Annotated in this window: 49 protein-coding genes and 1 riboswitch (2 of these 50 cut by a window edge); of the genes, 20 read left to right on the plus strand and 29 right to left on the minus strand. The window is 36.6% G+C overall.

What is annotated here, in order from left to right; genetic code table 11:
* The 8 genes from B0E34_RS05965 to ribA all read left to right on the plus strand — a co-directional run.
* Positions 1 to 304, plus strand: partial view of an oligosaccharide flippase family protein gene (locus B0E34_RS05965; RefSeq protein WP_087707862.1) — the end only. Its footprint begins 1,121 nt before the window's first position; only the last 304 of its 1,425 coding nucleotides appear in the window; its start codon lies off the left edge, out of view; its stop codon occupies positions 302 to 304.
* 144 nt (positions 305 to 448) lie between these two features.
* On the plus strand, positions 449 to 1,465 hold the full coding sequence (locus tag B0E34_RS05970; protein ID WP_076395095.1) for a sugar phosphate nucleotidyltransferase: 1,017 nt from the start codon (positions 449 to 451) through the stop codon (positions 1,463 to 1,465).
* 107 nt (positions 1,466 to 1,572) lie between these two features.
* Entirely contained in the window at positions 1,573 to 2,412 is an 840-nt protein-coding gene (gene lolB1, locus B0E34_RS05975; protein ID WP_087707864.1) for a lipoprotein insertase outer membrane protein LolB1, read from the plus strand.
* Positions 2,409 to 3,974: a peptidoglycan DD-metalloendopeptidase family protein gene (locus tag B0E34_RS05980; RefSeq protein ID WP_087707866.1), complete on the plus strand. Its 1,566-nt coding sequence runs from the start codon at positions 2,409 to 2,411 to the stop codon at positions 3,972 to 3,974. Before lolB1 ends, B0E34_RS05980 begins: the two co-directional genes overlap by 4 nt.
* Before the next feature lie 30 nt (positions 3,975 to 4,004).
* Positions 4,005 to 4,211 carry a twin-arginine translocase TatA/TatE family subunit gene (locus B0E34_RS05985; protein WP_029297620.1) on the plus strand — a complete coding sequence of 69 codons (207 nt, stop codon included), beginning with the start codon at positions 4,005 to 4,007 and terminating at the stop codon, positions 4,209 to 4,211.
* A gap of 17 nt (positions 4,212 to 4,228) precedes the next feature.
* Positions 4,229 to 4,843, plus strand: a complete 615-nt coding sequence (locus B0E34_RS05990) for a DUF4254 domain-containing protein (protein WP_087707868.1) — start codon at positions 4,229 to 4,231, stop codon at positions 4,841 to 4,843.
* A complete protein-coding gene (locus B0E34_RS05995; protein ID WP_087707870.1) occupies positions 4,840 to 5,298 on the plus strand; it encodes a hypothetical protein in 459 nt (152 codons plus the stop codon). Before B0E34_RS05990 ends, B0E34_RS05995 begins: the two co-directional genes overlap by 4 nt.
* A gap of 18 nt (positions 5,299 to 5,316) precedes the next feature.
* On the plus strand, positions 5,317 to 5,913 hold the full coding sequence (ribA, locus tag B0E34_RS06000; protein WP_087707872.1) for a GTP cyclohydrolase II: 597 nt from the start codon (positions 5,317 to 5,319) through the stop codon (positions 5,911 to 5,913).
* 68 nt (positions 5,914 to 5,981) lie between these two features.
* Here the strand turns inward: ribA and B0E34_RS06005 are convergent, their stop codons facing one another.
* A complete protein-coding gene (locus tag B0E34_RS06005) occupies positions 5,982 to 6,494 on the minus strand; it encodes a hypothetical protein (RefSeq protein ID WP_087707873.1) in 513 nt (170 codons plus the stop codon).
* Positions 6,495 to 6,612: 118 nt separating this feature from the next.
* Here B0E34_RS06005 and B0E34_RS06010 point away from each other — a divergent pair, with 118 nt between their 5' ends.
* From B0E34_RS06010 to B0E34_RS06030, 5 genes are all read left to right on the plus strand, one after another.
* Positions 6,613 to 8,307 carry a glycoside hydrolase family 3 protein gene (locus B0E34_RS06010; protein ID WP_087707875.1) on the plus strand — a complete coding sequence of 565 codons (1,695 nt, stop codon included), beginning with the start codon at positions 6,613 to 6,615 and terminating at the stop codon, positions 8,305 to 8,307.
* 45 nt (positions 8,308 to 8,352) lie between these two features.
* On the plus strand, positions 8,353 to 9,501 hold the full coding sequence (bshA, locus tag B0E34_RS06015; RefSeq protein WP_087707876.1) for an N-acetyl-alpha-D-glucosaminyl L-malate synthase BshA: 1,149 nt from the start codon (positions 8,353 to 8,355) through the stop codon (positions 9,499 to 9,501).
* Between the two features lie 254 nt (positions 9,502 to 9,755).
* Positions 9,756 to 11,030, plus strand: a complete 1,275-nt coding sequence (locus tag B0E34_RS06020; protein WP_087707879.1) for a DUF2851 family protein — start codon at positions 9,756 to 9,758, stop codon at positions 11,028 to 11,030.
* A complete protein-coding gene (locus B0E34_RS06025; RefSeq protein WP_029297636.1) occupies positions 11,023 to 11,244 on the plus strand; it encodes a PspC family transcriptional regulator in 222 nt (73 codons plus the stop codon). The genes B0E34_RS06020 and B0E34_RS06025 overlap by 8 nt, the downstream gene beginning before the upstream one ends.
* A gap of 2 nt (positions 11,245 to 11,246) precedes the next feature.
* Complete coding sequence (locus B0E34_RS06030; RefSeq protein ID WP_087707880.1) at positions 11,247 to 11,759, plus strand: GNAT family N-acetyltransferase; 513 nt, start codon at positions 11,247 to 11,249, stop codon at positions 11,757 to 11,759.
* A gap of 50 nt (positions 11,760 to 11,809) precedes the next feature.
* Here the strand turns inward: B0E34_RS06030 and B0E34_RS06035 are convergent, their stop codons facing one another.
* The 3 genes from B0E34_RS06035 to B0E34_RS06045 all read right to left on the minus strand — a co-directional run bounded on the left by B0E34_RS06035 (position 11,810) and on the right by B0E34_RS06045 (position 14,335).
* Entirely contained in the window at positions 11,810 to 12,544 is a 735-nt protein-coding gene (locus tag B0E34_RS06035) for an SIMPL domain-containing protein (RefSeq protein WP_087707882.1), read from the minus strand.
* Positions 12,545 to 12,800: 256 nt separating this feature from the next.
* Positions 12,801 to 13,577, minus strand: a complete 777-nt coding sequence (locus B0E34_RS06040; RefSeq protein ID WP_087707884.1) for a carboxypeptidase-like regulatory domain-containing protein — start codon at positions 13,575 to 13,577, stop codon at positions 12,801 to 12,803.
* 8 nt (positions 13,578 to 13,585) lie between these two features.
* Entirely contained in the window at positions 13,586 to 14,335 is a 750-nt protein-coding gene (locus B0E34_RS06045; RefSeq protein WP_087707886.1) for a carboxypeptidase-like regulatory domain-containing protein, read from the minus strand.
* A 180-nt stretch (positions 14,336 to 14,515) separates the two neighbouring features.
* Between B0E34_RS06045 and B0E34_RS06050 the strand changes: the two genes are divergently transcribed.
* Together B0E34_RS06050 and B0E34_RS06055 are read left to right on the plus strand one after the other, a co-directional pair.
* A complete protein-coding gene (locus B0E34_RS06050; protein ID WP_087707888.1) occupies positions 14,516 to 17,656 on the plus strand; it encodes a UvrD-helicase domain-containing protein in 3,141 nt (1,046 codons plus the stop codon).
* A gap of 357 nt (positions 17,657 to 18,013) precedes the next feature.
* Positions 18,014 to 20,971, plus strand: a complete 2,958-nt coding sequence (locus B0E34_RS06055; protein ID WP_087707890.1) for a S8 family serine peptidase — start codon at positions 18,014 to 18,016, stop codon at positions 20,969 to 20,971.
* 74 nt (positions 20,972 to 21,045) lie between these two features.
* Here B0E34_RS06055 and B0E34_RS06060 read toward each other — a convergent pair whose 3' ends face one another.
* The 8 genes from B0E34_RS06060 to folE form a co-directional block, all read right to left on the minus strand.
* Complete coding sequence (locus tag B0E34_RS06060) at positions 21,046 to 21,555, minus strand: ferritin (protein ID WP_076395060.1); 510 nt, start codon at positions 21,553 to 21,555, stop codon at positions 21,046 to 21,048.
* Between the two features lie 128 nt (positions 21,556 to 21,683).
* The gene (locus tag B0E34_RS06065) at positions 21,684 to 22,127 is read right to left on the minus strand and encodes a hypothetical protein (protein ID WP_087707892.1); all 444 of its coding nucleotides are present in this window, start codon (positions 22,125 to 22,127) and stop codon (positions 21,684 to 21,686) included.
* Between the two features lie 178 nt (positions 22,128 to 22,305).
* A complete protein-coding gene (locus B0E34_RS06070; RefSeq protein WP_087707894.1) occupies positions 22,306 to 23,322 on the minus strand; it encodes a hypothetical protein in 1,017 nt (338 codons plus the stop codon).
* Between the two features lie 136 nt (positions 23,323 to 23,458).
* Positions 23,459 to 26,110 (minus strand): 4-alpha-glucanotransferase, encoded by a 2,652-nt coding sequence (locus B0E34_RS06075; protein WP_087707896.1) that lies wholly within the window; start codon positions 26,108 to 26,110, stop codon positions 23,459 to 23,461.
* Between the two features lie 126 nt (positions 26,111 to 26,236).
* On the minus strand, positions 26,237 to 27,403 hold the full coding sequence (locus tag B0E34_RS06080; protein WP_087708008.1) for a T9SS type A sorting domain-containing protein: 1,167 nt from the start codon (positions 27,401 to 27,403) through the stop codon (positions 26,237 to 26,239).
* Positions 27,404 to 27,658: 255 nt separating this feature from the next.
* Positions 27,659 to 29,125 carry a cysteine--tRNA ligase gene (gene cysS / locus B0E34_RS06085; protein WP_087707898.1) on the minus strand — a complete coding sequence of 489 codons (1,467 nt, stop codon included), beginning with the start codon at positions 29,123 to 29,125 and terminating at the stop codon, positions 27,659 to 27,661.
* A 152-nt stretch (positions 29,126 to 29,277) separates the two neighbouring features.
* Positions 29,278 to 29,916 (minus strand): putative polyvalent protein kinase domain-containing protein, encoded by a 639-nt coding sequence (locus tag B0E34_RS06090; protein ID WP_228423021.1) that lies wholly within the window; start codon positions 29,914 to 29,916, stop codon positions 29,278 to 29,280.
* Between the two features lie 25 nt (positions 29,917 to 29,941).
* Positions 29,942 to 30,607: a GTP cyclohydrolase I FolE gene (gene folE, locus B0E34_RS06095; protein WP_076395046.1), complete on the minus strand. Its 666-nt coding sequence runs from the start codon at positions 30,605 to 30,607 to the stop codon at positions 29,942 to 29,944.
* A gap of 97 nt (positions 30,608 to 30,704) precedes the next feature.
* On the opposite strand from folE, the gene B0E34_RS06100 reads away from it, so the two are divergent.
* The gene (locus tag B0E34_RS06100) at positions 30,705 to 31,859 is read left to right on the plus strand and encodes a hypothetical protein (RefSeq protein WP_087707900.1); all 1,155 of its coding nucleotides are present in this window, start codon (positions 30,705 to 30,707) and stop codon (positions 31,857 to 31,859) included.
* 93 nt (positions 31,860 to 31,952) lie between these two features.
* Here the strand turns inward: B0E34_RS06100 and metF are convergent, their stop codons facing one another.
* The 7 genes from metF to B0E34_RS06135 all read right to left on the minus strand — a co-directional run bounded on the left by metF (position 31,953) and on the right by B0E34_RS06135 (position 41,809).
* Positions 31,953 to 32,912: a methylenetetrahydrofolate reductase [NAD(P)H] gene (metF, locus tag B0E34_RS06105; protein ID WP_087707902.1), complete on the minus strand. Its 960-nt coding sequence runs from the start codon at positions 32,910 to 32,912 to the stop codon at positions 31,953 to 31,955.
* Between the two features lie 149 nt (positions 32,913 to 33,061).
* Positions 33,062 to 35,728 carry a methionine synthase gene (metH, locus tag B0E34_RS06110; RefSeq protein WP_087707904.1) on the minus strand — a complete coding sequence of 889 codons (2,667 nt, stop codon included), beginning with the start codon at positions 35,726 to 35,728 and terminating at the stop codon, positions 33,062 to 33,064.
* Positions 35,729 to 35,732: 4 nt separating this feature from the next.
* Entirely contained in the window at positions 35,733 to 36,824 is a 1,092-nt protein-coding gene (locus B0E34_RS06115) for a fatty acid desaturase family protein (RefSeq protein ID WP_087707906.1), read from the minus strand.
* A gap of 83 nt (positions 36,825 to 36,907) precedes the next feature.
* Positions 36,908 to 37,918, minus strand: a complete 1,011-nt coding sequence (locus B0E34_RS06120; protein WP_087707907.1) for a homocysteine S-methyltransferase family protein — start codon at positions 37,916 to 37,918, stop codon at positions 36,908 to 36,910.
* A 168-nt stretch (positions 37,919 to 38,086) separates the two neighbouring features.
* On the minus strand, positions 38,087 to 39,289 hold the full coding sequence (locus tag B0E34_RS06125) for an O-succinylhomoserine sulfhydrylase (RefSeq protein WP_087707909.1): 1,203 nt from the start codon (positions 39,287 to 39,289) through the stop codon (positions 38,087 to 38,089).
* 35 nt (positions 39,290 to 39,324) lie between these two features.
* Positions 39,325 to 40,869 (minus strand): ACT domain-containing protein, encoded by a 1,545-nt coding sequence (locus B0E34_RS06130; RefSeq protein WP_087707911.1) that lies wholly within the window; start codon positions 40,867 to 40,869, stop codon positions 39,325 to 39,327.
* On the minus strand, positions 40,862 to 41,809 hold the full coding sequence (locus B0E34_RS06135) for an alpha/beta fold hydrolase (RefSeq protein ID WP_087707913.1): 948 nt from the start codon (positions 41,807 to 41,809) through the stop codon (positions 40,862 to 40,864). Before B0E34_RS06135 ends, B0E34_RS06130 begins: the two co-directional genes overlap by 8 nt.
* Before the next feature lie 57 nt (positions 41,810 to 41,866).
* Positions 41,867 to 41,974, minus strand: a riboswitch (SAM riboswitch).
* Between the two features lie 188 nt (positions 41,975 to 42,162).
* Here B0E34_RS06135 and B0E34_RS06140 point away from each other — a divergent pair.
* Both B0E34_RS06140 and B0E34_RS06145 read left to right on the plus strand, forming a co-directional pair.
* On the plus strand, positions 42,163 to 44,778 hold the full coding sequence (locus B0E34_RS06140) for an MGH1-like glycoside hydrolase domain-containing protein (RefSeq protein WP_087707915.1): 2,616 nt from the start codon (positions 42,163 to 42,165) through the stop codon (positions 44,776 to 44,778).
* Positions 44,779 to 45,022: 244 nt separating this feature from the next.
* Positions 45,023 to 46,699 carry a T9SS type A sorting domain-containing protein gene (locus B0E34_RS06145; RefSeq protein ID WP_087707917.1) on the plus strand — a complete coding sequence of 559 codons (1,677 nt, stop codon included), beginning with the start codon at positions 45,023 to 45,025 and terminating at the stop codon, positions 46,697 to 46,699.
* Positions 46,700 to 46,775: 76 nt separating this feature from the next.
* Here the strand turns inward: B0E34_RS06145 and B0E34_RS06150 are convergent, their stop codons facing one another.
* From B0E34_RS06150 to B0E34_RS06190, 9 genes are all read right to left on the minus strand, one after another.
* Positions 46,776 to 47,201 carry an OsmC family protein gene (locus B0E34_RS06150; RefSeq protein WP_087707919.1) on the minus strand — a complete coding sequence of 142 codons (426 nt, stop codon included), beginning with the start codon at positions 47,199 to 47,201 and terminating at the stop codon, positions 46,776 to 46,778.
* 8 nt (positions 47,202 to 47,209) lie between these two features.
* Positions 47,210 to 47,926, minus strand: a complete 717-nt coding sequence (locus tag B0E34_RS06155; protein ID WP_087707921.1) for a phosphodiester glycosidase family protein — start codon at positions 47,924 to 47,926, stop codon at positions 47,210 to 47,212.
* A gap of 66 nt (positions 47,927 to 47,992) precedes the next feature.
* On the minus strand, positions 47,993 to 49,315 hold the full coding sequence (locus B0E34_RS06160; RefSeq protein ID WP_087707923.1) for a DUF58 domain-containing protein: 1,323 nt from the start codon (positions 49,313 to 49,315) through the stop codon (positions 47,993 to 47,995).
* An 18-nt stretch (positions 49,316 to 49,333) separates the two neighbouring features.
* Entirely contained in the window at positions 49,334 to 50,458 is a 1,125-nt protein-coding gene (locus B0E34_RS06165; protein ID WP_087707924.1) for a transglutaminase domain-containing protein, read from the minus strand.
* A 17-nt stretch (positions 50,459 to 50,475) separates the two neighbouring features.
* Positions 50,476 to 51,507, minus strand: coding sequence for an AAA family ATPase (locus B0E34_RS06170; protein ID WP_185117441.1), 1,032 nt, complete (start codon positions 51,505 to 51,507; stop codon positions 50,476 to 50,478).
* A gap of 90 nt (positions 51,508 to 51,597) precedes the next feature.
* Positions 51,598 to 52,755 (minus strand): DUF4350 family protein, encoded by a 1,158-nt coding sequence (locus B0E34_RS06175; RefSeq protein WP_087707926.1) that lies wholly within the window; start codon positions 52,753 to 52,755, stop codon positions 51,598 to 51,600.
* A gap of 12 nt (positions 52,756 to 52,767) precedes the next feature.
* Positions 52,768 to 53,562 carry a DUF4129 domain-containing protein gene (locus tag B0E34_RS06180; protein ID WP_087707928.1) on the minus strand — a complete coding sequence of 265 codons (795 nt, stop codon included), beginning with the start codon at positions 53,560 to 53,562 and terminating at the stop codon, positions 52,768 to 52,770.
* A complete protein-coding gene (locus B0E34_RS06185) occupies positions 53,555 to 54,514 on the minus strand; it encodes a DUF4013 domain-containing protein (protein ID WP_087707930.1) in 960 nt (319 codons plus the stop codon). Before B0E34_RS06185 ends, B0E34_RS06180 begins: the two co-directional genes overlap by 8 nt.
* Positions 54,501 to 55,484 (minus strand): stage II sporulation protein M, encoded by a 984-nt coding sequence (locus B0E34_RS06190; protein WP_087707931.1) that lies wholly within the window; start codon positions 55,482 to 55,484, stop codon positions 54,501 to 54,503. The genes B0E34_RS06185 and B0E34_RS06190 overlap by 14 nt, the downstream gene beginning before the upstream one ends.
* A gap of 27 nt (positions 55,485 to 55,511) precedes the next feature.
* Between B0E34_RS06190 and B0E34_RS06195 the strand changes: the two genes are divergently transcribed.
* Together B0E34_RS06195 and B0E34_RS21270 are read left to right on the plus strand one after the other, a co-directional pair.
* Positions 55,512 to 56,252: an RDD family protein gene (locus B0E34_RS06195; protein WP_087707932.1), complete on the plus strand. Its 741-nt coding sequence runs from the start codon at positions 55,512 to 55,514 to the stop codon at positions 56,250 to 56,252.
* Between the two features lie 631 nt (positions 56,253 to 56,883).
* On the plus strand, positions 56,884 to 57,051 hold the full coding sequence (locus B0E34_RS21270) for a hypothetical protein (RefSeq protein WP_165762954.1): 168 nt from the start codon (positions 56,884 to 56,886) through the stop codon (positions 57,049 to 57,051).
* A 241-nt stretch (positions 57,052 to 57,292) separates the two neighbouring features.
* Here B0E34_RS21270 and B0E34_RS06200 read toward each other — a convergent pair whose 3' ends face one another.
* On the minus strand, positions 57,293 to 57,671 hold the 3' portion of the coding sequence (locus tag B0E34_RS06200) for a hypothetical protein (protein WP_087707934.1). The gene runs 128 nt beyond the window's last position; only the last 379 of its 507 coding nucleotides appear in the window; the start codon falls outside the window, past its right edge; the stop codon is at positions 57,293 to 57,295.

A 57,671-nucleotide genomic window follows, 5' to 3' on the forward strand; every position in this document is an offset into this window, starting at 1 on the left:
AAATATTGCCCTGAATCTTTTGGCATTAAAGTATTATCACAGTATGTTGGGCTCTGCTTGGGCAACTTTCGGGGCTTATGCTATTATGATGATCGTCTCTTATTTACTTGGTCAAAAATATTATCCTATCCCTTACAGAATGAAAAAAATGTCATTCTTTCTGATATTATTGGGAGCTTTCAGCTTTATCATTGTTAAATATTTTAATTATGATATTTTAATGAGTAATGCCTTATTTATAACTTTTGCAGGTATCCTCATTTACTCCGAAAAAGAGATGCTTTTATCAAAAATCAAACGATAAATCTGGCTCTGACTTTGCTTATACCGGATTCTGCGTTGCACCAGACAAAACTTGAAAACTCTTGGCAATACTATCACACTCAAAGGTTTTATTGCTATATTTATAAAAAATTAGAACTAACAAAAAAACATATTTATATAATTTATGAAAATTATTGTTCCTATGGCTGGACGCGGTTCCAGATTACGTCCACATACACTGACTGTACCAAAACCTCTTATTCCGATCGCGGGAAAACCGATCGTACAAAGATTGGTGGAAGATATTGCTAAAGTTGCGGGGGAAACTATTGAAGAAGTAGCTTTTATCATTGGAGATTTTGGTCCGGAGATTGAAAAATCTCTTATTCAGATTGCCGAAAAACTGGGAGCAAAAGGAAGTATTTACTATCAGAATGATCCGCTTGGAACGGCTCATGCCATTAAATGTGCAGAACAGTCCATGACAGGAGATGTAGTGATTGCTTTCGCAGATACTTTATTCCGTGCAGATTTTGTTTTAGATAAAAATTCAGATGGAGTAATCTGGGTAAAAAGTGTAGAAGATCCTTCTGCTTTCGGAGTAGTTAAATTAGATAACTACGGTTTCATTACAGATTTTGTGGAAAAACCTCAGACTTTCGTTTCGGATCTTGCGATTATCGGTATTTATTATTTCAACAGTGCCGAAAAACTGATGGATGAAATTAATTATATCATGGACAATGATATTAAAAACGGAGGTGAATATCAACTGACTACAGCACTGGAAAACCTGAGAACAAAAGGAGCAAAATTCACGCTTGGAAAAGTAAATGACTGGATGGATTGCGGAAACAAAAACGCAACCGTAGAAACCAACAGCAAAATTCTTGAATACGAAAGAGATGCAATGTCTCATTTTCCCGCTTCTGCGCAGATCGAAAATTCTTTGATTATTCAGCCTTGTTTTATCGGGGAAAACGTGAAAATTTCAAACTCAAAAGTGGGTCCCGGAGTTTCTTTAGGGAACAATACCATCATCGTTAATTCAAATATAGAAAACTCTCTGATTCAGGAAAATACAAGAATCAATCATGGAAACCTATCCAATTCAATGATTGGTAATTCCGCACAATATTTTGGCGTTGCAAGAGAAATTTCTCTGGGAGATTATTCCGTTCTGGATTTTTTGTCTAAATAATTTTTCGAAAATATAAAATATTAACATAAATAAATTATCTTCAAGCCACACAAAATGTTTTGTGTGGTTTGGCGTTAATATTGCAACAACTTATCAAATTTTCCGGCATGAAAAAGTGGATTCCATTACTTATTTTAACTGTATTTCTTTTCAACTGTAAATCCAGAAAAACAGCCATGCAGCAAACTCAGAATGTTGACAGTCTCGTTGTGAATGATATGAAGGATCCTGACAAAAAAGAAAATCATGTTGGAGACAGAATGGATTTTTATCAGAAAATTTATCTTCATCCGCAGTTTGAATATCTTAAAATTACCAGCAAAATAACGGCAGACAACATAAAAGTGAGTCCGCTGGATGCAGTTATTTATATTGAAACCGATAAAAAAATATGGTCCAGAATAGACTTTCTGTTTTTTAATGCAGCAAGAGCTTTAATTACTCCGGAAGGAATCAAGGCGATGGATAAATACAACAAAAACTATATCGATTCGGATTTTGATTACCTGAATAATCTTCTGAACGTTAATTTTATTGATTATAAAAATCTCGAAAAACTTTTGGAAGGAAGAACGTTTTTCACTTTAAGCGACAGAAATGCAAAAATTGTAAAGAATAATGACGGTTATCTTGTGGAATCTATTTCCAACATCAAAATTTCTACCGAAAATATTGAAAGGGATTATAAAATCATGATGCAATATTCGGATGATTTTGATCTTACAACAGTAAATTTGAGAGATGCTAAATCCAACGATGCCATGCAAATCGTATATAGTGATTGGGAGCTTCAACCAAATAATGTAAAGTTGCCAAAAAATGTTAAAATAATTATAAAAGGAAGTAAAAACAGCCAGATTTTAATAGAAAATACGAAATTTGATTTTTCGAGGATGGAAACACCTTATTCTGTTCCATCTAGTTATAAGAAAATTGAGATTCAATGATTAAAAAATTTAGCTTTTTAATAGGTATTTTACTGTTCGGATTCCACCAAGGGCAGAATCAGAAAAAAGAGCAGCTGCAAAAGCAAAATGCTGAACTTAAAAAACAAATTGCACAAATAAATACAGATCTTGCAAAGACAAGAACAGAATCTAAACTTTCTGTTGCTTATCTTGATAATGTTAATAAAAAACTGGCTTTAAGAGAAAAAGTTTATACCAATACCCAAAAGGAAAAAAGATTTATTGAGGACGATATTTATCTGCGTCAGTTAGAAATTAACCGTCAGAATAAAGATCTTAAAGTTTTAAGAGACAATTATGCCAAGGTTTTGGTAAATGCCTACAAAAATAAAGGAGTACAGAACAAAGTAACGTTTATCCTTTCGGCTAAAAATTTAGGAGAAGCGATAAGAAGAGTTCAGTATTTAAAGCAATATTCAGATTATCAGGATAAAAAAGCGGCTGAAATTACCAATGCTGCAGAAAAAATAAAGCAGACGATTGCCAGAAGACAAAACTCTGTAAAAGAAAAAGCCAATTTATTGGTTAGTCAGCAAAAAGATTTAACAACGATAAATGCAGAAAGAGCTCAAAAGGAGCAGCTTGTTGCAGAATTTAAGAAAAATGAATCTAAACTTACTGCTGAACTAAGACAAAAGCAGACTCAGTCTAAAGCTTTGGAAGGACAGATCAGAAGCATTATTGCAGAAGAAATCCGCATAGCCAAAGCAGAAGAGGAAGCAAGAAAAAAAGCAGAAGCAGAAAAAATACGTCTGGCAAAAATAGCGGCTGAAAGAGAGAAAGCAAGAATTGAGGCAGAAGCTAAAGCAAGAGCAGAAGCTTTGGAGAAAGAAAGACTGGCAGCCGAAGTGGAAGCACGAAAAGCCAGAGAATTAGCCGATAAAAGAGCGGAAGAAGAGAGAAAACGTAATGAAGAAGCAGCTCGTTCCGAAGCAACAGCAAGAGATGAGGCTAGAAAAGTAGCCGCGAAGAAAGCATCAGACGAAGCAGCAGCAAAAGCGAAAGAAGCATCTGATAAACTAACTGCCGCAAGAGCCGCAGAAGCTGCTTTAGCAAAGAAAAAAGAGGATGACAAAAAAGCTGCAGAAAGCAAAGCAATGACCAATTATGGCGTTACTACTGTTGCGGGAAGTAATTTTGCAGACAATAAAGGAAGATTAGGATATCCTGCAGACAGAATCGGGCAGATTACGCACCGTTTCGGGAGACATCCTCATCCTGTATTTAAAAATATTGATGAAGAAAATAACGGGATAAAAATCTCCGTACCTTCCGGAACCAGAGCAAAATCTGTATTTCCGGGAACTGTATCTTCAGTATTGGCAAACAGCGACGGAACAAAAACCGTTATGCTGAGACACGGAAATTATTTTACTATCTATTCCAATCTTTCCGGCGTAAGTGTTTCCAAAGGACAGCAGGTTTCTGCAGGAACACCGGTCGGAGTAGTAGGACAGGATTTTGACGGAACTTATACCCTTGATTTTCAGGTATGGAACGGAAGTACTCCGGTGGATCCATTAGGTTGGGTTTCTTATTAAAAAAAGACTAACTTTGTAAAAATTTTAGAAATGAATACATTAACAATACTGTCATTATCTTGGCAACACATTTTGATCGTAGCGATCATTCTGCTTTTACTTTTCGGAGGTAAAAAAATTCCTGAACTAATGAGAGGTGTAGGTTCGGGTATCAAAGAATTTAAAGATGCTGTAAAAGAAGAGGACAAACCGGGTTCTGAAAATAAGACAACAAACAACAACCCTTCGAGCAACTAAACAATTCTTCACACTCAATGAATTTTACTGAGACTGCATGGAAAGTCTTCAATCAGGCTATTGAAGACTATCACGTGTCTGATGACGTTAACACTCTAATTAATAACCCGTTCGAAAAGGATACTTTGGAACGGATTTTGTATGCTAAAAACTGGATTGACACCGTTCAATGGCATTTGGAAGATATAATTAGAGATGAAAATATAGATCCCACTGAAGCTCTTCAACTGAAAAGAACTATTGATGCTTCCAATCAGAAAAGAACTGATCTGGTAGAATTCATCGACAGCTGGTTTCTGAAAAAGTTTGAAAATATTACTCCTAAACCTGATGCAAAAATTAATACCGAAACAATCGCATGGGCGGTAGACAGGTTATCAATTCTGGCATTAAAGGTTTATCATATGTCGCAGGAAGCCTATAGAGAATCTGCTTCAGAAGAGCACAGAGCAGCTTGTAAAGCCAAACTGGATGTTCTTCTTACCCAGCATGAAGATCTTTCCACTTCTATAAATCAGTTGCTTACTGATATCGAGAACGGAGATGTTAAGATGAAAGTGTACAAACAAATGAAAATGTACAATGATGAAAGTCTTAACCCAATCCTTTATCAAAAGGGGCAGCAAAAATGAAACGAATAATTTTTTTTGGAGTACTACTAATTATAATATCTTCCTGCGCAACGGAAAAACCCAATTTTTCTCCGTTGTCCAATAGTTTTTATAGCGAAACCAAAGGTTCAGATTCTGATAAAGGAGCCAAAAATAACATCGAAGTTAATGTTGGTGACAATGTAAATGCTTCAGAAATATCCAATCTTATTGCTACTTTTCCACAGTTTAAAAACAATGCTTTAAATACAGAAATCACTACTTTAAAGTACAGCCTGCAAAATTATCTTTATGCTATAGATGCAGGAAATCTTCAAGGGAAAAACAGAGCAATAAAAGACTTTGAAAAATCCTATAAAAAAATTCAAAAGCTAAGACAGAATCTTAAAGGAGACGACAATGAAGTTCTCAACAGATATCTGGTAAGATTAAAAACCAACATTTCTGCGATAGAAGATTCTGTAAAAAGAAATTAAAAAACCAATTAGGAATTAATGATTAAAATTCAGGCGGAATCCAACGTTCCTACGGAATACGGCACGTTCCGAATGATCGCGCTCTCTGAAAACGAAAACGACTGGATGCCTCACATGGCGATCGTTGCAGAAAATACAGATTTTTCCAAACCTGTAAACGTGCGTTTTCACTCAGAATGTATTACCGGAGAAGTTTTCCATTCCAAAAAATGTGAATGCGGACAGCAATTAGATGCTGCGATGAAATACATCCATGAAAATGGAGGAATTATCATTTACCTTCGTCAGGAAGGAAGAAACATCGGGATCATCAATAAATTAAAGGCATACTCTTTACAGGAAAAAGGTTTTGATACCGTAGAAGCCAATTTAAAACTTAGACTTCCGGCGGATGACAGAAACTTTGGAGTTGCTATTGAAATCCTAAATTTATTGGAGGTAAAAGATATTAATCTTCTTACCAACAATCCTGAAAAAGTAAAATACGTTACCGAAAGCAATATCCACCTCAACTCAAGAGTCCCGTTGCAGATACCGGCTAATGAGATAAGTAAAGGATATTTACAGACAAAGAAAGATTATTTTGGTCATTTACTCGATGACAGCGATAAATAAAAAAGCAAAAGCTCCGAAAGAAATTCCGGAGCTTTTTTGTAATTATAAAAAACTGAAAAGATATATTCTTAATTTGCTTTAACTGTGATTACTTTAGATTCATCTAAGTTGTAATATTTAATTACCGCATTGTAATCACTTGTATCTACAGTGGATGAATTTTTAGCAGGACTAGCCGGAACTAAAACAACTCTGAACGTCTGGCTATTCAGGTAAGTACTCATCTCAGAAGATGTCATTGTTGCTTGGTCAAAGTTCGCTTCTGTATAAATTTCAAGATTCTGAGAACTGAAAAGTGCATTATAATCTAATTCTCTACCTCCTGAAAGATAATAGGTTTTGGGAATTAATTGCCAAGCATTACTTGCAGCCGGGTCTCTTCTGTATACTAAAACCACATCTGTACTTTCTATATTAATAGGAACAGTAAAAGAATATCCGTTTGAACTTGTAAAACTTCCGGAAACATCTCTCATCTTTGGATATGTATCACCATCACCAACAGTATTATCATTATTATCACAGCTAAATATAAATAAACTTACAAAAGCCATTATTAAGATTGGAAGAAATTTTTTCATTTTATAAAAGTTTAGTTGTTTATTATTTATAAAGCGTATTCAAATCATATACCAAAAATTTCAAAAACTTTGTTTTCATCATTTTTTTAATTGTATTTTTGTTCTTATTCAAAAAATTATGAAGAAGCTTATTTACAGTTCACTTTTCATTTTCATATTCTCAAGCTCAAAAATATCAGCTCAATATCAGCCTAAAAACATTTCCAAAGACGATCTGAAAAAGGCAAACCAATGGGTTGACAAAACCTATAAGAACCTTTCTCAGGACGAAAAACTCGGACAGCTTTTCATTGTGGCACTTTACACCAATAGAGGAGAAAGTGAAATTGAAAAAGTAAGAAATATTGTTGCCAATGATAAGATCGGAGGATTAATTCTGATGCAGGACGATGCGGCAAGAGAAATCACTTTGGTAAATGAATTTCAGCAAAAATCAAAAGTCCCTTTAATGATCGGGATGGATGCAGAATGGGGATTGTACCAGAGAATCGCTGCGGCGCACAAATTTCCGTGGGCAATGACTTTGGGAGCTATTCAGGATAAAAGTTTAATTGAAAAAATGTCGGCTAAAATTGCTGAAGATTGTCACAGAATGGGCATCAACTGGGATTTTGCGCCGGTTGTGGATGTTAACACCAATCCCAACAACCCGATTATCGGAAACAGAAGCTTCGGTTCGGAAGTAAGTAATGTGGTGAATTCTGCATCAGCTTACGCAAACGGACTTCAGAATAACAATATTTTAGCAGCGATTAAGCATTTTCCGGGACATGGAGATACAAGTACAGATTCTCATGCTGATCTTCCTTTAATTGCTCACAATTTAGACCGTCTCAACGCTGTTGAATTAGCACCTTACAAAGCTCTTATCAATCAGGGAATCGGCGGTGTTATGGTGGCTCATTTATATGTTCCTGCATTGGAAACCACCAAAGGAATTCCTGCTTCCGTTTCAAAAAACATCATTACCGGACTGTTGAAAAATAAGCTTGGATATAAAGGGTTAATTATTACCGATGCTCTTAATATGGGCGCTGTTGCGAACAGATACAAACCCGGAGAACTGGATGCAATGGCTTTTAAAGCAGGTAACGATATTATGTTGTTTTCACAGGGTGTTGCAGAAGGAAAAAAATTAATTCAGAAAGCTATTGAAAGCGGCGAAATTTCACAGTCCAGAGTGGAAGAAAGTGTGAAAAAGATCCTTTTAACCAAATACTTTTTAGGACTTGAAAAATATACTCCTAAAAATCCCGAAAACATCAATTCAGATTTAAATAATGACTCTCACAAAACTTTAGTTCAGAATCTCTATTCAAATGCGATCACTTTACTGAAGGATGAAAAAAAACTGCTTCCGTTAAACGGAAAACAAACCTATTACGTTCCGTTGGAAGAAGCTCCTTATCAGACATTTGTCAATCGATTAGGTTCAAATATTACGATTAAAAAAGCTGATGAAATTGCTACGATCCCGGCAAATTCCACAGTGATTGTCGGTTTCCATAAAGATAATTCCACGGCTTACAAACCTTATAAAATTTCAGACACTTCAAAGAAAGTGTTATCCGACCTTACGAAAAACCAAAATGTGATTCTTAATGTTTTCGGAAGCGCTTACGCATTGAAAGATATTGATATTTCTAAAGTTTCTACCGTTCTGGTTTCATATGAAAACAATGAAGACTCCATGAACGCAACAGCCGATGCATTCAACGGAAAAACAAAAATCCAAGGCAGACTTCCTGTTCTGGTAAATGATACTTTGAAGGCAGGAATGGGAATGGATCTCATTCCAGCAATTGTAAAATAAAAGGTGTAAATTCTAAAATTTACAACATCAAAACAAAAAAAATAAATGAAAATAGGCATACTTTGCTATCCCACCTACGGAGGAAGCGGAATTGTAGCAACAGAACTCGGAATGTCGCTTGCCAACAAAGGCTATGAAGTTCACTTCATCAGCAACGCACTTCCTGCGAGATTAGATATTACCAATCCGAATATTTTCTTTCACAGGGTAAATGTTCAGACTTATCCACTTTTCCAATATCAGCCTTATGATATTGCGCTGAGCTCGATGATTTACCGTGTAGTGAATCTCTACAAACTGGATCTGCTTCATGCACACTACGCGATTCCTTACGCTTATGCTGCGTTTACAGCCAAACAGATGCTGAAGGAAGACAATAACGATATTCCGTTGGTTACGACGCTTCACGGAACAGACATTACATTGGTAGGACAGCATCCAAGTTACAAACACGCCGTGGAATTTTCCATCAACCAGTCGGATGCAATCACTTCGGTGTCGGAAAGTCTGAAAAGAGATACGCTCCAGTTCTTTAAGATTAAAAAAGAAATTCAGGTGATTACGAATTTTATCGATAATTCTGAATTTGAAGAATGCAACGAATGCCAGAGAACACAGTTTGCCAATCCGGACGAAAAAATCCTGATCCACGTATCCAACCTGCGTCCTGTAAAACGTGTGGAAGAAGTATTGCAGATTTTCAAGAACGTTCAGAAAAAGGTAAAATCCAAGCTTATCATCATCGGAGAAGGTCCGGATATGGAAAAAATCAACCAGTTCTTAGAAGAAAATCCGGATCTGATTTCAAAAATCCGTCTTTTGGGTAAAGTAAATGATCTTTACAGAATTCTTCAGCTTTCGGATGTATTCTTACTGCCTTCTGAACAGGAAAGTTTCGGTCTTGCCGCACTGGAAGCAATGGCAGCGAATACTCCGGTCATCAGCTCTAATGCGGGAGGAATTCCGGAAGTAAATATTCAGGGAGAAACAGGCTTTCTTGCCGAGATCGGAAATGTGGAGGCGATGAGCAACTACACCATTAAGTTACTAAGCAACGACGAACTTCTGGCGCAGATGAAAGTCAATGCCAAAGAACAGGCGATAAAATTCGACCTTAAAAATATTCTTCCGATCTACGAAGAAATGTACAGAACCACCATCGAAAATTTCAAAAGCGAGCTTACCAAAGCATAGCATTATATTTAAAAAGTTTTTATTTACCAAAACCTAACAGGTTTATACCATAAAACACTACGGCTGTATTCAAAAGGATGCAGCTTTTTTATACATCGAGTTTTGGAAGATTAATATTTTTCATGCAAATAATTATTTTCTTTGAAAGGATTTATGAATTTTGAATTATTCATAAAATAATTTTCTTATTTAATTGATTTTCAAATATTTAATATTTTTAAATCATTTTTATTCTATATTTGCATTAAACACCCATGACCGAAAAACTACTACAATATCTCTGGAACTATAAAGTGTTCAAACATTTCGACTTCAAAGATCTTGAAGGCAATCCTGTTGAAATTTTAGACTTCGGGAAATGGAATACAGATTCCGGTCCTGATTTTCTGGCGGCGAAGGTAAAGATCAATGAGATTACTTTTGCAGGAAACATCGAACTTCATGTAAAATCTTCCGACTGGATCTTTCACAACCATTCACACGATCCAAACTATCAGAATATAATTCTTCATGTCGTTTTTCAGAACGATTGCGAGGTTGAGGAACTGAAAAACAGAAACATTCCTACCATAGAATTAAAAGATCATATCGACGAAAATATCCTGTGGAAATATGAAAAACTGATCGGCGGAACACAGTTTATTCCCTGTGAAAATATTTTTGATAGCGGTAAAATTCCGGTTCATTTTCATGAAGAAAATGTTTTGAAAAAGCTGGCTGAGAAATCTTTAGAATTTGAGATGAACTTAGCTCAGTTTAAAAATAATTTTGAAGCCGTTTTGTTTCATTCTTTAGCTTATTCTTTCGGATTAAAGGTGAATGCATTTATTTTCAGGCAAATTGCGGAAAGCATAGATTTTACCATCATTAATAAAATCCGGCAAAATGAAATTCAACTGGAAGCTTTATTTTTCGGTGTTTCCGGCTGGCTGGAAAATCCGGAGGATGAAACAATGAAAATCTGGAAGCGGGAATTTGATTTTATCAAGGCTAAATTCAACAATTCCAATCTTAAATTTCATCCTAAATTTCTGAGATTACGACCACCCAATTTTCCTACGCTCCGTTTGTCGCAGTTGGCGAATCTTTACTTCATACATCAGAATTTATTTTCAAAAATCATTCATGCTAAAAATACAGGGGAGCTTTTCGAAATTTTTAAGAATGTAAAAGCTTCGGAATACTGGAATAATCGTTATAATTTCGGAAAAATATCATCAGTCAATCAACCCAAAGTTGTATCGCGCGATTTTATCGAATTGATTATTTTAAACACCATTTTACCTTTAAAATACACCTATCATCAATATCATAACGAAGAAATTGCAGACGAAATTCTGTTTTTTTACAAAAACCTTCCCTCCGAAAAAAATTCAGTTATTACGGATTGGAAAAAGCTGGGCTTGAAGTGTAAAACCGCACTGGAATCACAAAGCCTGATTTATCATTTTAAAAATTCCTGTGAAGAAAAAAATTGCTTAAATTGCGGTATTGGATTTAAAATTTTAAAAGAATCTTCAAATGCTTGACAATATCCGCCATAAAATGGAAAGAGAATGGTTTGGCGTTCTTACAAGAACGGGCGCAAAACTCGGAATTCCTGTTTCTAAACTGAGAGTATTTTTCATCTACTCTACTTTTGCAACGGCAGGATTTTTCTTTTTAATTTATCTGGGACTGGCATTCACACTTTGGGTAAAAGATATTTTTATCACCAGAAGGCCTAATGTTTTTGATTTATAGATATGGAATTTTTACAGATCACTTCTACGGAAGATTACAGGGTTAAGGAGATTTTTGAGGCATACTGTAAAACGTTTCCCGAAGACGAAAGAAGAGACTGGAACAAATTGTCTCCCCTATTTCAGCATCCTAAAGTAAAGATAATTTCTGTACTTCACGAAGCTAAAAATGTAGGCTACCTCATCATCTGGGAACTCAGCAATTTTGCTTTTGTGGAACATTTTGAAGTGTTTGAAGAATTCAGAAGCCAGAAACTGGGATCACATATTACCAACTATCTTTTTGGAAATTATCCCAGAATTGTTCTGGAGATAGAACACGGGCATTTAACCGAAGATACGAAAAGACGCTATTCTTTTTATCAGAAAAACGGGTTCAGCCTGATTGATGAAATGTACGTTCAGCCAAGTTACGGCGAAGGAAAAAATCCTTTGAATTTATGGCTTCTTGCTAATTATCAACCTGAAAATCTAAAGGAAGTAAAAGACGAAATATACGATATTGTTTATCATTAAAATATAAAATCCGAAGTTTCAAATGCTTCGGATTTTTTTTCAGTAAAAAACTAATTTACCTGATATTCCAGCTTTATGGTAATACTTGCTTCCTTATCTTTTGAAGCGGTATTGAAGGTTCCGCCATAAGAATAATCTTCATTTGAATTCGGAGCCGTGATCTGGATAACGCCCATCGTTGCTTTTTTCAGATTTCCCAGACTGCTTCCTGAATTTTCAGCAATTTTTTCCGCGCGTTCTTTAGCATCTTTTGTGGCAGAAGCAATCATTTCCTGTTTCACCGTAGCTAATTTGGTATAAAAATAATTTGGCGAAGACGATGTAAATTCTATTCCTCTGTTGATGATTTCCGTAATATTTCTCGAAAGATTTTCGATTTTCGCAACTTCTTTACTTTCAATCGATACAGTCTGCGTAAGGTTGTATCCGGTAAATTCATTCTGAACGTTATTCCCGTTATTATCTGTATAATTTTTGAACTGTTTCTGGATGTCCACAGAAGAAAAAACGATCTCATTTTGCTTTACGCCTTTTGATAATAAATAATCGTTGATGGTTTTTCGATCTGAAGCCAGATCATCATAAGCCGATTTCAGGTCAAAATTATTCTTAGAAAAACTTCCCGACCACGTAATAAGATCAGAAGTAAATTGTTTGGTTCCCAAACCCGTAACAGAAATCGTATTTTCAGATTTGTTTCTGTTTTTAATGGCATTTCCTAAAAGTCCGAGACCGATAACGAAACCTAATGCTGCAATGGCAATCGAAAGAATGTTTTTATTCATAAAAATTTGTGAATTTGTTTGTTACAATAATTTTCCGCTTATCCTTAATTAATCATAATGCTAATTTTAACACAAAGTTCTCAAGGTTTTTTAAATATTAACCACTTTTTAAGTTCACAAAGGCGTTTTACTCAACAAAGAACCCAAAGTTTTTTTAATGATGAAAAATTGCGGACAGCCATAATAATTTTAATGTCTGTTTACTAAACTATTGCATCAATTCTCATTCCAAATTTTAAGATTTCTTTAACATTTATTAAGGCATTTTGCTTTCTTTAATTCTTTTAACAAAAACAGGCATTGCTTCGTCCATTCTGGATAAAGCTCCGGTTAAATTTTTGGCTCTTACGAAAGTTCGCGTTTGCGGTTTATTCACAAATGCAAATTCTATAAATTCCGAAATCCGCTCCGCAGGAATGCCTTCTTTCGTAAAATATTCGTCTTCCACCCTGTTTCTTACCCACAAAATATCTTCCTGAAGATCATCATACCGATATTGACGCTTCATCCTTCTTGCATCGCCGCTTACAAGATCATACAATCCCTGAACATTAAGGCTTCCCAAAAGGATCGGAATTAAAACCTGCTTCACTTCTGCCGGTTTTTCTCGCATTTTTCCTACGGGTTGCGGCAATCCTACCGCATCTTCCACAATTTGCCCTTTATCGGTTTTCGCTACCGCGCGAGAATCTTTGTCTAGATCTCCGGTAATTTTAGCCAATTCCACTTCTTCAATGTCTTCTGCAATTCTCGTAAGCTTAATATTCAGTTCTTTGTTTAAACCATACATTGCTTTTATGGAAGATCTTTCAAAACCATTTCTTACAAAACGAATTTCGTCATCCGGAGAAGCAATCTCAATAGAAAAAGTTCCGTCGTTTCCTGTATATGTTTTTTTATCCGCAGAAATATTCATTACCGTAACGGAGGGTAAACTGATTCCGTCCTCATCGGTAATTTTTCCGGAAATTTTTTGCTGTGAAAAACCATTCACAAATAGAAAAAGCAGGATTATAACTAATCTGAAATTCATAAGATCAATTATTTTTGAGGTTGTGGCGATTTGTAAGCTGAAATCCTTCCCAACACTGCATTTTTAAAACGGTTCATATCCGCTTCTGTACAATAGCCGTATTTCAGGATATTTTTCCTTTCAAAACCTGTTCTTAAAATATAGAGAATGAAATGCTGGATCTGTGGTTTAGGAATCTGAAGTTCTTCAAAGAAGGTGTCTCCTAAAGAATTTTGCAGATAATTCATCAGATCCACATCGTCCCATTTGTTTTTAACTTTCCCGAAACTGTAAATTCCTTTGGTTACCGGCTGTACAAATTCTCCCGGTCGCGCTGCCAAAACTCCCGGAGCCGACTTTTGCGACATATATTTTGCCAGATCGTTCTTCAGTTTTTCCACTTTTCTTGGCGGATTAAGATTTTTTGCATCGATCTTAATATCTCCCGTTATGTTTTTTTTAATTTCAACTTCCGCAATCAGTTCTGCCGCTCTTATCATTGTTACATTTACAGGAGCCGTGATGTTTTCCTGGGTAATTTTACGATTTGTACGCTCATAACCCGATTTTACAAAGCGAAGTTCGTCTCCCGCTCTTCCCGAAATCATGAAATGACCGTCGCGGTTTGTAAGAACCCTTTCATCTGTCCGGATATTGATTACCGTTGCTTCAGGCATCTCATTATTATCCTCGGAAGTTACTTTCCCGAAAATATAATTCTGAGCACTACAGTTGATGAAAAAAAGAGAAGCTAAGACAAAGAATAGTTTTATTTTCACAGGTTATTTTTTATAAAGCAAAACTAAAGTTATTTTTAAATTAAACTGCAAGTTTAACCACAGTTAACGCGTTTTAGGATTTCTTTTAGAATTTTATTTTTAAAACTGTTAAATAGCAGCAGAAAATTGTTAAAATTTCACTTAAAAATTAGCTAACTTGCACTTTGAATTCCACTAAAAATGCAAAATTCTTATACGGTAATTAATGCTTCGGCAGGTTCGGGGAAAACCTATGCTTTGGTGCAGAGGCTTTTAATGATCTGTCTTCGGTATCCTAATCAGCAGCAGTCGATCAGGAATATTCTTGCGTTGACATTTACCAACAAGGCAGCGAATGAGATGAAGGAAAGAATTCTGACGTGGCTTGGAAATTTTTCCAACGATAATTTTGCAGAAAATCCGGATTTAAAAAATATTCAGAAGGCATTTGAGGAAGAAGGTCTGAAAATAACGATCGATGAACTGCATCACCGCGCCAAAAAAATGCTGGATTATGTGCTTCATAATTATTCTACTCTGAATATCGGAACGATCGACCGTTTTAATTCGCGACTGGTAAGAAGCTTTTCTTATGAACTGGGACTCGCCAAAAATTTCAATCTGGAAATTGAAGCGGAACCTTTTCTGATTGAAGCGGTTGATAAAATGCTCGATCAGATTGGCGAAAACGAAGTAATCTCCAACTCTTTCATGGATTATGTGGATTACAGTCTCGAAAATAATGAAAGAATAAACCTGAACAAAAGTCTTTACGGTTCGGCAAAAGAGTTCGTGAAAGATATTCATTACGAGCATCTTAAAAACAATAAGGATTTTGACAGCACGAATTACGAGAACATCAAAGATACACTCCGAAAAGAAATTGCCCAAAACAAAAAACAGGCAATTGTACTGGCTACACGATCCATCGAATTATTCAGATCAAGGAATATTGAAATTGAAGATTTTGCACAGGGAAAAAACGGAATCGGAGGCTTTTTTACGAAAGTATTAGACTTTTATCATCAGAAAAGACCTGGTTTTCCTTTTCCAACGACTGCAGAAGAATCTGTTGTGAATAACTACCGGAAAGGAGCTTCGGCAAAATCAAAAAACAAGGAAGCTGAAATTCTTGAAATTCTCGATCAATTACTGGATTACAGAATGCAGCTTATTCGGCTGTACATAGAAACCCAGAAAAAAGAGAAAATTTTATCCGCGCTTCTGCCTTTAAAGGTAAATAAAGACATTCAGGATGAGCTGAAGAAAATTGAGGAAGAAAACGACCTTGTTTTACTTTCTAAATTTAATATTTTAATTAACGAAAACCTTCGGAATGAGCCTTCGGCTTTTATTTATGAAAAAGTAGGTTCGCAGTTTCAGCACTATTTTTTTGATGAATTTCAGGATACTTCAGAATTGCAGTGGCAGAATTTCCTTCCTTTGCGAGATCATGCGATTTCATCAGAAAATACTTCTTTTACATTGGTTGGAGATCCGAAACAGAGTATTTACCGTTTTCGTGGGGGGGAAAGTAAACTGATGCTCGATATCATCAACAAAAAAGAATTTTCTCCTAAACAGGCAGATTTGCTGGTTTTAAAAGACAATTGGCGAAGCGCGAAGAATATTGTTCACTTTAATAATGAACTGTACAAATTTCATTCTGAATCTTTATCGGAAGAGCATAAAAATATTTTCGGAACTGATGCCGAACAAAATCCGAAATCGTCGATCGAAGGACGTGTAAAAGTAAATCTGATAGAAAATCTTACGAATGAGGATTTTTACAACGATACGTCTGAAAGCATGAGGAAAGATATTCAGGAAATTCTGGATAACGGCTTTAAATTCTCGGACATTACGATTCTATGCCGCGGAAATTTTGATATTTTCAGCTATTCTCAAAAACTGGGAAATCTGAAGGTAAATTACAAAGGAGAGGAAACGAATATTAAAACTATTTCCGATAAAGGTCTTACCTTAGAATTATCCAACACGCTTAAGGCGGTTGTTGAATTCCTGCGATGGGAAAGCAATCCTAAGAATAAGCCGAATCTGATCATGATGATGTATTACCTGAATAAACTGGGAAGAATTCAGATGGCAGATTTCACCCTGGAAATGAAGGAAATTTTAGGAATTGAAATACACGAAGAAACTGTGCATTTTATTCAGGAAAAATACGCTCTGAAGCTTAAGCAGGACAATTTCCCGAGATTCAATCTGTACAACTTTGTTGAGTATTATATTAATGAATTTTCTGTTGAAAATAAAGAGACCGATTTCCTGCTGAACTTTCTCGAGATGCTTTTCAATTTTACACAAAATGCAGGAGCGAGTACGAAAGAATTTCTGAAATATTGGGATGAGGAGGCTTCGGCATACACGATTCAGGCTTCGGAAAATATTGATGCGATCCAGATTATGACGATCCACAAAGCAAAAGGGTTGGAGTTCCCGATTGTTTTTATCCCGATGATTAATAAAAATCGTGATGCTGAGTTCACCAATTGGTTTGAAACGAGCAATGACAGTGCTTTAAAATCGGTTAATATTAATCAGTTCAGTAAAAATCTTGAGGTGTATGATGAGGAAATCCAGTATTTCAATCTCCAGAATTCTTATAAAAACTTTGTAGACAGGCTGTGTCTGCAATACGTTGCGACAACGCGACCGGTAGAGCAATTGTATTTTTATATTCAGAAAGCGAATAAAACGTCTAACAATCTTGAATTGCTGGAGTTTTTACAGTCTAAAAATCCGGAAAATCTAGATGAATTTGATCTGTATGAAGTGAATCCCGAGATGCTGAAAAAACATTCAAGGGACAAAACCTCCCATTTTGAAACGAAGGATATTCAGAATTTAAAAAACATCAACGAAAAAAATACATCGATTAAGATTGCCACTCCGTCAAAAAATTATCAGGTACGGGTTGAAAAAGTAAGAATCGGGCTTTTCGTCCATGAATTATTATCCCAAATCAATACGGCAAAAGACATCAGAAAAGTTCTGGAATGCTACGTTCTGGATGGTCAGATAACCATTGAGGAAAGCGCAGAAATTGAGAGAAATTTAGAAGAAATTATAAAAAATAACGCTGAATTTTTTGATGAAAAATGGCAGGTTATCAATGAAAAAGATATCATGATTTCCGAAAACGGTGAAAGCAGCGTGTATCGTCCGGACAGAATTTTAAAGAGTCCTGAAGGCTACGTTATTGTAGACTTTAAAACCGGTGAAGAATCTGAGAAAAATGACAGACAAATTGCCCATTATAAAAATATTCTGGAAAAGCTGGGAAGAAAGGTTTTGAAAACGCAGCTTATTTATTTGTAATCTCAAATATTGTATTAAGAAACGTCTACGGCGGCACCTTTGGTGCCGCCGTAGACGTTTTACGATCTATTTTTCTTAAGTATAAATTAACACTTATTCTGTTTTTCATTACACTTAATCAATATCTGATGACAGTTAATTACTATAACTGGCAATTTAAACCCAATTCATTTACCTTTAATAAGATATAATTTAAAACACTGACTATTAGTATTTTAAAAATAAAATTCTATTAATCTTAAATACATGAATTATGCCAGAAATTCTATTCAAACCACCTTAGATTAAAAACCTGATCATTAAAAAAATTTTTAACCATTAAAAATTAGAATATTTACATTCATCTTATCGCTCTTCATGATCCTGAGCATAAGCGCACAAACAGCTTCTAAGTATTTTTATTACTACAAAGGGAAAAAATATTTCCTTCAGTTAGACAAATCATCAATTGCCATTTCGTCTGCCAATACAGATGTTGTAAGAAATTTGAAAACAACCACCCCGATTGTTGAAAACTTTACCAAAAATTCTCTTTTGAATGACGGGAAAAAAGTGGCAAGCGATAAAAAAAGCTATTATGTAGAAATTGAATCAGACGCCAATATTTCAGACGAACAATACATTGCCAATATCGCTGAAAAAAACAAAAATCCCAATGTACTGGTTGCATCCCCTTGTTTTATAAGTGGTGAAAAACAAAAAATGGGAATGTCTAATAATTTCTATGTAAAACTAAAATCAAAAAATGACCTCAAACTTCTGAATGAATTAGCACAGAAAAATAATGTGGAAGTATTAGGATATAACGAATATATGCCTCTTTGGTTTACGATTTCATGTTCTAAAAATTCCACTCTTCCTACGGCAATAGAAATGTCCGCTTTATTTTACGAAACAGGATCTTTTGAAGCTTCGGAACCGGAATTTATGTATCACAATCTGGAAGCTACGGCAGATCCTTCTTATCCCAATCAGTGGTCACTGAAAAATACCGGACAGTTTGGGGCTTCTTATGCGGGAATTGATATAAAAGCTGAATCGGCATGGACTTTATCCACCGGAGCCAACGTGAAAACAGCAATCTTTGATCATGGTTTCGAAATGAATCATCCGGATCTTGCCGCGAATGTTTTCGGATCAGGATATGATGCGCAGACCAATACTTCACCTTCTGTGGTAAGAGGAAGTCATGGTACCGCCTGTGCAGGAATTGCCGGAGCCGTTCAAAACAACAATTTAGGAATCAGCGGCGTGGCTCCCAATACAAAATTAATTTCCATAAGTATTAATCTTACCTTTGCTGATACACCTCAGCAATTAGCTAATGGTTTCAACTGGGCTACAGCAAATGGCGTAGATGTAATCAGCAATTCATGGGGAGGATATGCACCTTCCACCATAATCGAAAACGGAATTACCAACGCTTTGGTAAACGGCAGGGGCGGAAAAGGGATGGTTGTAGTTTTTGCTGCAGGTAATGAAAACAATACCACGATCAGATATCCAGGAAACTGGAATCCACAAATATTAGTGGTTGGAGCATTAAGTCCTTGTGGTGAAAGAAAAAATCCGGGCTCATGTGACGGAGAAAACTGGTGGGGAAGCTGCTACGGAAGTCAGCTCGACATTATGGCTCCCGGTGTGAAAATGCCTACCACAGACAGACAGGGAGGCAATGGATATAATGCTTCAGACTATACTCCTGATTTTAACGGAACATCTTCTGCATGTCCTGTTATTGCCGGTGTAGCTGCCTTAATTTTATCTGCAAACCCTTGTTTAACCGCTCAACAGGTAAGAGATATTATAGAACAGACTGCTCAAAAGGTAAGAACAGATCTTTATGCTTATGCCTCCACTTCAGGAAGACCAAACGGAACATGGAATAGCCAGATGGGATATGGATTGGTAAATGCTTATGCGGCAGTTCAAAGAGCTAAATCAACATTCAGTCTTGCAGCTTTCGACAGTTCTGCGGATATCGGTCTGGAACCTAACCCTTCTGCGACGACATGGGCAAATATTTATCAGAGTCCTGATATCTGGAACAGACGTACCAACAGTTCTCTATTAAACTTTACTCATCAGGATCCGGGATATCTTGGACCAGGATTTAACGTGATGAGATTCAGAGTTAGAAATATCGGCTGTACAACTTCTGCCCCAAGTTTTGCAAGATTATACTGGACAATGGGATCTACTGGTGAAACATGGCCAAACTCATGGAACGGAATACAGTTAATTAACGGTTTTTCGGCAGGTGGAGAACTTACTACTCCGTATACAGGATTTAATGCTTCGAATGCATATGCAACAGGTCAGGGATTCAAAATTCCGGCTCTGGCTCCGGGACAAACTTATATTATTGATGCCAAATGGAATCCGGTAGATCCTGCAATTTATGGAGGGCTTACCGATAATCAGGTTTGTTTCTTAGGCAGAATTGTATCTCCGGGAGATCCGATGTACAACGAAAATCCGGGTCCGAATGCTCCTATTCAGCCAAATGTTACCAATAACAATAACGTTGTAACCCGAAATACAAGACTGGTAAGCTTAAGCGGAACTTTCCCTAAAAAATCAGGATTCTTTTTCGGAAATTATTTTGATTTTGAAAAGAATTTTGATGTTAAATTCAATTTGGTAAAAGATTCTAACGTGCCTTTCAAAAGCGTAGGAAATATTGTAGTAAAACTAAATGATATAGCCTGGGAAAGATGGGAAAACGGAGGAAAAGTAATGGAAGGAATGCAGGTGCTGAATTACAATGAACATGAATTTATCATCACAGATCTTCAGAACGCTTCCCTTAAAAATATCAGGCTGAAAGCAGGAGAATATTTCCCTGTTGCTCTTAGTTTCCAACAGGAAAACACAAGTATTACCTCACCGGAAAGCTATGATTTTGCCGCTACCCAAACCATTACAGGAAGTCCTGATGAATTGTACGGAAGTGTTTGTCATTTCCTGATTACCATCAACCAGAAAGAACCTTCAGACGGAGAGCAGTTCTGCGACGACAAATGCAGACAGGCAAAAGCTCAGTCTGCCATTTTACAGGATGTGAAATTATCTCCAAATCCGGCTTCTTCCAATGCTACTTTAGAATTTAATCTGGCTGAAGATGCAAAAGTAAATATCGTATTGGCAGATTATAACGGAAAAACACTTAAAACGATTTCCGAATCCGAATCTTTAAGAAAAGGAATCAGCAGAAAAGTATTTTCTATTAACGATCTTCCGAATGGAGTTTACGTAGTAAGTATTCTCGCTAATTCTGAGAAAAAATCTATCCATCTGATAGTAAAACATTAAGAATTAAATATAATTATCAACAAAAAAGAGCAGAAATTTCTGCTCTTTTCGTTTTTTATGCTGTAAAATAAATATTAAGCTGTTGTATCCGGTGCAAAAACTCTTTGCGCCAATTCCTGATCAAAGAGATATAAAGCGGATGGATTATCGCTTACCATTTTGATTTTGGTAACCAACTGAGATGCGCTTGCTTCTTCTTCTACCTGCTCGTTGATGAACCACTGCAGGAAAGAAGTTGTTGCAAAATCACCTTCGTCATTTGCATTTTTCACGATATTAAAAATACTTTTGGTCACTTTTTTCTCGTGTTCCAAAGCTTTTTCAAAAATATCGATTGCGTTTGCAAATTCGTGAGGTGGCTTTGCGATTTCACCAATGATGATTTCTCCGCCTACATCATTTAAATAGTCGAACATCTTATCCGCATGCATTAATTCTTCTTTGCTCTGTACACGAAAATAATTGGCAATCCCGTCCAGATCTTTACTGGAAAACCATGCAGACATAGAAAGATAATATTGTGCAGCGTATTGTTCGTGGGCTATTTGTTCGTTAATTAATTTTGCAATTCTTTCGCTAACCATAATTCGTAAATTTTCAGTCAAAATTAGGGAATAAAACCCCGAAATCAAAAGTTTTAATAGAATTTAATGAAAAAGGACGGAATAAATCCCGTCCTCTTACACATTAAAAAATCAAAATTATAAACTACTTAATTTGCATCCGGAGCCGCCGTGTTCATTGGTTTGTGCATTCTTCCGCCTTTCATTCCTCTTTCTTTCATTGCCACTTTTCTCTGCTCCATTTTTGCTTTTCTGTCCGCCTGCCATTTATCATATTGCTGAGGAGTAAGAATCTGTTTCATATCGGCATCCATCTGTGCTCTTTTTGCCTGTCTCTGATCTTTGTTTTTCTCAAAATCAGCTTTCATTTCAGCTTTTCTTTTTTCGTGAAGTGCTTTAATTTTATCTACCTGAGCCTGATTTAAATTTAAATCTTTCTGCATCTGCGCCATATGTTCCTGCTCTCTCTGCTGAAATTTTTCTTTCATTTCTGCTCTTTTAGCCTGTCTGTCCTGAGGTGTCGGAGTTGTTTGCTGTGCCATTGCAAAACTTCCCATTCCGATAAATGCTATTGCTAAAACTAACTTTTTCATTTTTTTTAAATCTTCAATTAATTGTTATACATCTTTTTGATTATTAGTTAAAACGAAAGTTAAAAGACAAACCTCATAAAAAATGTTAAATTTTAACACGAATTTTTCAATGATAAAATAAAAAAAGAGCAGATCATAAATATCTGCCCTCACACCACTTAAATATAATATATGAAAATTAATTCTTTGCAAATCCGGTTCGGAATCCGCTGTTTCCTCTGCTTTCTCCTCCCCCTCTGTTCTGTTGTTCTCTCGGAGCAGTATTTTCATTTCTTCGGAATCCGCCATTGTTTCTGAAACCGCCTCCGTTATTTTCCTGTCTCGGAGCTTCTTCTCTTCTTACTTCTCCTCCTCTGAAACCGCCACCTCTGGTTCCGCTGTTGTTCTCCGCTCTTTCATTTCTGAAACTTCCGTTATTTCTTGTACCTCCTGTTTCATTTCCGCCACGGAAGCCTCCGTTACTTCTTACTCCGCTATTATCGTTTCTAAAAACCGGATTATTGTTTCTGTTTTCTGTCTGATTACGGAAACCACCGTTATTACCATCTCTTACACCTCCACGGAAACCGTTGTTCGGTCTGTCGCTTCCTCTTACAATATTAAAGGTCGGATTATCATATCTACGGAATTTGTTTCTGTCTACTCTGTAGATATTGATGTTTATATTTCTGTAACGCGGCATCGGTCTGCAAATTCCTGCATAATGAGTTCTTCGGTAATTCTGAAAATAAACTACCGGACTGTACCCTCTGTAATAATTATTCTGGAACACCACAAAAACTCTCGGTCCCATAATTCTTTCCAACGCGTAGAATCTGTCATAATACCATCTGTCAGGATTGTATCTGTAGAAATTATTCCATGTAGAGAAACTTACGTACAGATTATTCAGTCTCATGATCTGATCTATCTGCCAACGATTCAGTCTGTTTTGGGCAAAAAAGCCATTCCAGTTGATGCTTATAATGCTGTTCCTGTAATCATTGTAATTGGTCTGGTAATAATCCTGTGGATAATAATCCTGCGGATAATTGTAGTAATAATCGTCTGGAAAATAATTCTGATCGTCTTCATCACTGTAATAGCCTCCGTCATTCTGATAATAGCCGTCATCTTCCCAGCCATTATTCGGATACTGCTGAGCAAACGATAAAGTCGCCATACCCAAAGCAAAACTGATTAATATTTTTTTCATTACTATAGTCGTTAATTGGTTAATATAGTCGAATTTTCTCTTCTATCTTTTGGATATAAATAAAAAAAAGAAGTTAAATCTTCCGATCCAACTTCTTTTAATTTATTATTAACTAATTGATAATCAAATGTTAAATTTATATCCTTCCGCTATCTTTAATCCAATAGGCTATTTTTTGATTGAAATCTTTCTGCTGTTTCAGATCTTCCAGATTAAGATGCATTCTGTATCTCCAGTAATGTGGAAAAACCGCAGGATTATTGATTCTTTCATTATCCATTTTAGGATTGCTAAGATTTTTATCCGTTGCTAAAAACTCCTGAATCGGGAAAATTGCCAGCATCGAATCATTATAAAGATGCTGTTTCATTATAATTTCAGCTAAATGAGGATCCAGTTCTTCCGGAGCTTTTCCATACTGTGTCAACTGCTGATTAAAATATTTCTGTGTAAGTGCCGGATCTTCTTTCCACCACTGTCTCAACGTTGAACTGTCATGTGAGGAAGCCGTAACAACATTCAGATAACCTGCATCTTTTGGATTATAAAAAGGAATATTATCAGAAGGCATTCTCTGCACTTTTAATGCAATAATTGCCAGTTCATCCATCACAACAGGAACACAGTCCGGAACAAGACCTAAATCTTCCCCGCAGATCAGCATTTCTGTAGCATTAAGAATCATCGGAAGTTTTTCCATCGCTTTTTCATACCAAAGATGATCCTGTCTTTTGAAGAAATAGTCGTGATACAGGTCATAAATGGATTTTTTCTCCCAGTCCGAAAGATATTTGTAAGATTCTGTGTTGTACACATTAAATCTCGGATGATAAACAACCTGTCCGTTTCGTTCCTCAATTAAAAATAAAACATTGGCACAAAGAGAAATCAACTGATCTTCAATGGGACCTTGTGGATTTTTCTTAAAAAAGTCGGCTAATTTGCGCTGGGTATTGAATTCTTCTTTAAATGAATAGGTTCCGTCCTGATTATTATTGATGAACTCAAGCGCTTTTCCACTGTTTTCGCCTAAATATTTCCAGAGAATCTGATCATTGATAAATGGCTTACAGTATCTGTCGAAATTAAAAGGAATATGTCTTGCACTGAATTCTTCCAGCGTAATAGGAACGGCAGGATAAAAATATCCTAAAATTCCCTGAGTTGCAGAAACCGGCATTCTCCAGATTCTGAAAAACCCTAAAATATGGTCGATTCTCATCGCATCAAAATACTGTTCCAATGCTTTGAACCTGTTTTTCCACCACTTGTAATCATCAGCTTTCATGGCTTCCCAATTGTAGGTAGGGAATTCCCAGTTCTGCCCCAATTCTGTGAACTGATCCGGCGGTGCTCCTGCCTGAAAATCCATTCCGAAAAGTTCAGGTTCTGTCCATGCTTCCACAGAATGTCTGTAGATTCCGATCGGCAGATCTCCTTTTACGGAAATTCCGAGGTTATGCGTATAATCAATCGCATCCTTTAATTGTTTATGAAGCTGATACTGAACCCATGCATGAAGCATAGAAGCATCATAATCTTTACTTTTTGCAGAGAAAAATGCAGAAACCTTTCCTGCAATATATTTTTTATGCGTTTTCCATTCGTTGAAATTCGGAGTCTTGTATTTGTCCCTCAATACACAAAAAGCTGCATAAGGAAGAAGCCAGCTCTCGTTGTCTTTGATGAATTTCCTAAAGTTTCTTTCCTTGTAGATCTTTTCTTTATCTTCATTAAAAATGGCAGTCAGATATTTCCATTTTCCGGAAATCATCTTTTCGTAATCGATTAATTCTAATGAATTTAGTTCTGACTTTTCAGCCTGATAATCTTCCATTAAATCTTTCGGTAACGCAAAATCGAGATTTTCAAGGGAAATATACTGCGGATGAAGCGCGTACACAGAAACTGCAGCATAAGGATAAGAATCTGTCCATGAATAATTTGCCGTTGTATCATTAATCGGCAGAATCTGGATAATTCCAAGATTGGTTTCCTTTGCCCAGTCTGCCAGTTTTTTCATGTCAGAAAATTCACCAACACCGAAACCGTCTTCCGTTCTCAGAGAGAAAACAGGAACCGCAACTCCTGCATCGTGATACATCTGATACAGTTTGAATTTAAAATAATGATCCGAAACAATCTGTAAAACGTCCTTCGACTGATTGGGCAGAGCAAATCTGTTTTCGCCTGTTTCCACATCGATTACTTTGCCTTTACCGGCATCGTAAAGACAGTATTTATATTGAATAAATTCGTTTTCAGGAATTTCCAGAGAAGTTTCCCAAATGCCGAAATCAGTCTGAGACAGATGGATCGCCTTTTCGTAGTCCCAATTTCCTAATGAAGCCGTACTTCCGAATACAACAATCTTCCAGTCCGGATTATAAATCGGAGCTTCTATTCTGAATAAATGCGTATGCTTTTTCAACACAGAAACTTTTTCCGGCTTGAAGGTGTTCAGTTTGTTGTAGAGAATTTTATTATTGAGATAGTTTTCAGGGAAATTTTTATTATTCCATTCATCAAAAATTACAAATTCTTTGTAATTGTGCGGAAAAGTAAGATGATGCGGAACAAACTCCTCGCGAAGAATATTTCCTCTTTCATCGATAAGCTGATAGTGATATGATATGGTTTTGGAAAAGTAATCCACCTCACACTTCCACAATCCGTTTTCTCCGTAAAACATAGCATGAGTCTGATGTACAGAGCCTTCATCTTTGATCATCAATTGCAGATTCTCTCCGACTTTCGCACTGTAACCTACATTAAAGTATAGCTTCATTTATATTTTTTTATAAAAATACATTATAATCCTGAAAAATAAAACTTATTGAATATCAAATATTCATTAAAAAAAACCTTTTCAAAATGTCTGAAAAGGTTTCTAAGCTTTATACAAAGTTAAAGATTATTCTGTAACTAAAATTTTCTTGTTTAATAATACTTTTCCGGATTCGTCGGTAATGTTTACCAGATAAGCTCCGCTGATCAGATTTTTAAGATAAACCTGTTGATTTAAAGACCCGTCTTTTACAGATAAATTCTGCTTCATCACATTTTTTCCTGAGAGATCGAAGACATTCAGTTTAATATTTCCTTTTACAGCTTTATCATTTACATTAACGTTAATGTACTTTTCATCCACTCTTGTCGGATAAATATCCAGATTGGCGTAAGCATTATTAGAAACGGCTTTATCATTCGCAAAATATTTACTTGCCAAATCATAAATATGCAGATTCTGTTCTCCTCCAAGCGGTTTTGCATGTAAAGTAGTAAGATCCACTTCATAAAGAGGAGCACCTTTTGCACTTGCAATCACTACTTTTCCTTTTGAATTTACCGCAGATCCGTTTACGGAATAATTTTCAGGAATTCCGGCAATTTTTCCTATGAATTTTGCTTTCATTTCCTTTGGTGAAACCTTGAAAACATTTCCCGAAGCCGAAAAAACATAGAAATTATTTTCTGCATCGGCAATCATATCTCCTCCGAAACCTGTTTCAATAGTAGTGAAAGAATTTTTTCCGTTGGAAGCGTCATCTTTAATGATTCCCAAATCGTTTACCACATATTGATTTCCTTTTCTGCTGATTTGCAAAAACTGTGTTCCGGAATTGTTGATCGCGTAAATATTTCCGTCGTAACCAGTTGTCATTCTCGTTACATGAGAATTGATTTCACATGAAGTAACTCTTGCAACACTGTTTTCTACCAACGTAATTTCTTTCGTTTTGGCATTTAAAACATAAATATTGGAAGAAAACATTGGCATATAGATCAGATTATTGTTGTAAGAATCATAAGCCAGCGTTGCCATATTTACAGCCTGCGCATTATTATAGGTATTTTTATCCTCCGCTACAGCGCCGTTTCTGCTCTGTGAGAAAACTCTTGCAGAAGAATCTGCATTAAAAATCTGTTCTCCGGAAGTTCCGCTTGTTCCGTCGATGGAACGGAAATCATTGAAAACAATACTCTGAGTATCTTTTCCGACCAAAGCAAAAAAATCCTGTTGTGCCGAAGCGTTTGCGCCCATCAACAACAGAAATAAAGGGAATAAATGTTTTTTCATAGTCTCTCCATTTAAATTTTTAATCATTTTATTATGACTAAGTTACGTAATTTTTGGATTGGATTTTAATTTTTTTTTAGTTTGAAAATAAGGTTTAGGCTAAGTTTTGAAAATAGATTTCTCCTTCGTCGAAATGACAGTATTATGTATAAAAAAACTCCCGCAGATTTTTCAGATTTGGCGGATGATTCTGTAAAAAATCTGCGCAATCTGTACAATCTGCGGGAGATATATTAAAAGCCGTAAAGCTTTATTCTAATTCAAAACATAAGAAGTTCCGTCTCTTCCATCTTTCAATTCGATGCCTTCAGCAAGAAGCTTATCGCGGATCTGATCGGAAAGCTCGAAATTTTTTGATTTTCTTGCCTGATTTCTCAACTCGATTAAAACTTTCAGGGTCTGATCCAGTTTTTCATTATTGTTTTCCTCAATCGTCTGAAGTCCCAAAACGTCGAAAACCAAAGCATTTAAAGTAGATTTCAGTTCCTCTAAATCTTTCGTTGAAACAGTTTCCTTTCCATCATTTAAAGCAAAGATATATTTTACCGCTTCAAATAAATGTGCAATTAAAACCGGAGAATTAAAATCGTCCGTTAATGCATCATAGGCTTTATTCTTCCACTCTTCAAGACTGAAACCGGAGTGTTTTTCGTCATTCGGAGTGATGCTGTTCAACACTTTAATGGCTTCCATCAATCTCGTGTATCCTTTTTCACTCGCAATCATGGCATCATTTGAAATATCTAAAACACTTCTGTAATGTGCCTGCAAAAAGCAGAAACGAACGATGGAAGGATGGAAAGGCTTTTCGAAGAAATCGTTTTCTCCTGTCACCAACTGCATCGGCAAAATATAATTTCCGGTGGATTTGCTCATACGCTGGGAATTCATCGTCAACATATTGGCGTGCATCCAGTAATTTACCGGAGAAGCATCATTGCAGGCTTTTCCCTGTGCGATTTCACATTCATGGTGCGGAAATTTCAGATCCATTCCGCCTCCGTGAATATCAAAAGTTTCTCCTAAATATTTTGTACTCATTGCAGTACATTCCAGATGCCATCCCGGAAAACCTTCTCCCCAAGGCGAATTCCACCTCATGATGTGTGCCGGAGAAGCTTTTTTCCACAATGCGAAATCCTGCGGATTTTTCTTTTCACCCTGTCCGTCGAGATCACGGGTATTGGCAAAAAGTTCTTCGATATTTCTTTTCGAAAGTTCACCATAGTTTAAGCCTCTTCTGTTGTATTCCAACACATCGAAATACACAGAACCGTTGCTTTCGTAGGCGAATCCTCTTTCTATTAACTTTTGAGTCAGCTCGATCTGTTCCACGATATGACCGGTTGCAGTCGGTTCAATATTCGGAGGAAGCAAATTGAACATATCCAACACTTTATGAAAATCGACCGTGTATTTCTGTACGATTTCCATTGGTTCTAACTTTTCTAAACGTGTTTGTTTTACAAATCTGTCGTTATTCACGTCCCCATCGTCGGTAAGGTGACCTGCATCGGTAATGTTTCTTACGTAACGAACTTTATAACCCAAATGCATCAAGCTTCTGTAGATGAAGTCGAAAGAAAGGAAAGTTCTTACATTTCCCAAGTGTACATTGCTGTAAACGGTCGGTCCGCAGACATACATTCCTACATTTCCTTCTAAAATCGGCTTGAATATTTCTTTTTCTCCCGCAAGCGAGTTGTATATTTTTAATTGCATTTTTTTATTTTGATTTAATGATTTTTAAAATTTAGTGTAAAGTTTATTAATTAAAAGATTTTAACCTTTTAACAGCAGCAGGTACAGCAACAACAAATAATGGTTGTTACAAATATCTTGTATGAAACTTTTTTAAATTTTATCATTATAATTTACTTCCAGAAAATTTCAGGTTTAATATAAAAAACGGTATCAATAAAATATAACACTCCTTTTTGTGTAATGACATTTTCGTCATGGAGATCTTCCAGAATAATTCCTAAGGAAGAGTTATAGTAATCATTGTTTCTTATATTTTCAAATCCATTATTACCAAGAAAACTTTTAACTTCTCTGAGATCAGTTAACTGATCCAATTTAACAAATCTTTGTTTAACAACTGCATATAAACTGTCTGAATTCAAATAAAATCCAATTAATTCATATGCTGTATCCGGAAAAAAATAATTATTTAAAAGGAGATTATGAAAGTAATCCAGCCATGATTCATAGTAAATAGAATCATTCAGCTTTAAAACAAAACTATCATCTTTCAAATATACTTTTTGCTCCGCTCCTTCTGATACAAACAGATTAAAATCTATCGTATTATACCAAAAGTTATTAAAATTAATCCAATCGATTAACTCTAATGTTTCTTTTCTTTTGAAATACTTTTCTTTTGAAGCCAGCCTGCCTGTTTCTTGGCTTCTTCTAAGGTAACCGGCGATTGTTTGGATAGTATTTCCATACTTAACTTCGCTCTTTCCTGAAAGGATATATTGGAGTTCATATTTAATATCGTTTAACATTATTAAAAATAGTACAATTTTTCATTTAATCCAATTTCGCATGGCTTCCTACATAATGAAGAAACTCCTGTCTTGTGATAGGATTGGTTCTGAAAATTCCGCTTAATTCTGCAGTAATGGTAGAACTTGCGGTATCTTTAATTCCTCTGCAATTAACGCAAAGGTGTTTTGCATCAATGATACAGGCAACGTCTTTTGTTCCTAGAGCTTCTTTCAGAGCATTCACAATCTGCATGGTGAGTCTTTCCTGAACCTGCGGTCTTTTTGCATAATAATCCACAATCCTGTTAATTTTTGAAAGACCTATAACTTCTCCGTTCGAAATGTAAGCAACGTGCGCTCTCCCGATAATCGGCAGGAAGTGATGTTCACAGAACGAATAAACGGTGATATCTTTTTCCACCAACATTTGGCGGTATTTGTATTTATTTGAGAATGTGGAAATTCCCGGTTTGTTTTCTGGAAGAAGTCCTCCGAAAATTTCATTTACGTACATTTTAGCAACACGTTTCGGAGAGTCTTTCAGAGAATCGTCGGTCATGTCTAAACCCAGCGTTTCCATGATCTCCCCAAAAAGTTCGGTAATTTTTTCTATTTTTTCTTCCGGTGATTTATCAAAAGCATCTTCCCTAATAGGCGTATGTTCTTTTCCTGTGAAAATATCATCGTCGTTATCCGTAAAATCAACCATTTTTATTTAATTTGCACAAAAATACGGATAAAATCTGTTAGTCATATTTAATTTGGGCGAAAAACATTATCTTTTACCCCCACTATCATTTTACACCATGATTACTGCTGAAGAAGTACAAAACCAATCTCAGAGAAAGGAATTTTTAGAATTTCCGGCAAGGCTTTATCAAAAAGACAAAAACTATATAAGACCCCGAAATATTGATATCGAAGATATTTTTAACCCTCAAAAAAACAGATTTTTTAAAAACGGCGAATGTGCAAGATTTTTGTTTAAAAATAAAGAAAATAAAACCGTAGGCAAAGTTGCGGTTTTCATTAACGAAACGTATCAGCAAAAACAGCCAACCGGCGGAATCGGATTTTTCGACTGTGTCAACGATCAGGAAACTGCAAATTTTATTTTTGATCACTGCAAAAGCTGGCTTCAGGAAAGGGGAATGGAAGCAATGGACGGACCAATTAATTTCGGGGAGCGCGACAAATTCTGGGGATTGGTAATTGAAGGTTTTATCGAACCTCTGTACGGAATGAATTACAATTTTCCTTATTACAAAGATCTCTTTGAAAACTACGGGTTTAAAATTTATTTTGAGCAGCTTTGTTTTTCAAGACCTATTTTTGCCGAAGTTTCGAGACTTTTTACGGTTATGCACGCCAAACACAGTAAGAATCCAGATCTTTCCGCAAAACCGATGACGAAAAATAATCTGGAGAAATTCGCCAAAGATTTTACGGAAATTTATAATAAAGCATGGGCTGCACACGGCGAAGGAAAATGTCTTCAGGAATCTAAAGTTCTGAAAATGTTTAAAACGATGAAACCGATCATCAATGAACATATTTCATGGTTTGTTTACGAAAATGAAAAACCGATTGCGATGTGGATGAATCTTCCGGATACGAATCAGTGGTTTAAATATCTGAACGGAAAATTCGGGATCTGGGAAAAGCTGAAGTTTCTCTGGATTAAACAGTTTAAAAAGAACGAAAAAATGGTGGGTCTGGTTTTCGGCGTTGTTCCTGAATGGCAAAGGAAAGGTGTTGAAGGCTACATGATCTGGGAAGGAACGCAACATTTAAGGAAACATACAGATTTTAAAATCACTGAAATGCAGTGGATCGGGGATTTTAACCCTAAGATGATTAAAATTGCGGAAAATCTTGATACTACGGTCACCCGAAAATTAGCGACGTACCGTTATCTTTTTGACAGGAATAAGGAGTTTGAGAGGCATCCTGTTTTGTGATTCAATAGATTTCGGCGGCTTCGCCGCCGAAATCTATTGAAAAGAGCTCTGCAAAAATGCAGAACTCCAATCAAAAATTCACTTTTCACTTTATTAGAATAGCGCTCCGGCTACTTTTTTAATATTATCACTTTTCCCCATGGAATAGAAATGCAGAACCGGAACTCCGAATTCCAGCAGTTCTCTGCACTGTGCGATTGCCCATTCGATTCCGATTTGTTTTACGGCTTCATTATTTTTGGCATTCTCCACTTCGTTTATTAAATCTTCCGGAAGATCAATTTTAAAAATCTGAGGTAAAACCTTTAAATGCTTTTTCGTGGCAATTGGTTTAATTCCCGGAATAATAGGAACAGTGATTCCCATTTCTCTGGCTTTCTGAACGAATTCAATGAATTTTTTATTATCGAAAAACATTTGGGTTACGATATAATCTGCTCCTGCATCCACTTTTTGTTTCAGCCATTTAAGATCATAATTCATAGATGGCGCTTCCATGTGCTTTTCAGGATAACCTGCAACACCGATGCAGAATTTATTATGCTCATCACAAATTTCATCCTGATTATGCAGATATTTTCCTCTTCCCAAATCATTAATCTGGTGAACCAATTCCATTGCACTTCCGTGACCTCCCTGAGTCGGTTCAAAATACTGATGCCCTTTCATCGCATCGCCTCTGAGTGCCATCACGTTATCGATTCCGAGATACATACAGTCTACCAGAAGATATTCTGTTTCTTCTTTGGTAAAACCTCCGCAAAGCAGATGCGGAACGGTATCTACATTGTATTTATGCTGAATCGAAGCACAGATTCCTAAGGTTCCGGGACGCATTCGGGTAATTCTGCGTTCCATTAATCCGTTTCCTTTGTCGATGTAAATATATTCTTCTCTGGAAGTCGTAACGTCAATGAATGGCGGTTTAAATTCCATTAAAGGATCAATATTTTTGTAAAGATCTTCAATCCCGATTCCCTTTTGTGGAGGAACAACTTCGAGGGAAAACAAAGTTTTTCCGTTTGCGTTTTTTATATGGTCTGTGATTTTCATTTTTTTGTTGCTTGTTGAAAGTTTTTTGTTGATGGTTATACTGAAAAATCAAACAACCAATAACTATCATCAATAAAATAATTTTTAAATTCTGTTTTAATTTTGAAGTTTCAGTTTCGGCGGCGGCTTTGCCGCCCCCGAAACTGAAACTAAATTCCGTCTGCCAAATTAGGATTCAACCACTTTCTCGCTTCCTGCAAAGCAATTCCTTTTCTTACCGAATAATCTTTCAACTGGTCTTCTGCGATTTTTCCCAATCCGAAATATTTGGCGTGCGGACTTCCGAAATAGTATCCGGAAACCGAAGCAGTCGGGAACATTGCTAAACTTTCCGTCAGATAAACTCCGATATTTTCTTCCACTTTCAGTAAATCCCAGATTGCGTGTTTTTCTAAGTGATCCGGGCACGCAGGATAACCCGGAGCGGGACGAATTCCTTTATACTTTTCAGCAATCAATTCTTCGTTGGTTAAATTTTCCTGATTGGCGTACCCCCAATATTCTGTTCTCACTTTTTTATGTAAAAATTCTGCATAAGCTTCTGCAAAACGGTCTGCCAAAGCTTTTACCATGATCGCGTTGTAGTCGTCATTTGCTTTTTCGTATTCCTGCGCCAGTTCATCCGTTCCGAAGCCGGTTGTAACACAGAAAGCTCCCATATAATCGGTTTTTCCTGAACTTTCAGGGGCAATAAAATCGCTTAACGCCAGATAATCTTTCCCTTTTGAACGCTGCGCCTGCTGTCTCAGGGTGATGAACTTCGTTTTCTGATCGCTGTTTTCATCAAAAATTAAAATATCATCCGTTTCGTTGGAATTGGCTTTGAAAATTCCGAAAATAGCTTTTGCCGTTAATAACTTTTCATCCAAAATTCTTTTTAAAATTACCTGTGCATCTTTGAACAATTCTTTTGCCTGAGCTCCCACAACCTCATCTTCTAAAATTTGCGGGTATTTGCCGTGAAGATCCCAACTTCTGAAAAAAGGTGACCAGTCGATGAAAGGCAATAATTCTTTCAGATCCTGATTTTCAACAACGGTAATTCCTAACTGATTGGGTGTAAAAATTTCTTCATTTTCCCAGTCGATTTTAAACTTATTCTGTCTGGCTTCTTCAATAGAAACATAGTCTTTTTCTACCTGTCTGTTCAGGAACTTTTCACGGAATTCGGAATATTCACTTTTCAGATCATCAACGTATTCTTTATTTCGGTCGCCCAATAATGAACTTACCACATTTACCGCTCTGGAAGCATCATTGACGTGAACTACGGCGTTTTTATATTTTAAATCGATTTTTACGGCTGTGTGCGCTTTTGATGTCGTTGCGCCACCGATCAGCAAAGGGAAATTTAAATTCTGTCTTTCCAGTTCCTGAGCGATGTACACCATTTCATCCAGACTTGGTGTAATTAATCCACTAAGTCCGATCACATCTACTTTTTCTTCAATCGCAGTCTGAATAATTTTTTCAGCAGGAACCATTACGCCAAGATCCACAATTTCATAATTGTTGCATCCTAAAACTACACTTACAATATTTTTACCGATATCATGAACATCTCCTTTTACCGTTGCCATCAGGATTTTTCCGTTGGCAGGTTTTGTTCCGTCTTTTTCGGCTTCGATGAATGGCTGTAAATAAGCCACCGCTTTTTTCATCACTCTCGCCGATTTTACAACCTGCGGTAAGAACATTTTTCCGCTTCCGAACAGATCTCCGACAACGCCCATTCCGGTCATTAAATTAATTTCAATAACATGAAGCGGTTTTTCTGCCTGTAGTCTTGCTTCCTCCACATCTTCCTCGATAAAACGGTCGATTCCTTTTACCAAAGCATGGGTGATTCTTTCCTGCAAAGGATGATTTCTCCATTCTAAATCTTCAACCTTTTCTTTTTTGACTGATTTATGCTTTTCAGAATAATCAAGAAGTCTTTCTGTAGCATCTTCTCTTTTATCGAGAATCACATCTTCAACGAGTTCCAGAAGTTCCTTATTAATTTCATCATATACTTCCAGCATCGCAGGATTTACGATTCCCATATTCATTCCTGCCTGAATAGCGTGATACAGGAAAACCGAGTGCATCGCTTCTCTCACCGTATCATTTCCACGGAACGAGAACGAAACATTGGAAACTCCCCCGCTCACGGATGCATACGGAAGATTCTGGCGGACCCATCTTGTTGCTTCAATAAAATCGATGGCATTTCTGCGATGTTCATCCATTCCCGTTGCCACAGGGAAAATATTTAAATCGAAAATAATGTCTTCGGCAGGGAAATTTAAACGATTCACTAAAATATCATAGGAACGTTTTGATATTTCGATTCTGCGTTCGTAGGTATCGGCTTGTCCCACCTCATCAAAAGCCATGACAATCACTGCGGCACCGTATCTTTTGATGGCTTTTGCCTGTTTGATGAATTCTTCCTCACCTCCTTTTAAGCTGATGGAATTGACCACACATTTTCCCTGTGCAACCTGCAATCCGGCTTCCAGAATTTCCCATTTTGAAGAATCGATCATGAGAGGAATTCTTGCGATATCCGGTTCTGAGGCAATCAGGTTTAAAAATTTAATCATGGAAGCCTTTCCGTCGATCAGTCCATCGTCAAAATTAACGTCGAGAATCTGCGCACCGCCTTCAACCTGATGACGTGCAATATCGAGCGCTTCCCCGAATTTTTCTTCTTTTATTAATCTTAAAAATTTCTTTGAACCGGCAACGTTGGTTCTTTCCCCAACGTTGATAAAGTTACTTTCCGGTGTAATAATCAAAGGCTCAAGCCCCGATAATCTTAAATATTTCATCAATTTATTCTTCTAAAATAAAATATGCATTATTTGCATTTTGCTTCAGCAAATCCACATGTTTGCCCAAAGCGGTGGTCATTGGAAATCTTTTGTATGCTAAGCCGTGTTCTTTGGCAAACTGCTCGATTTCTTCTGTAATTTCATTATAATAGACATAACTGTAATTCGGAAAAAGATGGTGGGCAACGTGAAAGTTGAAATTTCCCAGTACATTTCTTACAAACCAGTTATTTTCTTTTAAATCGTTGGTGACTTCAAACTGATGGTGAAGCCAGCTAAAAGGAAGTCCGTTTTTCTCATCAAGTTTCGGGAAGGCATTATCGGGAAGCGGATGCAGTGGCAACAATACAAAAAGCGCAAAAATACTCGCTGCAATTACTTGTAAAAACCATGCTCCCAAAGCCAAGCCTAAAGAGACTTTAAAAAACAGAACGGGAACGGCAATCTGATAGAAAAAGTAAAACAGTTTATACGCCACCATTTTAATTTTTTCTTTTTTCGGAATCGCTCCCTGCGTTTTCAGGATCACTCTTTCGTTATCGAAAAAATCTCTGAAATCGCGGATAAACATCCAGTTGAACAGATATAAAGGATAGACCAGAAAGAAAAAGAAATGCTGATATTTCTGAATTCCTTTTGCCCTGATCCAGGGAACGATTAACAGCAATCCGCTCTGCTCAATATCCGTATCCCAACCGTCTACATTGGGATATGCGTGATGGCTTGCGATGTGTCTTTTCTTCCAGATGTAGGAATTGGCTCCCACAAAATCGAAAATCTGTAAAACCAGACTGTTCAGTCTTTTACTTTTGAAAATATTATTGTGAGCTGCTTCGTGAATTAAATTCAGATAAATTAAAACCAGAGAAAGCCCCATTAAAATAAAACTCAAAATATACACAGAAGGCTGGTCTGCATGTAGAAGTGCAAAGACATATAAACCGAAATAGACCAAAGGCAGAATAACCGCTTTGATCTGAATGTAAATGTCCCTGTTTTCAGGAATAGATTCTACTCTTTGGTTCACTTTTTTTCTGAGTTCATTAAATAATCTGGCATCCTCCGGATCTTTAAAGTAAATAGGTTTTTCCATTATATTTAATTTTGTGTGATAATTAAAGATAATATTAAAAACTGTTCCTTTTTCTTATGATTTAATTAAAAAATTCTATTATTTCAGACAAATTCTTTCAATTTTCTCGGCGGATATTGCGAAACCAGATCTGCAATTGCTTCGATATGATCCGGCGTTGTTCCGCAGCAGCCTCCAATGATGTTGATTAATCCTTTTTCTACATATTCTTTAATCTGACTCGCCATATCTTCCGGAGTTTCATCATACTTCCCGAAAGCGTTTGGTAAACCTGCGTTCGGATAAGCTGAAACAGCAAATTCTGAATTGTGGGCTAAAGTCTCCAGATAAGGCGTCAATTGGTTTGCTCCCAAAGCGCAGTTAAAACCTACACTCAAAAGGTTTAAATGAGAAACTGAGATCAAAAATGCTTCTGCTGTCTGTCCGCTCAATGTTCTTCCTGAAGCATCCGTGATTGTTCCTGAAACCATGATCGGAATATTAATTCCTCTTTCTTCATTAATCTCATCAATGGCGAAAAGTGCCGCTTTTGCATTCAATGTATCGAAAATGGTTTCTACCAACAGAATGTCCGATCCTCCGTCTAATAAAGCTTCGCACTGTTGTTTATAAGCAATTCTCAGTTCATCAAAAGTAATCGCTCTGTATCCGGGATCGTTTACATCGGGGCTTAAACTTGCTGTTCTGTTGGTTGGACCGATAGAACCTGCCACAAATCTTGGTTTATCCGGATTTTTCGCAGTGTATTCGTCGCAGGCTTTTCTTGCAATTTTTGCAGATTCGTAATTCAGTTCGTAAACGAGATCTTCCATGTGATAATCTGCCATGGCAATGGTTGTTCCTGAAAATGTATTGGTCTCGATGATGTCTGCTCCCGCTTCAAGGTATTTTTTGTGAATTTCTTCAATGGCATGAGGCTGCGTTAAAGACAACAAATCATTGTTTCCTTTTACCGGATGTTCCCAGTTTTTGAAACGTTCGCCACGGTAGTCTTCTTCTTCGAATTTATACCGCTGAAGCATGGTTCCCATCGCTCCGTCGAGAATTAAAATTCTTTCGGATAATGCTTTGTATAATTGTTCTGAATTTTTCATTTATTATATTTTTTTCCATAGGTTGCACCTACGGTTATTATTGTTAAACCCTTCGGGTTTTATAATGCTGAATCTTTCGCAGCCCGACTTGAGCGGAGCTCTTTTTGCCGCAGCGAAGCGGAGGCAAAAAAGCGGGAGCGGAAGGCGGATAAAGCTGCTCAAATCAAATTAATCCAATGCCTGTCTTAAATCTGCAATGATATCTTCCACATTTTCCAGACCTACTGAACAACGAACCAGACCTGCAGTAATTCCGACTTCGTTTCTTTCTTCATCGGATAATTTGGAGTGCGTTGTAGAAGCAGGATGCGTTACTATGGTTCTCGTATCGCCTAAGTTTGCGGAAAGGGAACACATTTTAATTTTATCTAAAAAGTTTCTTCCGCCTTCAATTCCGCCTTTGATTTCGAAGGCAACAATGTTTCCGCCTAGCTTCATCTGTTTTTTTGCAATTTCATAGCTTGGATGAGATTTTAAGAACGGATATTTTACCAGTTCTACATTGGGATGATTTTCAAGAAACTCGGCTACTTTTAAAGCGTTTTCACAATGTTTTTCTACGCGAATTGCCAGTGTTTCGAGACTTTTAGACAAGACCCAAGCGTTGAAAGGCGACATTGCAGGTCCTGTATTTCTGGCGAAAAGATAGATTTCACGGATCAGGTCTTCTCTTCCGACCGCTACTCCGCCTAAAACACGACCTTGTCCGTCAATTAGTTTGGTTGCGGAATGCACCACAATGTCTGCTCCGTATTTTATCGGTTGTTGCAGATAAGGTGTCGCAAAGCAGTTATCCACAATAAAAATTAAGTTGTGTTTCTTCGCAATCTGTCCGAAAAACTCTAAATCCAAAACCTCAATCGCAGGATTGGTAGGTGTTTCCAGATATAAAATTTTCGTGTTGGGCTGAATATATTTTTCTACATTCCAAGCATCTTCTGCTTTAAAATAGGTTGTTTCAATATTCCATTTCGGGAAATATTTTGTGAACAGTGTGTGTGTAGATCCGAAAACGGACTGACAGCTTACAATATGATCTCCTGCATTTAACAAAGTCGCAAATGTGGAGTAGATCGCTGCCATTCCTGTGGCAAAAGCATACCCTGCTTCTGCGCCTTCCATTTTGGCAATTTTATCGGTAAATTCTGTTACGTTCGGATTGGAAAAACGGCTGTATAAATTTTTTGGTTTTTCTTCCGCAAAGCTCGCCCTCATGTCTTCCGCATCCTGAAAAATAAAGCTGGATGTGAGATACAAAGGCGTGGAATGCTCATCAAACTGGGTTCTTTCAGTCTGGGTTCTTATGGCAAAGGTTTCAAAATTGGTTGATGGTTGATGGTTGTCAGTTGATAGTTTTTCTTCGTTATTCATCACTAATACATTTTACATTTGTACTTTTCACAGAATCATTTCGTTTCACTTACTCTTAAAATGTCTCCGAAAACGCCTCTCGCTGTGACAATTGCGCCGGCTCCGGCTCCCATGATGACGATTGGGTTTTCTCCGTAACTTTCGGTGTAGATTTCGAAGATTGAGTCTGAGCCTTTCAGTTGTCCTAACGCGGAAGTTGCCGGAACGGAAATTAATTTCACATCGAGTTCTCCTTTTTCTTTCTGCAAATCTCCGTGAAGATCTCCCACATATCTTAAAACGTGTCCTTCTTCCTGATTTTCTTTGATTTTCTGATATTCCGCATCTAATTCGTCCAGTCTTGAAAGGAATTCTGATTTGGAAACAGAAAGCAGATTTTCAGGAACAAGATTCTGAATTTTAATATCTTCAAACTCATTGATTAAGTCTAATTCTCTCGCCAAAATCAATAATTTTCTTGCTACATCGTTTCCTGAAAGGTCTTCTCTCGGATCGGGTTCTGTATATCCTTTTTCCAATGCTTCATTGATGATGGTGGAAAACTTATCGTCTCTTAAAGAAAAATTATTGAAAACATAGCTTAATGTTCCTGAGAAAACGCCTTTAATTCTGGTAATATTTTCTCCTGAAAGATGTAGAAGTTTAATGGTGTCGATCAATGGTAAACCTGCTCCTACATTGGTTTCGTAGAGATAGCGTCTGTTGTTTTTGTTCAACGTATATCTTAGTTGACGGTATTCTGAAATCGGAAGGGTGTTGAAAATTTTGTTGGAAGAAACGAGATCGAAGCCGTTTTCTGCCAATGTGTGATAATTTTTCACGAAGTCTTTGCTTGCGGTGTTATCCACAACAATTAAATTTTCAAGCTGATTTTCTTTGGAGAAATTAATCAGTTCCTGAACATCGGAAGGTTTTTCTGCCGTTAAAACCTCATCATTCCAATTGCTGTCGAATCCTTTTTTATTGAATGCTATTTTCCTGGAATTGGCAACTGCAACAACTTTCAGGTCTATTTTTTTTCGTCTTTTAATTTCTTCTGAAGATTCCAAAACCTGCTGTATTAAGGTCTTCCCTACGTTTCCGTGACCGATGATTGCCAGATGAACGGTTTTCGGTTTTTTGGAAATTTCAGATTCGATGATATTTTTTGCTTTTTCGTCCTGTGAAGATGTCACAACGATATTTACCCGTTTTTCGGTTGCAATCTGGTTTAAAAGCAACGGGAAAACATTATTTCTTGCGAGTTCCGCTAAAACTTTGTTGAAGTCTTCTGCAACAAATCCTAACACCGACACATTATTGATGCTGTATATCTGGGAAACTTTCCCCGATTTTCTTTCTGGTTCAAATTCGTCAATCAGACAATTGACTGCTTTTTCGGAATCGTTTTCATGAACTAAAATGGAGATTCCGTTTTCAATTGCCTGCTGGGAAATTACTCCCACACTGATTCGCGCCAAAGTAAGCGCTTTAAAAATTCGTCCGTCGATCCCGATTTCACCTAAGAAATCTTCTCCTTCAAATTTGATGATGGATCTGTTTTTTAAAAATTTTATTTCGTTAGCATTAATCTTACTCATTTTTCAAAATATTTTTAATGATCGTATTTAATTGTTTATATTCCATTAAGAAGGCATCGTGCCCATGAACTGAGGTGATCTCGTGATAGAAGACATCTTTGTTTTTCTCTTTCAGCTTTTCAAAACACATTCGGATTTCTGAAGCGGGGAAAAATAAATCTGTATCTACAGAGATCATGTGCATTCGCGCCTGAATTTTTTCCAAATGTTCTTCATTGGCATTGATGTTCATCAGCAAATGATTCATGAGCTTATATGACTTTAAACTAAATCTTTCGTTTAAAGCTTTTCCGTGATAAACAAGCCAGTCTTCCGACTCTAATCTCTGCTTTTCTTCACTGTATCTGTTTTGAAATCTGTTATTTAACGATTCAGGAGTTCTGTAACACAGCATAGCATGGATTCTTGCTTTTTGCAATGGTTCATCGTTTTGGTTTAGTAAAAATTTCTGAACGAGACACTGTGCATGAAGCCAGTCGTGGGTTTTAAAATCGCAGGCTACCGGGATGAAAATTTCGGTAAGATGTGGCTTTTTTACCAGCATTTCCCAGCCGATTCCACCTCCTAAAGAACCTCCAATAATGGCGTGTAAACTTTTGATATTTAAAATTTCAAGGCCTTTCAAAAATATGTTTGCTATATCTGAAGGCGTGAAATCTTCACATTCATCAATAAAAAAATCATCAAATCCGTTTCCGGGAATATTGAAGCACAGAACTGTATATTGGTCGGTATCGATTACCTGATGTTCTCCAACCAGTTGTTTCCACCATCCTTTTTCTCCGGAAACATTGGAATTTCCGGTTAAAGCATGATTCACTAAAATGATCGGGGCAGAAAACAGGTCTTTCCCGAAAAGCTGATAGCTCAACGGGATATTGTATTCCTTTTGGGAATCGGTATGATACGAAAAATTAATATGTTTAAGTTCTGTTTTCAATTCTATTATTTTAATACAATTGAAAATGCCACAGGAAATGGCTGAAAGAACTTCAGTGAGTTATCTGTCCAAAATAATTCTGGTAGAACGTAGCACCTTCATTGCTTGCGCAAAGGGTTGCTAAGGTTTCATAGGGTCTAATCCCTCAACCTTTCTTGATAACATTTTCAATATTTGAATGAACGAATGGTGCAAAGATAAAACTTTTCTTTTAAATATTTATAAAAATTTAATTTAATCTTACAAACCCCGATAAAAAGAAGGCTTTCAGGGAAATATTAATAATAATTCAAATTTCATGAGTTGGAATTTTTTCGTAAAAAAGCTAACTTCGTAATGAAAAATGATGAAATATGATTGCTGAAAAACAAAGATTACAAGACACAAACTGGAAAAACTGGGGACCTTACGTGAGTAACCGGCAATGGGGAAATGTACGTGAAGACTACAGCCCAAACGGCGATGCATGGAATTTCGCCAATCACAATAACGCAGAAAGCTATGCCTACCGTTGGGGAGAGGAAGGGATAGCGGGAATTTCTGATGCAAAGCAGCTTTTCTGTTTTGCGCTTTCGTTCTGGAACAAAAAAGATAAGATGGTGAAAGAGCGCTTCTTTGGACTGAGCAATCCACAGGGAAATCACGGAGAAGACATTAAAGAACTATTTTATTATCTGGATAATACACCTACTCACAGCTATATGAAAATGGTGTACAAATATCCGATTAATGAATTTCCTTATAATGATCTTCTTTCCGAGAATGCAAAAAGAAGTAAGAAGGAAACCGAATACGAGATTTTCGATACCGGCATTTTCGATAAGGATGAATATTTTGATATTTTCATTGAATATGCAAAGGCTGACCATAATGATATTTTAGTGAGGGTAACTGTCTGCAACAGGAGTAATAAAGATGCTCCGATCATAGTTGCTCCCATGGTATGGTTCCGAAATAACTGGAAATGGGGCTATAATACCTATAAAGGGCAAATCAATGCTTCTCATGAAGGCTGCATCACCATCAACCACGACAGTGTTCCGATAAAAAAGTTTTATTCAAGAAATATTGCTGCGGAAAGTGTTTTCTGTGATAATGAAACCAACAGTCCGAAATTATATGGAACACCCTATCCGGGAAATACTTATTACAAGGATGGCATCAACGATTATATCACCTACGGAAGCAACACCGTAAATCCTGAAAAGAGAGGAACAAAAGCTTCTTTTTTAATTGATGAAGTGATTGAAGACGGACAATCGAAAACATTTGATTTCAGATTATCTCCTCATGAACTGGATAATCCGTTTTATGAATTTGATGAGATCTTTAGCAGCAGAGTTGCTGAAGCGGATGAATTTTATGCCGAAATTCAGAATGATGTTTCTGATGACGATGAAAAAAACGTGCAAAGACAGGCTTTTGCGGGACTTCTCTGGAACAAGCAGTTTTACCACTATAATGTAGGAAAATGGCTGAAAGGCGATCCGAATTTTGAAGCTCCCAGAAATTTCAACCATTATGTCCGAAACACGGAATGGAATCATATGCACAATAAAGACATCATCTCGATGCCTGATAAATGGGAATATCCTTGGTATGCAACTTGGGATCTTGCCTTCCATTGTGTTCCGTTTGCGATTATTGATGCGGAATTTGCGAAAGGACAGCTTCTTTTATTAACAAAAGAATGGTATATGCATCCGAATGGACAGCTTCCTGCCTACGAATGGAATCTGAGCGATGTAAACCCGCCCGTTCATGCGTGGTCGTGCTTCCGAGTATTTAAAATTGATGAAAAGCAAAACGGCAAACCAGATCTTTTATTTTTAGAAAAGGTTTTTCAGAAATTACTGCTGAATTTCACCTGGTGGGTAAACCGAAAAGATAAAAACGGAAAGAATATTTTCGGGGGAGGTTTTCTCGGACTTGATAATATCGGGGCTTTTGACCGGAATATGGTGCTAAAAGACGGACAGCATCTGGAGCAGGCCGACGGAACGAGCTGGATGGCAATGTACGCTCTGAATATGATGCGAATTGCCATGGAACTGGCTCAGTATTATCAGGTGTATGAAGATATGGCGATTAAATTCTTTGAGCATTATCTTTATATCGCCGAAGCCATGGAAAATCTGGGTGAAGGCACAAAAGGACTCTGGAACGAAGAAGACGGCTTTTTCTACGATGTGCTTCAGCTTGGGAACGGCGACAGTGTTTCTCTCAAACTGAGAAGTATTGTTGGATTGATTCCTATGTTTGCCGTAGAAATCATCGATCATCATCTGTTGGATAAAATGCCCAACTTTACCACGAGAATGGATTGGATTTTAAAAAACAAACCTGAACTTACGAAACTTGTTTCGCACTGGGAAGAGGAAGGTCATGGAAGAAAGCATCTGATGAGTATTCTGAGAAAAAACCGTCTGACAAAAGTTTTGACCAGAATGCTTGATGAGAAAGAATTTTTAAGCCAATACGGAATTCGGGCAATGTCTAAGGTATATGAAGAAAAACCGTTCAAATTTTCTGTTCACGGTACTGAAAATGTAGTTTATTATACGCCTGCAGAAAGTGACAGCCGAATGTTCGGAGGAAACAGCAACTGGCGCGGCCCGATCTGGTTCCCGATCAATTTCCTGATTGTAGAAAGTTTGCAGAGATTCCATTTCTATTACGGAAACAGCATGAAAGTGGAATTGCCGACCGGAAGCGGAGAGAAGAAAAATCTGGATGAAGTCGCTCACGATATCAGCAACCGACTTTGTTCTATTTTTCTAAAAGACGAGAATGGAGAGCGTGCTTTCAACGGAGGAAATGCTAAATTTAACTACGATGAAAATTTTAAAGATTACATTACCTTTTTCGAATATTTTCACGGTGATAACGGACGCGGCGTAGGAGCTTCTCACCAGACGGGATGGACAGCTACGGTTGCCAAGCTTTTGAAGCCAAGATTGTTGATGTAATATTAACTAAACATAAATTTTAACAGGATATTTCAATTTTGAGATATCCTTTTTTTATTATTCACCACATAACATAAATACCGTCAATTGATATGTTAAAGGTTATAGCTAAAATCTATTTTCTCATTAGTATAAAATAAATTTTTATGCATTTTATATAAAAAATCAATATTTATAAGTAAAAATAATTATTAATTTAATACCTAATAACTATATTAGCAGAATAAAATCTAATAATTATTTCATGAAAGTAAAACTACTACCTATTGCAACTTTTTTAGTTTCATCGTTATTCGCAACCCATGTAAAAGCGCAGAATTATCAGCCTTTATTTATTCAGAGCGGATATAATGCAGATGTAGTCGCCAACGGTGTGGGTTCATCGGCTTCTTCCACCAATAATGATGTTGATGGAGTAAGCTATGCCTTTGTCTCAAGAGATTTTCAGTTAACGGCTTCAAGTTCGCAACTTACTTATGGGCTGCCTGTGAATGGAATTATCAATTCTGTAGTTTCTTCAACTCCGGGACTTTCCTATCAACTGGCATCTTACAGTTCAAACAATGTTTTAAGGCTGCAAAACAGTAGCGATAACGGAACTTTACAATTTTCCAACCCCCTTTCAGCAAACACCTTATATATGTTGGCAACGGGAGGAAGCGGATCCTGTACCGTAGATGTGGATGTAAATTTTACAGACAATACTTCTCAGACGTTTACGGGCATCAGTATTTCCGACTGGTATTACGGGAGCAATTTTGCCATTCAGGGAATCGGAAGAATCAACATCAGTAATAACAATCTTGAATCCGGTTCCGGAACAGATCCCAGACTTTACCAGATTCCTTTATCAATAAATCCTACAAATTTATCCAGAGTCATTAAAAGTGTTACGGTAACCAAATCCGGATCGGGAGGTATTCCGAATATTTTTGCTTTTGCAGCAGATTCTTATAATCCCTGCGAAGCGCCTACCAACATTACCGCGGTTACTACCATGAACGGAGCGACGTTAAGCTGGACAGCTCCTTCCAGTGCGCCGTCTTCGGGATATCAATATTATTACAGTACTTCTTCTACTCCACCAACAGCCAGTACAACACCTACAGGAAGTGTACCTTCGGGAACTTCAGTTACTCTGAACAGTTTATCAACAGGACAAACCTATTATTTCTGGGTAAGATCCTATTGCGGAGGTTCATCATATGGGTTCTGGAAAATGAAGCAGTTTGCACCGGGACAAATTTCTGCAACGTATACAGGCGGAGATATCAGTACGGAATTCAACTGGGGACCGGATAATACAACAACAACTAACTGTGCGGGAAGTGTATCTATCAATATTCCGAATGGGTACAAAGTTGTATCTACAGATGTGAGCTACACGATGACAACGGTAAGCGACGGATGGATGTCTGAACAGAAAAGTTTATTGGTATGTTCTTCCAACGGAATAGCAGAATCGTCTGTAAGTTCAGGATCAGGATCAAACGGAGGAACATTTTCTTACAACAGAACGGGAATCAATATTGCCAATGATCTTACAGGAACGGTGAATTTTGATCTGCGAGCATGGAGAACTTACGGAGGCTCCGGTTGCAGCGTAGATTACAACAAAGTGGATAACGGAACTTTTACGGTAACCGTAACTGTTCAGCCTGTTGTTTTGGCAACCGGTGAGGTGACGGCTAAAGAGAAAGAAAGAATTGCCTATCCGAATCCTTTTGCTGATGTTCTTTATCTTGAAAAACCTGAAAATGTGAAAAAAGCAGTAATTACGGATGCTTCAGGAGTTGTGGTACAAACTGTTGAAAATCCTTCTTCATCCCTATTCCTTGGAGGAATAAAATCCGGAATGTATATTCTGACTTTAACCATGAAAGACGGTTCTGTAAAAAGTATGAAAACCATGAAAAAATAAATAACCATTGGTAACGAAAATCGCGGGCAGAAATAAATTTCTGCCCGCAATTTGTTTTTAATATTGTAAGTAAAGATTACGCTTCTGCGATCTCTCCGTTTACAAATACTTCATATCCTATTTCTACATTCGGTTCTAGTGTTTTGGAAACCGAACAGTATTTCTCGAAAGACAACTGGGCTGCTTTCTGCGCTTTTTTAGGATCAATATTCCCTTCCAGAAAAAACTTAACTTTTATCGATTTGAAAGGTTTTGCATCATCTACAGGAATCCTTTCGCCTTCTACTTCTGCTTTAAAATCTGTAATTTCCTGTCTCTGTTTTTTCAGAATAGAAACAACGTCTATTCCGCTGCATCCCGCGACTGCCATCAAAACGCTTTCCATAGGAGAAACGCCTTTTGCGCCGGGTTGTGTCGTATTATCCAAAAGGATTGAATTTCCCTGAGAATTGGTACATTCAAATAAAAAATCGTCGTTGATTCGGTTAAGTGATATTTTCATTTTTAAATTTATTTTTTAGATGTGGTAACCCCGATCATGACTCCGAAGTCTCCATCCATCTGAATCCATTTCTGTTCAGGACAATAGGTTCTGGAAACAAAGCCATCGAGGTACAAAGCTTTTACGCAGCCTGATTCTTTAAATACGGAAGCAAAATTATAAAAATTAACCTCTGTTTTAGACATTATAAAAACGATATTTCCATTTTTTAGGATTCCGACTCCGTTTCTGATGTTGATATTTTTTGAATCTTTTTTAAATATTGGATTTATCTCTCCGTCAATCAGCAATACAGGTCCGGATTGTGTTGCGTATTTTATTTCAGGATTATTTCTGAAAGCTTTTGTTTCGACAATTTCAGCTTCATTATTCTTTGTGAGGTAAAATATTCCGTTAGGATTAAGATAAAAATTTCCTTTACCGGATAAAGTATCTGTTTTATTCAGGATTTTAAAATTTTCAATATACAATCCTTTGGGAAAGTTATTGGGTTCAAACATTCCGCCGTTCATGGCAAATGTTAATTCTTTATTTTCCCGCTCCGTTTTATTCTTTAGATGAGCAATGCTTTTAAGAATTGTTCCGTCATCATCTTTCCAGTAAAAAGCAACATTTTCTATTTTAGGATTCACTTTAAAAATGACAAAATCATCCTCATGTTTTATTTTCTTATCGCAGGATAAAAAACAACAGAGACATACTATAAACAATGCAATTTTCGTCATTTATAAATTTGCTTAAATAATTTGTGAATTTTGCGGTTCATTTTGAAATGAAATCCCTGTTTAAAATTACAAAATCCCTCTCGCTTTAATCTCCAGATATTTATTGATGACTTCAATGTTCAGATTTTCCGGTAAAGTATAGACTGTGTAAATTCCATATTTGCGGAGTTCCTGAATGATCAGTTTCTTTTCAAACTCAAATTTTTCGGCGATGATTTCGTCATACACTTCCTGCATACTTTCAGGATTTTTATGAATCAGCGTCTGCAATTCTGAATTTTTGAAGAAAACCACAACCAGTAAATGGTTTTTAGCGATTCCGCGAAGGTATTTTAACTGACGGTTTAAGCCATCCAATGTTTCAAAATTCGTAAATAACAGAATTAAACTTCTCTGGTTCAGCGAATATTTTACATCCTGATACAACCTGTTAAAATCACTTTCAAAAAAATCTGTTTTGATGTTGTAAAGGGCTTCCGAAATTTTTCTCAGTTGTCCCGATTTATTTTCTGCCGCAATTTTATTTTCTGTTTTTTTCGAAAAAGTCATCATTCCGGCGCGGTCGCCTTTTTTCAGAATAATATGCGATAAAGCCATCGTTGCATTAATGGAATAATCCAGCAGACTCAGTCCTTTGAAGGGCATCTTCATCGTTCGTCCTTTATCAATCAGCATAAAAATACGCTGCGATTTTTCGTCCTGAAACTGATTAACCATCAATCGGTTTGTTTTGGACGTCGCTTTCCAGTTGATCGTTCTGATATCATCTCCCGGAACATATTCTTTAATCTGCTCAAACTCCATCGTATGTCCCAGTTTTCGGATTTTCTTGATTCCGCCCAACAGAAATTCACTCTGCAAAGCCATCAGTTCATATTTTCTCAAATGAATAAATGAAGGATAAGCCGGTAAATTGGCATCTTTCTGAAAATTAAACCGTTTTGCGACAAAACCTAAAGGAGAAGAAACATACACATTTAAACTTCCGAAATTGTACTCTCCTCTTTCCTTTGGCTCCAGAATATATTGAAAAAATGTATTTCTTCCCGGTTCTATCTGTTTTTCGATTAAAAAATCTCTCTTCTGAAACTGAAACGGAATTTCGTCAATTACTTTGACATTGATTTTGAAAGCATAGTTGTTTTTAATATCAACTTTTACGGGATTTTCATCACCATTGGATAATTTTTCGGGCAATATTCTCTGTGCAGAAATCCCTTCTTTCCTGTTGAAAACAAAAAGATAATCTACCATTGCTGCCAAAAAAATCAGAAGCAAAACGATGTGCGCTACCCACATGAGTAACGGAAAGAAAAAAGCGAAAACATACAGAATCCCCACTCCGATGAGCGTGAAGAAAAAGCGTGTATTGAGGTATAAGTTTTTCATTTTTTACCAGATCAGCTATTAAGGCTTTGTCCAGAAAAGATCAGGATTATTGGTTTTATAGTTGGTAAAAGTAACCCCTGTCTGATTATTTTTCACCATTTTTTTTTGTGGTTCCTGAACAAGTCCATCCAAAGGAAGAAGTTCTACATATTCTATACTTTTTCCTTTCTTCCATGTTTCAGAATCATATTGGCCTATAACGGGAGTTTCCAGACGATAAAGATTTTTAGCCATATAATTTTCCAAATATTCTTCCTTTGTCTGCAATACATTCCTGTTCCAGTTTGCATCTGCATTCAAAACCAATGGTAATCCTTTGACCAATCTTTCTCTGACTTCCTGAATTCCCAAAAGATTTCCTTTATCGTCCATAACGTATGCATCAAAAGTAGGATCAATCCAGATCCATTTATTAAGTTCGCTGCTATATACCATATTAATTACATGGCAGTCATCAAACTGTGTTTCCTTTGGCATACATGTAATGTAGCGAGATTTAATTCCCAATGACAAATAACATTCATTAAGAATTGTTGCCAACATTCTACAATTTACACCGCGATTTTCTGTTTTACAAACCCTGATAAGATCAATAGCATTTTTAAGCGTTGGATTATTACTGCTTCCATCATGTCTTACAAGATTATGTACCCAATGCATCAGATTAAAAATCTTCGAAAGTTCACTTCCATTTCCTGCGATTGAATCCAATTTAAGATCTTTTCTGATTCTTTTTAAATCTGCATTATCCTGAGACTGATAAGCAAATTTTGGAATAAAGCGATCATCAGAGAAATTATATTTTCCGGCATTTTTAAGAATATCCAGCCTTGAAGGCTCATATTTAATCTGCGTTCTGGCGGAATCTTTACCTTTTAAAATGATAAAATCAAATACGGATCCTGGTTTTAAATTATATGAAATGGAATCTGAATCTGTATAAAAAGTAACTTTTTTTCCGGAAGTCGTATAAACATCCAGTTTTTCTTCAGGCACAATTGTCCATGCATTTTTTATTCTTTTTCCATCCACTTTAATATCCACATTCTCGGAAACAGCTTTTATAACAGGTAGCTTTTTCTGTCCTGCTAATTTCACTCCAAAAATCAGAAAAGCTGAAAGAAGTATAATGTTTATTTTCATAGTTCATGTAATTAAATCTACCTCGGAATCTCTATTCCTTCTAAAATCTGTCTGATGATTTCGTCTGCGGTAAGACCTTCCATTTCTCTTTCCGGCGATACAATAACTCTGTGTCTCAGAACGGCATAACTGGCTTCTTTAATGTCTTCCGGCGTTACGAAATCTCGTCCTCTTAAAGCGGCAAATGCTTTTGATGCGGTTAACAAAGCCAGACTCGCTCTCGGAGAAGCTCCTAAATACAGGAACTGGTTTTCTCTGGTGTTGATGATAATTTTAGCGATGTACTCCATCAGTTGAGATTCAACTATGATCTCTTTTACCAGATGCTGATAATTTTTCAGTTGCTCTGCAGTAATCACTTTATTGACAACCTCCGCTTTATCTTCCTGCTTGCTTTCATGCTGGTTTCTGATGATGGCAATTTCCTGCTCCAGATTCGGATAACCCACATTTATTTTAAACAGAAAACGGTCAAGCTGGGCTTCCGGAAGTCTGTATGTTCCTTCATGCTCAATCGGGTTCTGGGTTGCCAATACAAGGAAAGGCTGTTCCATCGGATAGCGGATTCCGTCCATCGTGATCTGCCTTTCTTCCATCACTTCAAACAAAGCCGCCTGAGTTTTTGCCGGAGATCGGTTGATCTCGTCAATCAGGATAAAATTAGAAAAGATAGGTCCTTTTTTAAATTCAAATTCAGAATTTTTTACGCTGAAAACAGAGGTTCCCAAAATATCGGAAGGCATAAGATCGGGCGTAAACTGAATTCTGTTGAATCCTACATCGATGGTTTTTGCCAGTAATTTTGCCGTGATGGTTTTGGCAACTCCCGGAACACCTTCAATAAGAACGTGACCGTTGGAAAGAAGTGCCGCCAAAAGATGTTCCACCATGTTTTCCTGACCGACAATTACTTTTGCAATTTCGGTTTTTACTTTTTCAAGACTTGTACGAAGCTCAATCATATCGATTCTCGACTGAAACTGATCTTCTTTTTTATCTAAGCTGATAGAAAATTCGTTTTCTATATTTGAGTTTTCAAAGTTTTCCATATACAATAATTTATCAATACTACAGTGTATCCAATTGCCAATTACATTGAGAATTACAACACTGTTGTATTTTCAGATTGTTACATTTTTTTAAATAATTTCATCCAAAATTTTATTCATTCTCACAAGATCTTCCTTTATTACGTGCGCGTAAAGATCCTGCCCTTTTTTAATCAGCCCAATGGCTTCATCAATCATTTCCATTGGTTTTCCGGTTTTCAGATGGAGTTTTTTTGCAAATTCTTCATCTAATTTCTGAGTATCGATAAGGAGGTCCATTCTTACTTTGTTCAGGAAGTACTGTGCTTTTTTCGACATCATATCATGGAAATCGCCTTCCTGAAGATAAAGATTTCCGATACTTTTCACAAAATCTACCGAGTTATTTTTCAGCGGTTCCACAATCGGGACAATGCGCTGTTTTCTTTTGGCATTAAAGAAAATAAACAAAGCCAGACCGCCCAGAAGAACCCACCAAGCATATTTTAAAGCAGGATTTGAAAGGATAAACCTCAGCAGAAACTGGGAAGATTTCGAATTGCTTTCCAGAAACCACAATGTTTCTTTATCATCCAGATAAGAAAAAACGTCCTGTGCATATTTTACATTTCCGGGTTTCAAAAGATAGTAATTGGTAATAAAAAGCGGTTCGCAATGGACGTAAAAGTAACCTTCCCCGAATTTTATTTTAACAAAGTTTGCCTGATCGTCATTATTTTTTTCCACTGTCTTTCCTAAGACTTCAGATCCCGGTTTAATGAAAGTAAAACCTCTTCCGGATGGAAATTTATCCAATTTAATGAAATCGTTCTGGTATTTCGTGTCGGTAAGTTTTAAAACATTTTCGTCCCGAAAAGAAATCATAGAATCATAATAACCGATGCTGTCGGAAATTTCTTTCGGCATTTCGCTGATAATCAACATTGCGTTGGAACCTTTGGAAACTTCTTCCAGAATTTTATTCCACGATTCTGTATCTACTTCATGCTCAATGACAAGGATATTATGACTGCCTTTTTCTTTATTCTGGGTATAATAATCGTAAGGAGTCTGATCTATTTTTTTAACTTTATTCTTAAAAAGATCTTTGATCTCGTTATTAAAAACATACAGTCCGAACGGTGATTTTTGATAAGTCTTGAAATTCTTCCTCCAATCCGTACTTTCTGTTTTGTTGACTTCAAACAACGCCAGAATAATCATCACCACGACGAAGATTACAGCATATATTTTGAAAGTTTTGTTCATGATAACAATTAATTACGGTTTAAAGGATTGATATTGGTTTTTAAATTTCAGGTAGTTTTCTTCATCAATAGAGAATTCTCCGTACCAGACATAATCGAAAATATAGGCAAGATCGTAAAAACTTTCTTTTAAGTGTGGTGCTTTCAGCTCTGCCGCATAATCTTTATTGGTTTTTTCCGGATTCCAGACGATGAGTTTCTTATCGCTTAATTTTTTTAAGACAAATAAAAACTGATAACGCACCGCCGAACGGAAATCGCCCGATTTTTCAAATTTCAGAATACTTTCCGGGAAATTAATCTCGTGAATATTTTCATGAAGTTCTTCTTCGCGGATATCCACTTTCCGGTTTTTCTTTCCGAAGAATGAAATTCCGCCGTTCCCTATGAGATATTTAATGATGAAATACAGCAGGAAACCGACAAGAATAATCACAAAAAGACGCACTAAAATCCCTGCGAAATTTCCGGATTTTGTAAATACGGTTTCCCCGAAAATACTGTCTAACAATTCTGCGAGCTTCTTCATCAGCTTCTGCCCGAAAGACATTCTGGGTTTTACCGTAGTATAATCGAAGTCTTTGTCTTTGTATCTTGAAGGGATGTTGTCTTTAAATTTTTTAGGATAAACAGTGTTTTCCGTTACCGGATTTTTATACAATACAGAATCTGCACGGTACATATTCCTGTAATGTCCCGTTTCTATCGAGTCCAGAAAAACTGCTTCTTCAGGAGGCAGATCGTCCTGCTGCTGAGAAAAAGCAGTTCCGAAGCTGAAAAAAAGCAGTAAAAGAAGAAGCCTATTCATTATTTCCTATTGTTTCTATTTCTGCCAGTTCCATTTTCTGATGAAGATCGGTGCGGCTGTCGTAATACATCAATCCTGAATTTACATACAGAACATTCATTAAAATGGTTGAAACCAATGTTGAAAGTCCGTAGATAAAGAATATAACAATCCCGAAATTTCCGGAGAAAGGATTCTGTTCAAAATTCCCATCCGGAGCGGTTGTTGAAAGTTTAAGAATGTATAAAACCATCGGAACTCCGGATAAAAATCCGCTTACAATATAAAAAAGCAGTCCCAAAATAATGGTTACGCCCCAATATTTCCAGTAGGGAGATTTTTCTCTGCCATTCGGATAAGAAAACTGGGATCTTACGGCATAACTTAGGCTTTCGAAAAAACCTTTATTTCCGTTAAAATAATCGTAGCAGAGAAAAGTGATGATGCTGAATAAATTCGGCAGGATAAAAAGCAGCAGAAAAATTCCAATGAAAAAAAACACCAACAGATAAGAAAATCCGAAAATAGCAGTTGCAACCGGCATTACCAAAAAGGTAAGCCCGAAATAGGCAATGAAAACTTTTTTAGAATTCACTTTAAAATCACTGATGATATCATCTGTTTTTATTTCTTTCTGCCCTTCCGCAATTCTTTTCATATAAAATACAGGAAAAAGCAGATTAACCGTCATTAAAGCTGTGGAAAGCACAAAAAGCACAATTCCCGCGATGATAATCAGTCCTAAATTATCCTGAAAATACTGTTCAAAATAATAGCTTTGTCCGCTCATATTCGATCCGAAAATGGCACCGAAGAATTCTCTAAATCCTACCACCATCACAACAACGGTTAAAATAAGCAGCAAGCCGTTCAGCAGAATAAAATTTTTAAAATAATTCTTCCCGTATAATTTGAAAAAAGCAAAAGTTTCGCTGATGAAACTTCCGAAATCTCTTTTTTTATAAAACTGCATCCTGAATCTGGTTATTAATTTTTTTGCTGACAACAGACGGATAAATACAGTAATAAAACCCGATGATTGCCAAAGACCCGAAAATAATAATTAAATTTAAAATTAAAGGCATTTTCAGGGCGTGTCTTGTTACATATCCTTCAATAATTCCTGCACAGATGGTGAAAGGAACGGTACTCAGGAATATTTTGAATGAATCTTTAAATCCGCTTTTGAAAGAATTAAATCTTGACAGTGTTTTCGGAAATAAAATAGAGGCTCCCAGAATAAGACCGCACATGGCTTCCACTACCATCGCAAAGATTTCAAAAACTCCGTGAAGCCAGATTCCTCTTGCGCTGTCTTTTAGCGCGCCGTAATCGTAAAAGAAATACTGGAAAGAGCCGAGCATCACACTGTTGTTCAGCAATGCCCACAAAGTTCCTACTCCGCCTGCAATTCCGTAGATATACAGTCTTGCACCAACTTTTATATTGTTGAAAATAATTCCGATCGTACTTCCCCATGTAGAACCGCTCTGGTAAACTCCTACCGCATTTCCTGCCTTAATGTTTTCAATCGTCTGGTTCACATATTCTTCACCCAGAATAACTTTGGCGAAATCTTTATCGTAAATTCCGGAAAGCAGACCGATTAAGGTAAATAATGTAAAGAACAGAAAAGCATATCCCAAATACCTTCTGTACTGGTACATCAGCAAAGGAACTTCGGTTTTGAAGAAATGCAGAAACCTGTTTTCTTCTACCCTTTTTGTTTTATAAATTTTCTGGAAGATCTGTGCCGACAAATGGTTAAGATAAACCGTGGTATTACTTTTCGGGTAATACGTCTGTGCAAAAGAAAGGTCGTTAACGAGGTTGATGTACAGCGAAGAGAGATCATCAGGATTTTTTTTAATTTTCCCCTGAATAACCTGTTCTATTCCCAACCATTTTTCTTTATTTTGTTTAATGAAATAAACTTCTCTCATAATTGTAAGGCTAAAATAATAAAAATAATGTCTCAAATCGCGATAAATACTTCACAAAATGTAAATATTAATTTCAACATTGCTGGTGTTGGAGAAAGACTTCTTGCTTATATTATCGATCTTCTTATTAAAATTGCGTACACCATCGCTATTCTGTATCTTTTTTTCAATATTCTGAATCTGGGATATGTGATGGATGGGCTGGATCAGTGGTCGATTATTGCTATTTACAGCATTCTTCTTTTCCCGACCGCGATTTATCCTCTTGTTCTGGAAAGCCTTATGGAAGGGCAGACTCCGGGAAAGAAAGTCATGAAAATCCGTGTGGTGAAAATCGACGGTTATCAGGCGGGATTCGGAGATTATATGATTCGCTGGGTTTTCAGGATCATCGATATTTCTATTATCGGTCTTATCTCTGCCATTGTTTCCAAAAACAACCAGCGTTTGGGAGATATTGCATCAGGAACCGCCGTTATTTCTTTAAAAAACAACATCAATATTTCGCATACGATTCTGGAAAACATTAAAGAAGATTATGTTCCAACTTTTCCGCAGGTCATTGCTTTAAGCGATAATGATATGAGAATCATCAAAGATAATTATCTGAAAGCTTTACGAGTGGACGACCGACAAATCATCAGCAAACTTTCCGATAAAATTAAAGGAATTCTGAAGCTGGAAGTAGATCCTACCAAAATGACGGAAAGGCAGTTCATCGGAGTTGTTATTAAGGATTACAATTATTATACGGGGAAAGACAGTTAGGAAGACGATTTTAAAATATTTTCAAAACACTCTGCTTATAAAAACTCCCGCAGATTTAAAGATTTTGCAGATGATTCTGTAAAATTCGACAAATAATTTTTATTAATTTGATTTAGAAACTGCAATCTAAACGCAAAGAAAAAAGTTTTCACCTCATTAAAACTCCGTCGCAGACGGATGAGGAAGCGCGCTTCTTAGCAGATGAAATCTGCATTCACTTTGCTCCCTAAATATATTCATTCTCAAAATAAAAACTTTGCGTTTAGATAATCTTGAGCAAATTTTGTCATGCTGAAAGCATCTTTACGATTATATTTTGTAGATTTCTACTGCGTCGAAATGAAAGAGCTGTTTATGAAAGCTCCCGCAGATTTTGCGGATTTTGCAGATGATTCTTAAAAAAATATCAAATGCTTATACAAAAATTTTTTATTGATTTGATTTAAAAACTGCAATCTAAACGCAAAGGAAAAAGTTTTCACCTCATTAAAGAGAAGCAAAGATACTCCGTCGCAGACGGATGATGAAGCGCGCTTCTGAGCAGATGAAATCTGCCTTCACTTTGCTCCCTTAATATATTCATTCTCAAAATAAAAACTTTGCGTTTAGATAATCCGGAACAAAGTTTGTCATGCTGAAAGCATCTTTAGGATTATATTTTGTAGATTTCTACTGCGTCGAAATGACAGAGCTGTTTATGAAAGCTCCCGCAGATTTTGCGAATTTAGCAGATGATTCTGAAAAAACCATCGGACGCTTATGCAAACATATTTTTATTGATTTAAAAACTGCAATCTAAACGCAAAGGAAAAAAGTTTTCCCCTCATTAAAGAGAAGCAAAGATACTCCGTCGCAGACGGATGATGAAGCGCGCTTCTTAGCAGATGAAATCTGCCTTCACTTTGCTGCCTAAATGTATTCATTCTCAAAACAAAAACTTTGCGTTTAGATAATCCGAAACAAAGTTTGTATTGCTGAAAAGCATCTTTAGGATTATATTTGATGGATTTCTCCTTCGTCGAAATGACATAATATTCAAACTATATCATTCTAAAACTACGCGTGTAAAAGAACTGAGCAACCATCGCCAAAATCAGCAGGACAAAATGCAATACTCTAATTTTTAGTTTATATCTACGGATGATGCAAAGAAAAATAATGTTGATAACGGATGTAAAAAGTATCGCCACATCATGTATATTTTTCACTTCTGAAATATCAAGATCAAAAGCGCAACGCCTTACCGTTCCAAAATTGAACCTGCAAAAGTGAATGAAAAAAGACAACATACACGAGAGGTACAAAATGATAACGTATTCTGAAAAATCTTTTACAAACTGGTTTCTTTCTTTACCAATAAGGGCAAAACCTAAATTTATAAGTGACAACAGTAAACAGGACGTTATGGTAAAAAGAATA

Source organism: Chryseobacterium mucoviscidosis, assembly GCF_002177115.1.
In the GTDB taxonomy this organism is placed as follows: Bacteria; Bacteroidota; Bacteroidia; order Flavobacteriales; family Weeksellaceae; genus Chryseobacterium; species Chryseobacterium mucoviscidosis.

What these genes read in the sequence shown, in the direction of transcription:
- B0E34_RS06175 (WP_087707926.1), bottom strand. Translation starts at nt 52,755, where the DNA reads ATGAACAAAACTTTCAAAATATATGCTGTAATCTTCGTCGTGGTGATG.
- B0E34_RS05970 (WP_076395095.1), top strand. Translation starts at nt 449, where the DNA reads ATGAAAATTATTGTTCCTATGGCTGGACGCGGTTCCAGATTACGTCCA.
- ribA (WP_087707872.1), top strand. Translation starts at nt 5,317, where the DNA reads ATGATTAAAATTCAGGCGGAATCCAACGTTCCTACGGAATACGGCACG.
- B0E34_RS06130 (WP_087707911.1), bottom strand. Translation starts at nt 40,869, where the DNA reads ATGAGTAAGATTAATGCTAACGAAATAAAATTTTTAAAAAACAGATCC.
- B0E34_RS06115 (WP_087707906.1), bottom strand. Translation starts at nt 36,824, where the DNA reads ATGGAAAAACCTATTTACTTTAAAGATCCGGAGGATGCCAGATTATTT.
- B0E34_RS06125 (WP_087707909.1), bottom strand. Translation starts at nt 39,289, where the DNA reads ATGAATAACGAAGAAAAACTATCAACTGACAACCATCAACCATCAACC.
- B0E34_RS06065 (WP_087707892.1), bottom strand. Translation starts at nt 22,127, where the DNA reads ATGAAAAAGTTAGTTTTAGCAATAGCATTTATCGGAATGGGAAGTTTT.
- folE (WP_076395046.1), bottom strand. Translation starts at nt 30,607, where the DNA reads ATGGTTGATTTTACGGATAACGACGATGATATTTTCACAGGAAAAGAA.
- B0E34_RS06100 (WP_087707900.1), top strand. Translation starts at nt 30,705, where the DNA reads ATGATTACTGCTGAAGAAGTACAAAACCAATCTCAGAGAAAGGAATTT.
- bshA (WP_087707876.1), top strand. Translation starts at nt 8,353, where the DNA reads ATGAAAATAGGCATACTTTGCTATCCCACCTACGGAGGAAGCGGAATT.
- metH (WP_087707904.1), bottom strand. Translation starts at nt 35,728, where the DNA reads ATGAAATATTTAAGATTATCGGGGCTTGAGCCTTTGATTATTACACCG.
- metF (WP_087707902.1), bottom strand. Translation starts at nt 32,912, where the DNA reads ATGAAAATCACAGACCATATAAAAAACGCAAACGGAAAAACTTTGTTT.
- B0E34_RS06030 (WP_087707880.1), top strand. Translation starts at nt 11,247, where the DNA reads ATGGAATTTTTACAGATCACTTCTACGGAAGATTACAGGGTTAAGGAG.
- lolB1 (WP_087707864.1), top strand. Translation starts at nt 1,573, where the DNA reads ATGAAAAAGTGGATTCCATTACTTATTTTAACTGTATTTCTTTTCAAC.
- B0E34_RS06090 (WP_228423021.1), bottom strand. Translation starts at nt 29,916, where the DNA reads ATGTTAAACGATATTAAATATGAACTCCAATATATCCTTTCAGGAAAG.
- B0E34_RS06190 (WP_087707931.1), bottom strand. Translation starts at nt 55,484, where the DNA reads ATGAGAGAAGTTTATTTCATTAAACAAAATAAAGAAAAATGGTTGGGA.
- B0E34_RS06050 (WP_087707888.1), top strand. Translation starts at nt 14,516, where the DNA reads ATGCAAAATTCTTATACGGTAATTAATGCTTCGGCAGGTTCGGGGAAA.
- B0E34_RS06005 (WP_087707873.1), bottom strand. Translation starts at nt 6,494, where the DNA reads ATGAAAAAATTTCTTCCAATCTTAATAATGGCTTTTGTAAGTTTATTT.
- B0E34_RS06185 (WP_087707930.1), bottom strand. Translation starts at nt 54,514, where the DNA reads ATGCAGTTTTATAAAAAAAGAGATTTCGGAAGTTTCATCAGCGAAACT.
- B0E34_RS06035 (WP_087707882.1), bottom strand. Translation starts at nt 12,544, where the DNA reads ATGAATAAAAACATTCTTTCGATTGCCATTGCAGCATTAGGTTTCGTT.
- B0E34_RS06120 (WP_087707907.1), bottom strand. Translation starts at nt 37,918, where the DNA reads ATGAAAAATTCAGAACAATTATACAAAGCATTATCCGAAAGAATTTTA.
- B0E34_RS06165 (WP_087707924.1), bottom strand. Translation starts at nt 50,458, where the DNA reads ATGAAAATAAACATTATACTTCTTTCAGCTTTTCTGATTTTTGGAGTG.
- B0E34_RS06025 (WP_029297636.1), top strand. Translation starts at nt 11,023, where the DNA reads ATGCTTGACAATATCCGCCATAAAATGGAAAGAGAATGGTTTGGCGTT.
- B0E34_RS05980 (WP_087707866.1), top strand. Translation starts at nt 2,409, where the DNA reads ATGATTAAAAAATTTAGCTTTTTAATAGGTATTTTACTGTTCGGATTC.
- B0E34_RS06055 (WP_087707890.1), top strand. Translation starts at nt 18,014, where the DNA reads ATGATCCTGAGCATAAGCGCACAAACAGCTTCTAAGTATTTTTATTAC.
- B0E34_RS06160 (WP_087707923.1), bottom strand. Translation starts at nt 49,315, where the DNA reads ATGAAAAACTTATACCTCAATACACGCTTTTTCTTCACGCTCATCGGA.
- B0E34_RS06140 (WP_087707915.1), top strand. Translation starts at nt 42,163, where the DNA reads ATGATTGCTGAAAAACAAAGATTACAAGACACAAACTGGAAAAACTGG.
- B0E34_RS06070 (WP_087707894.1), bottom strand. Translation starts at nt 23,322, where the DNA reads ATGAAAAAAATATTAATCAGTTTTGCTTTGGGTATGGCGACTTTATCG.
- cysS (WP_087707898.1), bottom strand. Translation starts at nt 29,125, where the DNA reads ATGCAATTAAAAATATACAACTCGCTTGCGGGAGAAAAAGAAATATTC.
- B0E34_RS06170 (WP_185117441.1), bottom strand. Translation starts at nt 51,507, where the DNA reads ATGGAAAACTTTGAAAACTCAAATATAGAAAACGAATTTTCTATCAGC.
- B0E34_RS06195 (WP_087707932.1), top strand. Translation starts at nt 55,512, where the DNA reads ATGTCTCAAATCGCGATAAATACTTCACAAAATGTAAATATTAATTTC.
- B0E34_RS06080 (WP_087708008.1), bottom strand. Translation starts at nt 27,403, where the DNA reads ATGAAAAAACATTTATTCCCTTTATTTCTGTTGTTGATGGGCGCAAAC.
- B0E34_RS21270 (WP_165762954.1), top strand. Translation starts at nt 56,884, where the DNA reads ATGCTGAAAGCATCTTTAGGATTATATTTTGTAGATTTCTACTGCGTC.
- B0E34_RS05985 (WP_029297620.1), top strand. Translation starts at nt 4,005, where the DNA reads ATGAATACATTAACAATACTGTCATTATCTTGGCAACACATTTTGATC.
- B0E34_RS06060 (WP_076395060.1), bottom strand. Translation starts at nt 21,555, where the DNA reads ATGGTTAGCGAAAGAATTGCAAAATTAATTAACGAACAAATAGCCCAC.
- B0E34_RS06180 (WP_087707928.1), bottom strand. Translation starts at nt 53,562, where the DNA reads ATGAATAGGCTTCTTCTTTTACTGCTTTTTTTCAGCTTCGGAACTGCT.
- B0E34_RS06155 (WP_087707921.1), bottom strand. Translation starts at nt 47,926, where the DNA reads ATGACGAAAATTGCATTGTTTATAGTATGTCTCTGTTGTTTTTTATCC.
- B0E34_RS06040 (WP_087707884.1), bottom strand. Translation starts at nt 13,577, where the DNA reads ATGAATTTCAGATTAGTTATAATCCTGCTTTTTCTATTTGTGAATGGT.
- B0E34_RS06075 (WP_087707896.1), bottom strand. Translation starts at nt 26,110, where the DNA reads ATGAAGCTATACTTTAATGTAGGTTACAGTGCGAAAGTCGGAGAGAAT.
- B0E34_RS06145 (WP_087707917.1), top strand. Translation starts at nt 45,023, where the DNA reads ATGAAAGTAAAACTACTACCTATTGCAACTTTTTTAGTTTCATCGTTA.
- B0E34_RS06150 (WP_087707919.1), bottom strand. Translation starts at nt 47,201, where the DNA reads ATGAAAATATCACTTAACCGAATCAACGACGATTTTTTATTTGAATGT.
- B0E34_RS06020 (WP_087707879.1), top strand. Translation starts at nt 9,756, where the DNA reads ATGACCGAAAAACTACTACAATATCTCTGGAACTATAAAGTGTTCAAA.
- B0E34_RS06010 (WP_087707875.1), top strand. Translation starts at nt 6,613, where the DNA reads ATGAAGAAGCTTATTTACAGTTCACTTTTCATTTTCATATTCTCAAGC.
- B0E34_RS05995 (WP_087707870.1), top strand. Translation starts at nt 4,840, where the DNA reads ATGAAACGAATAATTTTTTTTGGAGTACTACTAATTATAATATCTTCC.
- B0E34_RS05990 (WP_087707868.1), top strand. Translation starts at nt 4,229, where the DNA reads ATGAATTTTACTGAGACTGCATGGAAAGTCTTCAATCAGGCTATTGAA.